A 56,257-nucleotide genomic window follows, 5' to 3' on the forward strand; every position below is an offset into this window, starting at 1 on the left:
GACCAGCTTGGTGACGTCGTTCTGCGAGTTGCTGCGCGGCAGGGCGTTGATGCCGTCGGTCTTGATGTCCTTCTCGATGTACTCCGCGTAGGAGTTCCAGAAGTCGGAGTCCGAGCGGGGCAGGTCGATGCCGATGGCCGGCTTGTCGCCGCCCGAGCCCTGCGTGGACGCCGTGCTCTCCCGGTTGCAGGCGGTGGCGAGGGCCAGCACCGCGAGGACGGCGGTGGCGGCTGCGGCGGTGGAACGAGTACGAGCGAACTTCATGACCGTGTTCTCTCCTTAGCCCGGGCAGGGAGCCGCAGGGCGACGGTGGGACGGAGCGACGGCTTCCCCCGCGGGGGGAGCGGGAAAGGCGTGAGGTCGTCGAAGGAGCGGGAACGGGGCAGCCGTAGCGGGACCACGCTTCCCAGGGGAGGGATGAGGATGAGGCCGATGTCCGAGGCGTTCGCGGCTCAACGGGAAGCAATCGAGTCATCCGATGTCTGCCGGGCGATGAGGACGTTACGGCGAGGTTGCCGAGATTGACAAGGGTTTCTTCCACGATGAGTCGCGGGGCTTCGCGGGCCCCGGGCGACCGGGCGGGTCCGTACGCCCTCCGAGCCCTCGATGACGCTTTTGACCTGGGGTTGTCGTGCGAGTTAGACGCCCGGCGACAGCGTCTTACGATCCGGCAACGTGCCGGCCGCGGCCCGCCCCCGCTCCGGCGCCCGGGTCGGCGGCTGCCTTGACATGCAGAAAGACGACCTGGACCACCAGTTCCCCGGTCCGTACTGGGCCGAAGCGGCGAAGAAGCTCCAAACGAGAACGGTTCGATTCATCGGATGCCACGTCGCCCACCCGATGGCAACCGGCAGGAAACAACGGATCTGTCCCCCTTGTGTCACTCGGTGAAAGGGGCACACCTCCGAGGAATGCATTGCCACTCGCGCTTCTGCCCTCTACAGTCGCCATGACATCAGACATCGGATGACTTGCGGGATGGCGCGTCTTCTCACCACGTCCCGCCCTCCCGGCCCGGGCGCGCCGAAGTCGGCCCGTGGGCCGACGCAACCGGTCGCCACCCACCCACACCCACCCACCCACCGCAAGGGAGCTGTTCCCGTTGAAACTGCTACGTCTTGGAGCTCCCGGTGAGGAGCGGCCTGCCGTCCGAACCGAGGACGGCCGACTGCTCGACGCGTCTCCTGTCACCGCCGACATCGACGGCGCGTTCCTGGGCTCCGGGGGCGTGGAGCGGCTGCGCGCCGCCGTCGCGGAAAGGTCGTTGTCCGAGCTGGACCCCGTCGGCCTGCGGATCGGTGCTCCCGTCGCACGCCCCGGCAAGGTCGTCTGCGTCGGCCTGAACTACCGGGACCATGCGGCCGAGACCGGCGCTTCGATTCCGCCGCGTCCGGTGGTCTTCATGAAGGACCCGAGCACGGTCGTCGGCCCGTACGACGAGGTACTCATCCCGCGCGGCTCCGTGAAGACGGACTGGGAGGTGGAACTCGCCGTCGTCATCGGTCGCCGGGCACGCTACCTCGACGGACCGGAGGCCGCCCGGTCCGTGATCGCGGGCTACGCCGTCAGCCATGACGTGTCGGAACGTGAGTTCCAGTTGGAATACTCCCCGCAATGGGACCTGGGCAAGTCCTGCGAGACCTTCAACCCGCTCGGCCCGTGGCTGGTCACCGCCGACGAGATCGAGGACCCGCAGGACCTCGCACTGCACCTGAGCGTCAACGGTGTGAAGCGGCAGCAGGGACATACCCGCGACATGATCTTCCCGGTCGACCACATCGTGGCGTACCTGAGCCAGTACATGGTCCTGGAACCGGGTGACGTGATCAACACCGGTACACCCGCGGGCGTTGCCCTCGGCCTGCCCGGCAACCCCTATCTGCGCCGCGGTGACACGGTCGAACTCGCCATCGACGGACTCGGCGGCCAGCGCCAGACCTTCGCCCAAGCCTGAAAGGCAGCCTCCCTTGTCCGCAATCCCCGCCCGGATCGTCGCTGTCGACACCTACGACATCCGGTTCCCCACCTCGCGTGAGCTGGACGGCTCGGATGCGATGAACCCGGATCCCGACTACTCCGCCGCCTATGCGGTGCTGAGTACGGACGCCGGTGACGGGCTCGAAGGCCACGGCTTCACCTTCACCATCGGACGCGGCAACGACGTACAGGTCGCCGCGATCAACGCCCTGCGCCCGCACCTGCTCGGCCGCTCCGTCGACGAGCTGTGCGCCGACCCCGGGTCGCTGAACCGGGACCTCATCGGGGACAGCCAACTGCGCTGGCTCGGCCCCGAGAAGGGCGTGATGCACATGGCGATCGGCGCCGTACTCAACGCCGTATGGGACCTGGCCGCCAAGCGGCAGGGCCAGCCACTGTGGCGGCTGCTCGCTCATGCCGACCCCGAGTGGCTGGCCTCCCAGGTCGACTTCCGCTACATCGCCGACGCCCTCGCCCCCGAGGAGGCCGTACGCCTGCTCACCGAAGGCCGTGTCGGACTGGCGCGGCGCGAGGCCGATCTGCTGGAGCGCGGATACCCCGGCTACACCACCTCGCCCGGCTGGCTCGGCTACTCCGACGACAAGCTCACCCGGCTGGCCGAGCAGGCCGTCGCCGACGGTTTCACCCAGATCAAGTTGAAGGTCGGCGCCAACCTGGAGGACGACGTCCGCCGGATGCGCACCGCCAGAGCCGCCGTCGGCGACGGCATCCGGATCGCCATCGACGCCAACCAGCGCTGGAACGTCGGCGAGGCGATCGAGTGGACGAACGCGCTCACCGTCTTCGACCCGTACTGGATCGAGGAACCCACCAGCCCCGACGACATCCTCGGGCACGCGGCCGTACGCCGGGACGTCGCGCCCGTGAAGGTCGCCACCGGCGAACACGTGCAGAACCGCATCGTCTTCAAGCAGCTGCTGCAGGCCGAAGCCATCGATGTCCTCCAGATCGACGCCGCGCGCGTGGGCGGCGTCAACGAGAACCTGGCGATCCTGCTCCTCGCCGCCAAGTTCGGCGTACCGGTGTGCCCGCACGCCGGCGGCGTGGGGCTGTGCGAGCTTGTCCAGCACCTGTCGATGTTCGACTACCTCGCCCTGTCCGGCACCACCGAGGACCGGGTGATCGAGTACGTCGACCACCTCCACGAGCACTTCACCGACCCTGTGGTGATCCGCGGCGGTCACTACGCCGCGCCGCTCGCACCCGGTTTCTCCGCCACCATGCACGCCACGTCCATCGCCGAGTACCGCTACCCGGACGGCGCCTTCTGGGCCGCCGACCTCGCCGGACAGGAACAGGCCGCATGACCGGGCTGGCAGGACTCCGAGCCCTCGTCACCGGCGGAGCCTCCGGAATCGGGCTGGCCACGGCCCGGACGCTGGCCGCGCAGGGCGCCCGGGTCGCCGTACTCGACCTCGACGCGTCGGCTGCGCAGCCTCCGCTGCGCGGCTTCCAGGCCGACGTCAGTGACGACACGTCGGTGCGGACCGCCGTGGCGGAGGCGGCCACCGAGATGGGCGGCCTCGACATCCTCGTGAACAACGCGGGCATCGGCGCGGCTGGCACCGTGGAGGACAACCCGGACGAACTGTGGCACCGCGTCCTGGACGTCAATGTCCTGGGGATCGTCCGCACCACCCGCGCCGCCCTGCCGTACCTGCGCCGCTCGGCGAGCGCGGCCGTGGTCAACACCTGCTCCATCGCCGCCACCGCCGGACTGCCGCAGCGCGCCCTGTACTCCGCGAGCAAAGGCGCCGTGCTCTCGCTCACCCTGGCCATGGCCGCCGACCACGTCCGCGAGGGGATCCGCGTCAACTGCGTGAACCCCGGCACCGCCGACACCCCCTGGGTGGGGCGGCTGCTGGACGCCGCCGACGACCCGGACGCCGAGCGGGCCGCCCTGAACGCCCGCCAGCCCATGGGCCGACTGGTCACGGCGGACGAGGTCGCGGCGGCCATCGCCTACCTGGCGAGCCCCGCCGCCGCCAGCGTCACCGGCACCGCCCTCGCCGTCGACGGCGGCATGCAAGGACTTCGGCTGCGTCCGGCGGCCGGCTCATGAGAACCACCACGCTGGGCACGAGTGGTGTCCGGGTCACGGAACTCGGCTTCGGTGCCGCGGGCATCGGCAACCTGTACCGCCCGGTCACCGACGAGGCCGCCGTCGCCGCGGTGGACGCCGCCTGGGACGCGGGCATCCGCGTCTTCGACACCGCCCCGCACTACGGACTCGGCCTGTCCGAGCGGCGCCTCGGTGCCGCGCTGCGCGGTCGTCCCCGGGGGACGTACACCGTCTCCACCAAGGTCGGCCGGCTGCTGGTGCCGCAGGAGACCGACGGTGACGACCTCGCCAACGGCTTCGCCGTCCCCGCGACCCATCACCGGGTATGGGACTTCAGCGCCGACGGTGTCCTGCGCTCCCTGGAGGCCAGCCTGGAGCGGCTCGGCCTGGACCACGTAGACATCGTCCTGCTGCACGACCCCGACGACCACGCCGAGCGGGCTCTCGGTGAGGCGTACCCCGCATTGGAGCGGCTGCGCGGCGAAGGCGTCGTGGGCGCCATCGGCGTCGGCATGAACCAGACCGCCCTGCTCGCGCGCTTCCTGCGCGAAACGGATGTCGACGCCGTCCTGCTGGCCGGCCGGTACACCCTCCTGGAGCAGCAGGGTCTCGCCGAAGTGCTCCCCGAAGCCGCCGCCCGGGGCAGGAGCGTGCTCGTCGGCGGGGTCTTCAACTCGGGTCTCCTGACCGACCCGCGGCCGAGTGCCACGTACGACTACGCGCCCGTCCCGGAACCCGTCCTGGCCCGGGCGCTGCGACTGAAGGCCGTCACCGAACGCCACGGGGTCCCGTTGCGCGCCGCCGCCCTCCGCTTCCCGTTCGGCCATCCGGCGGTCGCGAGCGTACTGACGGGGGCTCGCTCCGCACACGAGGTGCACGACACCGTCGCACTGCTACGGCGGTCCGTGCCCACCGCCGTCTGGGACGACCTGCGCGCCGAAGGACTCCTGCCCGCCGAGGCGCCTGTTCCGCTGCCGACGAAGGAGTCGTCGTGAGGATCGCCTTGCACACCAAGGTCCGCGCGGACCGTGTCGAGGAGTACGAGGCGGCACACCGCGAGGTCCCCGAGGAACTCACCGCCGCCATCCGCGCCGCAGGAGTGAGCCGGTGGACGATCTGGCGTAGCGGCACCGACCTGTTCCACCTCCTGGAGGCGGACGACTACCCGGCGATGATCGCGGAGCTGGAGAAGCTCCCGGTCAACGCCGCCTGGCAGGCCCGTATGACCGGCCTCCTGGAGGTCGTCCACGACTACTCGGCCGACGGCGCCGACGCCTGCCTGCCCGTGGTGTGGGAGCTGTGAGCGGCATGGCCGCCGGCCAGGGCATCGTGGACGCGCACCACCACGTGTGGGACCTGGCGGTACGCGACCAGGACTGGATCACCGGCGAGGAACTCGCGCCCCTGCGCCGTGACTTCACCCTCGACGACCTGGAACCCGAGGCACGGGCCGTGGGAGTCACCGCCACCGTGCTGGTGCAGACGGTCACCGTGGCGGAGGAGACACCTGAACTCCTGGCCCTGGCCGCGCGGAACGAGTTGGTGGCCGGAGTCGTCGGCTGGACGGACCTGACCGCCCCCGGTGTCGCCGATGCCCTCGCCGGACTGCGGGAGCTGCCGGGCGGCGAGCAGCTGGTGGGCATCCGCCATCAGGTGCAGGGCGAGCCCGATCCGGGGTGGCTGCTCCGCCCGGACGTGCGGAGCGGCCTCGCCTCGGTCGCCGAGGCGGGGCTTGTGTACGACCTCCTGGTCACACCCCATCAGCTGGCGGCCGCCCACGAGGCCGCCCTCCGCCTGCCCGGCTGCACCTTCGTCCTCGACCACCTTGGCAAACCACCCATCGCCTCCGGTGAACTCCACCCCTGGGCGGACGCGGTCCGGCTGCTCGCCTCACTGCCCAACACGGTCTGCAAACTCTCCGGCATGGTCACCGAGGCCGACCGGCCCTGGAGCGTGAACGACCTCAAGCCCTACGCCGACACCGTGCTGGACGCCTTCGGTCCCGAGCGGCTGATGTTCGGCTCCGACTGGCCCGTGTGCCGGCTGGCCGCCACCTATGCCGAGGTCGGCGGCGCTGCCGGTGAGCTGATGGCGGGGCTCAGCCCCGCCGAGCGGCGGGAGGTCTTCGCCGGCACCGCGCTACGCACCTACGGCCTGCCCCTCCACGGGAACTCCCCGCGCGTACAGCCCTCTTCATCACCTGCTTCAACGACACGATGTTCCCGAGCACCGGTCGGGCGGTGATCACACTGCTGGAACGGCTGGGCCACACCGTGGAGTTCCCTCAGCCACAGACCTGCTGCGGCCAGATGCACGTCAACACCGGCTAGCGGCTACCGGCCCGAGACCCTGCCCAAGGTGCGCCGCTTCGCCGAGGTCTTCGAGGAGTACGACGCGGTCGTCACCCGCCTCCGGATCCTGCGCGGGGATGGCGCGCGAGTCACCTTGCCGCTCAGGGCCCGCCCCCTCCAGCCCCCAGCCCCGACGCCCTCGGCGGTCTGGCAGCCGAAACCGGCCGCGGCCCGCACGAACACCCCCTGGAGGAGCTGGAGACCCAGCCTCAGACGGCTCCCACATCGGGACTGTCTGTCCTCTCAGACCGACCGGTCGCTCTACCAGACCAGCATTCCGGGCTTTGTCCATGACGCGACACCGGTCCGGGCCGCCCGGCGGACGAAGACCTCACTCGGCGACGGACGGTGCGTTCCCCAGTTCGTCGATGAGTCGCCGGTAGGTCTCGAAGGCCGGCTTGGGGGTGTAGTCATCGCGCAGGAGGCCGAAGTGGTGGAAGAGTCCCTCGGCGCCGCTGTCGGCGTCTCGCAGGGCGAAGAACGAGTAGCCGTCGATGTTGAGGTCGGCCGCGAGGGCGGCGACGGTCCGGACGACGTTTTCGAGGACAGCGGCCTGTCGCTGCTCGGGGCGGCCCGGTCCGGTGGGCCAGCCGTTCTCGCAGATACGGATGGCGACGGTGTCCGGGATGCCTGCCTTGGGCAGGTCGGTCCGCCGATAGGCGGTGAGGACGGCGGTGACCGCCTCTGTCAGCTGGTCGGCGGCGATGGGCCGGAAGACGTCGGGAAAGAAGTCCAGGCCGACGTAGTCCAGGCTGGCCAGGAAGCGCGCGTCGGCCCGGGCGGCGAGCTCGGACCAGAAGGTGTCGGCCGGATCGAAGGTCGGCACGGCGTTGAAGCCGACCGCGATGGTGTGGCCCAGAGCGCGGGCCTCCTGCTTGGCCGCAACGACTCCCCGAACGAGGGCGTTCAAAACGTTGGGGATGCTGCCGTCCAGGACGGGGAGATCGGCGTTCGGTTCCTCGCAGATCTGCACGGAGGCCAGGTGCGGTTCGTGGGTACGGACGGCTTCGCGGACGAACTCAGGCCACCCGTCCAGTCGCCCTGACGGCTCCCTGAAGGGCAGCACGAGGTCGAGTTTGCGTCCGCCCTCAAGGTACTTCCGAGGGTCGGCGGGCGTGGGCGGCTCCTGCGCCGTCACGGTGGCGGCGAACGGCTGGTAGGCGCGGACCGACAGCGTGGTCGTCGTGCCTTGCAGCGTGTCGAGTGCGTCGGTGATGCGGTCCGGCAGGTCTGGTCGGACCGGGTGGACGATTCCCTTGTCGTCGCCCAGGAGGCCACCCGGATAGATACCGAAGGTCAGAGCCATGAGGTCACTCCTTCCGAAAATCTTGGTGTCACCACAATTTTGTGGCGACGCTATCATTTCCGGTGTGGGACTTCGAGAGACCAAGAAGCAGCAGACCCGCACCGCGATCGCGGACGCGGCCTTGGGCTTGTTCCTGGAGCACGGCTTCGACCAGGTCACGGTCGCCGACGTCGCGCGACACGCGGGGGTGTCCACCAACACCGTGTTCAACTACTTCTCCACCAAGGAGGACCTGTTCTTCGACCGCCAGGCCGAGGCCGAAGGCCATCTCGCCGCGCTCGTACGCGACCGAACGCCGGGCACCTGCCCGGTGGAGGTCGTCCGTGATGACCTGCTGGCCGCGCTGCAGCAGAACGAACCCATGCTGGGACTTCGTCCCGGCGCACTGAGGTTCTGGCAGGTCATCCACGACAGTCCCGCACTGCGCGCACGCGAGCGCGAGATCGGCGAACGTGCCGAGGCCGCCTTGGCGGTGGCCCTGGCCGAGCATCCACCGACGACCGCCAGCCCTGGCAGCAGCGACCTCCCGATGCCCGCGCTTCTCGCGGGGGCCGTCGCCGGGACGTACCGGGCAGTCCTGCGGGAGATCCAACGGCGCGTCATGTCCGGCGAACCCGCCGCACGCGCCCGCGACACGGTCGCCCCGGCAGCACTCCGGGCATTCAACCGGCTGTGCCTCGGACTCCACGCGGACGCCGGTGAAGAGACGTCGCAGACGCGGCAGCCCTCCCGTCAGCCCGGCTGCTGACGACGTCACAAGCCCCGCCCGCTGGGCCTGACGTGCCTGACTGTCTCTTACCTCAATGGACCAGCGTGACCAGCGTGAATGGGCTCCACCTCTAGATAAGGTGCGCTCCGGAGGGGGTCGACGCCGCCACGCTCCACGCTGCTACTGCCGCACATGGGCGCCCGCGTCCGGGCTGTCCTTCCCGTCCTGGGCACCCCGGCCGGCCTCGCAGCCGAAGCGACCGGCGGTACCAGTGCCGGGCTGGGTACCGGATGCGAGATCGGCGCCGGGAATGACGTCGCGGCGTCATCGACCGCCCAGGCATCCGGGCCGGCCTGTGGCACCATCCGCTGGGCGATCCGCCGCCGCACCGGCACCGGATCCCACGTCGACCGATTCACGAACCCGTCGAGCATCAGCCCCCGCAGATGGCAGCCGCCCTTGGCCCGCCGATCCTTCCGCGACACCGAGGCGAACACATCACCGACGAGCAGTGCCAACTGCGCTCGGGCACGGCACACCTCATGGGCGTCCACACCTTCGACGTGCCCCCGAACAGGACCGAGAGGCAGAGGTGACGGAGTCCTGGTAGCGCCCGGCGGCCGGGTGCTCCACCGGCCAGCTCCCGCCCGTCAGATCCTCCGACACCGCCCACGACCGCCGCATCGCTCGCCGTCGCCGACCGTCCGACCAGCGTCGGCCCACCTCGCATCTCGCCCCCTGGTCGGGCCCGACGTAGCTCGCGCCGGGCAGGTCCTGCGTTGCGGCCAACAACGTCGGCAGGGAGCCCGCCTTGTCGTCCTGGGCGTAGAGCCTGCTGCCGACCTGCATGTCACTCCGCCCTCCACTGATGTAAGTGCGGTCGCTCGGCCTCCGACAGCTTTCTCGGCCCCGAGCGCGAACGCGACCGCCAGGTGACCAGCACTGCCGCACGGTCGCGCCAGCCGGCCACCCGCTGGACGGCGGCACCGCTGTCGGCGCGTCCGCCAGCCCCGCCCGGTCAGCACACCGACGCAGCAGCACCGCCCCGGCTTGCCCGGTCAGCCTTTTCCCGTCAGCCGGCGGTCCCACCCTGTACGCTCGACCACCGGAAAGCTGCCTTGGTCCCGCAGCGATATGACTTCGACACCCACATCTTTGCAGGAAGGCGGCTTTCTGCTGTCGGAACGTCAGTCGGCCAATTCCGCTGAATACCCAGGGTCAACGGTACGGCGTACGCCTGTGTGCGTCCCTCTGGGAACCTGATCCGGTCGTCGTCGAAACGTGCGCGACGCAGTCCGCACGAGCGGCGCGCACTGGAGTGCGCGCAGGATGGGAGGACAAGGAATGGTCACGCGTAGAGGATTCATCGACGGGGTGTCAGCGGCCGGTGCGGCAGCGGTTTTCGACGTCGCTCTGCCGGCTGCTGCCACCGCGCGTGCAGGCGCGGGGGAGGAGGTGGCGGATGCCGAGCTGAGGGCCCGTGACGCCATTAGGGCGGCCAACGTCGGTATGCGGGCGAGCTATGCCGCGCTCAAGTCCGAACTGATCAGTCGTCTGAGTCCTGTGATCGTCGTCCAAAATGATGCAAAGGGCGGCAAGTTCACTCTCATCCATGGCGGAAGCGTCCAGGAATCCGCCAACCCGGTACCCGAGCTGTTCGAACTGGCGAAGTCGATCAGCCATGTACCTCAGGGCGTCTTCTCGACCATTGCCGCGTACCTGAGCGACAAGGTGCCCAACCTCCCCAGTGCCGGACGCATCGACCCCCACGACCTGGACATGGTCGCGTTCGAGGGCCCTCGGGCGACCGGTTGGATCAGCCCGCTCCAGCGGTACGCCGCCACGCTCGCCACTGCACGCCGGCAGCTCGGAAAGGCCAATCTGCCACAGGAACTGGAAATCTCCTGCGCGAAGATCCTCGACGAAGCACTCACGTTCATCCGTGATTCCGTGAGAAGCGGAACATTCGACATGGCGTCGTTCGAGGAGTTCTCGGCCAGGACGTACCCCAGTATCCGCACGAACATGAGGTACGCGGCCGCGGCGCAGATCTCCGGTGTGGAAGGTCTCATGCGGAAGTGGCGGGACACGATCGGCGAGGAGTCGTGGAAGGACCTGTATACGGTCGTGCTGTCGATCTGGACGACGTCCGAGCTGAACCAGGCTTCGATCATCATCAGGCGATGCATGAATCCGGCGAAGGTCGCCACCCACCTGATCGACCTGCCGACCGTCGAAGTCCCTCGCGACCCGGTCTTCGTCGCCCTGGACAATCTCGCCCGGATCGTGCAGGACAACGTCTCAGCCGAGATGGTCTTCCCTACCGATCCGGTGATCGCGGACGCCTTCAAGGGCAAGGAGGACTTGCTCTCCGTCGAAATCCTGCATCAGATCGGAGCGAAGGCCGGGGCACCCACGGCCGCACCCTCGGCGGCGTCCGCCTGTCCCATGCAAGAGGAAAACGCTCAGCTGTCGGTTTGACATCGGTGAAGACGCACTGAACGTAGTGAGCATGTTCAGAGGTACCTCCCCGGAGTGAGGACGGCTTTGGCCGCACCGGTGAGCCGGATCGGGCTGCAGCGTGCTGTGCGGAAGAGCCGCCAGATCTTGGGGCGGGGACCATGCCTTGCTCGACGGGATGGCGCAGGCGGGCATGGGCCTCGTTCGACGCGGCCAAGGGCTGCGGCAGCGCGGTCTCTTCCTGCTGGTCGTCCCGTGGTGGCGCGACTGCCGAACGTCCCGGCGTGTCTGGTTCAGCCCTGGAGGGTGGTGAGCCAGTCGGTCAGCAGGCGGTTGACCTCGTCGGGGCGTTCCTGCTGGATCCAGTGGCCGCAGCCTTCCAGCAGGTGGGAGGCGGACAGGGCGGGGAGGGTGGTGGGGTAGGCGTTGATGGCGTCGGCCATCCAGGTGGTGGAGGCGTCCAGGGTGCCGCCGATGAACAGGGACGGCTGCTTGATCGGAGCCCCGCGGTGGGGGGCCAGGTCCTCCCAGTCACGGTCCATGGTGCGGTAGCGGTTGAGGGCGCCGGTCAGGCCGGTGCGCTCGAACTCCGCGGCGTAGACGTCGAGGTCGTCCTCGCTCAGCCAGGCGGGGAGCGGGCCGGCGGGGAAGCGGTCGCGCAGCCGGCCGCCGGGGGTGACGAAGTGCGGGTCGGGCCGGCCCTGGGCGGGCGTGGTGTCGGCGGACAGCGCCGCGTAGAAGCCGGCGAGCCAGCCCCGGACGTCGGGCTCGATCTCCGCCTCGGCGCGGCCGGGCTCCTGGAAGTAGGAGACGTAGAACTCCTGCTCGGGGCCGCCGATCCGGCCGAAGACTTCGGTGGGCCGGGGACCGCCGGGCGGCGCGTAGGGGACGCTCAGCAGGCCGACGGCGCGGAAGACCTCGGGGTGGAGCAGGGCGGAGCAGGCGGCGATGTTGGAGCCCCAGTCGTGGCCGACGACCACCGCGCTCTCCTCACCGAGGGCGCGCACCGTGGCGACGTTGTCCCGCACCAGGTCGAGCATCCGGTAGGCGTCGGTCGCGGCGGGCTTGGAGGAGCGGCCGTAGCCGCGCACGTCGACCGCCACCGCCCGGTAGCCGGCGGCGGCGAGGGCCGGGAGCTGGTGGCGCCAGGAGTACCAGGACTCGGGGAAGCCGTGCACGAGCAGGACCAGCGGGCCGGAGCCCTGCTCGACCAGGTGCAAGCGGCTGGCCGAGGTCTCGATGGTGCGGTGGCGGAGTTCGGCGGTCGGCTCGGGCGGCATGGATTCTCCTGGGTTCGCGGGCAGACGCGGCTACCCGTCGATCATGCGGCGCGGGGGCCTCCCGCCGCCATCGGCGTTGCCGTTCTGGCAAGATCGCAGGTCAGGTCAGGTATGGACAGGGTGGTTGAGCGGTGCGGCTGGAAGGAGCGGCTACGGTGGCAGGCGAGGACCTGGACGGCATACTGGCGGCGATGGGGCCCAGGCTGCGAGCCGTGCGCGAGCAGCACGGCGCCACGCTCGCCGGTATCAGCCGCGCGACCGGCATCTCGCCGAGCACGCTGTCGCGGATCGAGACCGGCCGGCGCAAACCCACCCTGGAGGTGGTCCTCCAGCTGGCGAAGGAATACGGCGTCTCCCTGGACGAGCTGGCCGGCACCGCACCCGCCCCGGTGGCCGAGTCGCGTGCCTCGGCGCCGCAGAGTTTCGGCGACGACAAGGCGGTGCTGCCGCTCACCAGGTACGTCGGCGGCCTGCACGCCCACAAGCACGTACTGCCCGGCGTCGAGGAACCGTCCGCGCGGCCCCGTCAGGTCTCCCATGAGGGTCATGAGTGGCTGTGTGTTCTGTACGGGCGACTGTGGCTCGCGCTCGGCAACCAGGATCTTGTCCTGGCCGCCGGGGATGTCGCCGAGTTCGACACCCGCACCCCGCACGGGGTGGCGAACGCCGGCCTGGGTGGGCCGGTCGAGTACCTGGTCCTGTTCGGGCCGCAGGGCGAACGACCGCGGCCGCGGACCCCGCCGGCACCCGGCCCCGGGGCCCGGTAGCCCGCAGTGCCCTTGACCGATCCGGACGCGGTACCGCTCAGCGTCGCGCAGCGGCCGCAAGCCACCGGCACCTTCGGCAGACCGAAACCGGCATCGACAACAGGGCCACACCTATACCCTGCTCAATTCGCCAACTCGAGGCGTTGACCCGGCAGGCGGGCCCCCGGCGCCCTGCCCGGGCGTCGGGCGCGGGCCGCGGGCCCCGGGCCCGGCCTCACCGTCCCGCCGGAGCGACCCGGGGCTCCGCGGGCTCCGGGAGGCGGCGGGCCAGTACCCAGGCGAGCAGGGGGAGGGCGACCAGCGGGAGGAGGGCCGTACGCAGTGAGGCGGCGTCGGCCGCGGCGCCGATGAGGGGGCTCGCGAGACCGCCGATGCTGACGGTCAGGCCCAGGGTGACTCCGCTCGCCGTGCCCATGCGCGTCGGCAGGTAGTCCTGGCCCAGGGTGACTTGCAGGGAGAACGGCACGTACAGGGTGGCGGCGGCCAGCGCCGCGCAGACGTACACCAGCGGCAGCGGGAGGAAGAGGATGCCCGCGACGGCGGGGACCGCCGCCGCGTAGGAGCGGTGGACCGTGGTGACCCGGCCCCAGCGGGCGGCCAGCCGGCCCCCGGCGAGGGTTCCGCCGGCGCTCCCCGCGAAGAGGGCGAACAGGGCGACGGCTCCGCCGGTTTCGCCGCCGCCGCGCTCACGGACGTACAGGGCGATGAAGGTGCTCAGGCCGATGAAGACCACCGAGCGGACGACGACCACCAGACAGAGCCGCAGGAAGGCCCGCCAGTCGTTCGCGGGCTGCCGCGAGGCACTCGGGGCCGCACCGCTTCCGGAGGGCGAACGCTTCGCGGACGGCGGCCAGTTGAGGAACACCCCCAGCGCGGCCGGCAGGGCCAGCAGCCACCACCCCGCCGTACCGGGAAGGGCCAGCGCGGCGACGACCAGCAGCGGGGCGCACGCGAAGCCGATGTTGCCGCCGAGCGCGAACCAGCTCATCGCCCCGTGCCCGGTCCCGCCCATCGTGCGGACCAGGCGGGCGGCCGCCGGGTGGTAGGCGGCGACGCCCAGCCCGGACAGCGCGACGGCGGTGAGCGTGGCCGCGTACCCGGCGTCGAGGCCGACCAGGGCGACGCCCAGCCCCGCGGCGGCGGTGGCCAGGGGGAGCAGCCAGGGCATCGCCCACCGGTCGGTGAGCGCTCCGAACAGCGGCTGGACCACGGAGGAGAGCAGCGAGGCGGCCAGCACGATGCCGGAGGCGGCGGCGTACCCGTACGCGCGCTCGGAGACGAGGAAGGGGACGAGTGCGGCGACGGAGCCCTGGTAGACGTCGACGCAGGAGTGGCCCGCCGAGAAGGCGGCCGTACGGAGCCGGGCCGGCGCCGGGGCGGGCGCCGGGACCGGGATCGGGGGTGCGGGCATGGATGCCGGGGTCAGGGTCTGTCTCTTGGGGGTCACCCGTCGAGGATCGCTCTCGCCGAGCCCGGCCCGCTTCCGATAAATTGCCGGGTGATGCAGAAAATCCGCCACACTCCTCGCGCGGCGACCAGCGTTCGCGAACTCGACACCCACCACGGCATCGATCCGCACCGCCACGACGACCACCAGATCTGCTACGCCGGTTCGGGGGTGGTCTCCATCACCACCGACGCCGGTGCCTGGGTCGCCCCGACCACCCGTGCCGTGTGGATCCCTGCCGGGACCGTCCACGAGCACCGCGCGTTCGGCCGCGCCGACCTGCACTGCGTGGGTCTGCCGACCCACCTCAACCCGCTCTCGCTCGCCGCCCCCGCCGTGATCGCCGTCGGCCCCCTCCTGCGCGAGCTGATCCTGGCCTACACCAGGGCCCCCGAGGACGGCAGCGCCGAGCGGAGCCGGATGCTGGGGGTGCTCCTCGACGAGCTGCAGACCTCGCCGCTCCAACCGCTGCACCTGCCCGCTCCCTCCGATCCCCGGCTGGCCGCCGTGTGCGCGTTGCTGCACGCCGATCCGGCGGATCCTCGCGGGCTGGCGGAACTCGGGGCGCAGGCCGGAGCCGGGGCCGGGGAGCGGACGCTGAGCAGGCTGTTCCGCGCCGAGCTGGGCATGACCTTCCCCCAGTGGCGGACCCAGCTGCGGCTGCACCACGCGCTGCGGCTGCTGGCCGTGGACACCCCGGTGACGGCGGTCGCGCACCGCTGCGGCTGGTCCTCGGCGAGCGCGTTCATCGACGTCTTCCGCCGGGCCTTCGGCCATACGCCGGGGGTGCACGCCAAGGGGCTGTGACCTGCCCCCGCCTCGCCGTCGTTCCGCCACCGGGCGATGATGGAGGGGAGGGGTGCGGAGGGTCAGGCCGCTGGGAGGCGCTCGTGGGGCACACCCGGACAACCGACGTACTGATCGCGGGCGCCGGCCCGGTCGGACTCAGCGCCGCCGCGGAACTTCGCCGCCAGGGCGTGAGCTGCCGGCTCGTCGACCGCCTGCCCGCCCGGCTCCCGTACGCCAAGGCGGTCGGCGTCCAGCCGCGCACCCTGGAGATCTGGGACCGGATGGGCCTGGCCCGCACCGCCCTGGAGTCCGCCGTCCCGATGCGCGGACAGCTGGTCTACGCCAACGGCCGCCAGCAGGCGCGGATCGAACTCACGCTGCCGCCCGAAGTGCCGTACGGATTCGCCGCGCTGCCGCAGTACGAGACCGAGCGGATCCTCGAGGAGTACGTCGCCGCGCTGGGCACCGTCATCGAACGCGGCACGGAGCTGCTGTCGTTCACCCAGGACGGGGACGGGGTCACCAGCATGCTGCGCACCGCCTCGGGCGATGAGGAGGAGCTGCGCACCCGCTACCTGATCGGCTGCGACGGAGCCCACAGCACCGTGCGCAAGGGACTCGGCCTCTCGTACGAAGGCGGCGCCTTCCCCGAGGAGTACATGCTGGCTGACGTCGAGGCCGACTGGGACCTGCCGCACGGATACGGCATACGGTCCACGCACCGCACCGCCGACGGAACCACCGATGACCTGTTGGTGTGCATCCCGCTGCCCGGCAGGAGCCGATACCGCATGTCGATGCTGGTCCCGCCGGAACTCTCGGCGCAGCCGGCCGACGGGGCGCGCGCGGCCGGCGCGGGAGCCCGGGACCCCGCCCGGGACGGCGCACGGGACCGTGTACCGGAAGCGGGACGCGGCGACGGGGTGGCGCACGGCCTGGAGGGCGGCCGCGTCCCCGGGCTGTCCCACATCCAGGCCGTCGTCGACCGCCTCGCCCCGATCCCGGCCGCCGTCTCCCGGCTGCGCTGGGCCTCCGTCTTCCGCATCAGCCACCGCATCGTCAACCGCTACGGCGAAGGGCGCGTCTTCGTCGCGGGCGACGCCGCCCACATCCACCCGCCCACCGGAGCCCAGGGCATGAACACCGGTATCCAGGACGCCTGCAACCTGGCCTGGAAGCTCGCCGTGGTCCTGCGCGGTGCGGCGGGAGCCGCCCTGCTCACCACCTACGACGCCGAGCGCCGCCCGGTCGGCCAGGAGGTCGTCGGGCGGACCGTGCGCCACGCGCGCCAGGGCATGGAGACCGAACCGGACGATCCGGTGACCGTGCTGCTGGGCGAGGCCCAACTCCTCGTCGGCTACCGGGACGGGCCGCTCGCCGGCGCCCCGTACGGTCCGGCCGGGGCGCCCCAGCCCGGTGAACGGGCCCCGGACTGCGCCGGTCTGGCCCTGCCCGGCGCCGCCTACCCCGTGCGCCTGCTCGACGTCCTGCGCGGCCACCCGGGTCACGCGCTGCTCCTGTACGGGGACGGCGCCGCCGCCCTCGCCGCGGCGGCCGAGGCCGCCGGACAGCTCCCCGGCCCCGGCCCGCGGACCGTCGCCGTCCTCGCCCGCGATGCCGCCGAGGATGCGTCCGCCGCCCTGGGCGTCCCCGGATACCGGGACGCCGCCGGGGAGTTCGCCCGGCTCTACGCGGCCGACGGCCCGACCGGATTCCTCGTACGCCCCGACGGGTACCTCGGCGCCCGCTTCCCGCTCGCCGACACGGAGGCGGCCCTGGCCGGCTATGCCGCCACCCTGTCCGCTCCGGACGCGCGAAGCTAGTGCGATCGCTTGGACACGGTCGTTGTCGGCGCCTGTTTCGGTAGTTCCGGGGGAGCAGTCCTTCGACCACAGGACGCAAACGGGGGCGAGTAGGGGCGCCTTGATAGTTGTTGCGCTTCGTCATAGAAGCCGCTGTCTCTTTCGCGCCCGGTGTCTCCGACTGGCGGTGGCGCACTTCTCCTGGGCGTCGATGACGAGGTCGGTGGTCACCCGCAGAGCCGTTCCTCGGCGTCCCGCTGGCGGGCGAGGACCGGTTATTCGGCTGGGACGGGCGTCACCGGCCTGCCCGAACGAGCCCGGCGCCCGGATCCACGAGACGTGCAGCGGGGAACTGACGGGCGGCCACTGACGGCGAGGAGAATCCCCCGGATTCACTCGAAAGGAGTAGCCGTCTGGGCAACTGTGGCAAGAGCGTCACAGGGGAGAAGCGGTGGCAGTACCTTGAGCGTCCCGCTCCTCGCACAGGAGTGGCTGCCCGCCACGCTCGTCACCCTGTCGGCCGTCGTGCGCGGGGATGGAGACTGTGCGGGGCTTGCCGGTGTTCTCCCGTCGCCCGACGATGGGAGAACTCGGGGGATTTGACGGACCATCAGGGGGAGCGACGTGTCTGGTGTGAGTCTTCCGGACCACCGGTACAGCCGCACGGAGGCCACACGCCTGCTGTGCGCCGGTGTCTATCAGGACGCGGGCTTCCGACGTCGCGTCATCGAGGAACTCCTCGACCATCGCGAGCGGCCGGTCGCCCCGCCCAACGGGATCGACGTCCTGCCCGTCCTCTCGCACGCCCTGCGGGTGACCAGGCAGGAGGCGCGTGCCGCCCTGCTGATGCTCGGGGCCTGGGCGGGCTTCTTCCTCTCCGACGTGATCATGTTCTGGGACAGCCTCTCCGATCGCTGGGGCGACGGCGCCGACGTCCACTTCAGCGATGTCGTCACCGCGTTCTTCGAGGGCGACGACCGGCTCACCGACGGGATGCCCCTGCCTTGGTCGGTGTGGTACGCGATGGTCTGCCTGGCGCTGTGGTTCGCCCACACGGCCCGCGGAGGCGGCAGCGCCGCCCGGTCCGCCGGGTTACCGGACCCGGTCGCCAAGGCCGCCGACGGCGCCGGTTCGCTGCTCTCCCTGGGCGCCGCGGCCTTCGCCCTCTTCTACTGGTACCGCTACGTCTTCGGCGTGCTCGGCGGTGGTGTGCAGACGCCGTACCCCCTGCTCTTCCCCCTCGCGATGGCGCTCATCGCCTGGTGGTACCAGACCTGGCAGCGCAAGGACCTGTGCCGCAGACTGGCCCGCTGGACCTTTCCCACCGCCACCCAGCCGGAGCTGCCCGCGGGCCCCTTGTACGAGATGGTGCGCGACGACATCCGGCGCGAGCAGGAGGCCGCGCTCACGCTGTACGGCGACGACAGTCCCTTCGTCGGCCTCGGGGAGCAGGGCACTCCCTGGTCGTTCGCGATGGAACTGCGCCCGCGCACCCGGCAGGCCGGCGAGGCCGACTTGGCGGATGCCGTCCCCGGCACGACGGACGGTGGCGCTCTGCCCCGCCAGACCGGCGGCACCGACGGCGCCGGTCCGCCCGACCGGATCCACAGCACCGACGGCGGTGCGCTGCCCCACCCGATCCGAGGGCCCCTCACCGCCGACTCCGCGCTCTCCATGATCGAACCGCAGCTGACACGACTGCGCGAGTCCGCCGCCCTGAGCGGCCGGGACCGGCTGCGGGACCTGGAGGTCGAGCGGTTCGTCTACCTGCCGGGCGGCGTGGCACGCGACGAGGAACTCGAGGTCGGCGGCGTCTCCGACCCGGCCACGCTGCCTCATGGGGCCGGTCAACGGCGCGGCCGGTCCGTCTACGACTCCACCCAGGTCGCCGCCCATCTGCGGGAAGCCGTCGACGAGGGCGGCGAGGGCCGACGGGTGTTCCTTCGCGTCCGCGTCGGCGCCTGGCACGAGCAGGTCGTCGTCACCGTCCTCGTCCGGGTGCACACCCAGGGCCGCATGCTCATGCTCGAAGTGGTGCCCTTCGTTCTCAGCCCCGTCCGCAGGGAGTTCCGCGCCGTCGACGCCTTCGTGGACCAGCTTCCCGAGACCTGGGTCCGGGCGGCGCTGCGCGCCCTGCGACAGGCCCCGGTGGTCGCGGTCGACACCGGCATCGGAGGACTCGCCACCCTGCGCAACGCGGTGGTGTCCGGCTGGAAGGACAGCGAGGGGCTCCCGGACGTGCCGAGAGTCTCGCTCCGCGAAGTGGTGAGCACCAACCGGCTGTCCGCCTTCCAGCGGATGGACAGCACCCGCTATGTGAAGACGATTCAGGAACGCATCGTCAACGGAGTCCGTGAAGCCCTCCAGGCGCACGGCTACCGCACCGAGGAGTTCGAGCAGCACGTCTACCAGCTCAGCGGCGGCAGCGTGTTCATCAAGGACATGTCCGGCGGTGCGGTGGCCACGGGCAGCCACGGCCACGCCGCCCACCACGACGGCCCGCCGCCCACGTCGGCGACCCGCGCGAACCACACACCCTGACACCCGAATCCGTACGACCTGAGAGAGGGGACTCCCCAGATGTCGAGCAGCCCAGACAGCGGTCCGGAGCAGCCGTCGAGCAGCGGAGGCGGCGTGAGCATCGGCTCGATGACCGGAGGGTCGATCGCCACCGGCAGTCACGGTAGGGCGACGTCGTACAACACCACCGGCGAGGGACCGGACCCCCGGCACGCCGAACTCCTCGCAGCCATCCGGGACCTGCGCGGTGCGCTGCCGCCGGTGGCTGACCGCAGCGAGGAGGACGCCGTGCTCGACGGTGAACTCGCCGAGGCCGAGGCCGACATCGTGGGGGCGGGAACCGCCGGCAGCGGCCGGCTCACCCGACTGCTGAACGGAGTACGGAGTTGGCTGGGTTCCCAGGGCGCCGCCGTCGGCGCGGTCGCGTCGGCCACCGCCGTCGTCCAGGGTGTCGCCCAACTGCTCGGCTGATGAGCGGACCACACCCGATGACGGACCCACCGGGGCACGGAGGACGGCAACGATGAGAGTGTTCGACACCGAACGGCAGGAGTGGGCCGGGTCACGACGTGAACGCCTCTTCCACGTCGAGCAGTACCTCGACCTGCCGCGCCAGCGGAACGTTCTCCAGCGCACGGCGGTCGTCCTCGCCGTGAGCGCAGTGGCGTTCGGTACCTGGGCCCTGGCATGGAAGGACGAACCGAAGCCCTACCGTCCGCCGGCCCAGGAGGCACCCGTCGAACCGGGCGTGACCGACGACGGCGTTCCGGGGGAGGAGACGACGGCCGATCCGACCGTGACGGCATCGGCGTCGCCGCCCCCGGGCTTCCTGGATCCCGGCGACCCGGAGGGCTTCCGCATCGCCCTGCCCGAGGGCTGGTCCCGCGAGAGCAACCCGTCGCAGTACGGCATCGACATCGTGGAGTACCGCGCTCCGGACGGCATCCGCCGGATCCAGATCTTCCAGCTCATGGAGGACTCCGCGCACGCCTCGGTGGTGGAAGCCCAGAAGACGGCGAGCAAGTTGGACGGCTACCAGCAGATCCACCTGGGGGACGTGCCGGACGCGTCGGGGAACGAGGCGGCCGAGCACGAGTACACGGCGGACGAACTGAGTGGGGAACCCACCGCCGGCTCCGCCTACCACGTCATCGACCACCGTTTCGAGGCCGCCGACGGAGAGAACTACGCCCTCATCGTCTACGGGGCACAGGGCGACGGAGTCGAGGACGAACGCGCACTGCTCGACACGGCCCGCGCCTGGTTCTGCCCACCGTCCATGGAGTGCCCGGCGCCGGAGCCCTCCTGAGCAAGTGTCGGAGCTGGACCGGTTGCGGCGCTCACCGCGGGATGTCTCGGCGGCGGGGGTGGGCACGGCGCTGGAGCGGTACGACGCGTTGAAGGCGTTCGGCGGCGGGTCGTGGGATCCGGCCGCGATCCCGCCGGGCCGTCCGCAGGCGCTGGTGCGGTTCGCCAGAGCCGCCCGCGCCCAAGGTCCAGGCCAAGGTCTTCACCCCCGCCTGGTGGCGCCTGGTCCTCCCACCCCCGCCGGTGCCCGTGGCCGGCGTCGGTAAGCGGGCTCTGGTCGTGGCGACCGCGGAGGCGTTGCGGACCGGCCTGCACCGACAGGAGGTGTACGCGCCGGGCCTGCGCCGGTGGGGCGGCCGGCCCCAATGCTCGGCTGCTGAACGACACCACTCGGGAAGCCGCCCGCTCACGAGTGTTCGAAAGACTCGGCCCGAACGCCGACCCCGGTCCCGTCCTCACGGGCTGGATCGGCCGCCCGGACCACGCGCACCGGGCTGTGGTCCAGGCCTCCGTGCCGCTCCACAGTGGCAGCTCTCCGCAGGGCGCGGCCGCCTCCTGATGGACTTGCCGGGACCATCCCCGTGCGGGGAGCAGGCCGTGGGGTTGCCGACCTCCAGGCCGCACAGGGCCCCGGAAGTCGCTTCATTCGGGGCCCGAGCCGGGACGTTGCCTGTTGCGCCGCGCGGGGACCACGATCCTCAGCCCGAACGGGATCACTGTCTCTTCGCGGTGCACGTAGGCTCTGGATGCGCGCGGTCGACCGGGGGCGCGCCGGGTCTGTGCCCGAGGGGTTGGACGAAGGGATCGTTCCGCTGTGCCGCATCCTCAAGAGGAAGAAGTCCTGGCCCGGATCGCCAAAGGGCTTGTCTACACCGAGTCGGAAGCGGCCTTCCAGGGCCCGCGGCGTCGCACCGAGCAGATCTTCGAGTACAACCACACGCCACCGAGTGAAACGGAGAAGCGCCGATCGCTGCTCGTCGCGATCTTCGGCTCGGTCGGTGAACGCACGGTGCTCCTGCCGCCGTTCCACGCCGGTTTCGGCAGCAACGTCCACATCGGTGACGACTTCTTCGGGAACGTGAACCTCACGTTCGTCGACGACGTGGACATACACATAGGCAATGGTGTCATGATCGCGCCGAGCGTGACGCTGACCACGACGGGACACCCGGTGCATCCCTCCCGACGCGCTGACTTCGGACGGTTCTCGCAACCGATCGTGATCGAGGACAAAGTGTGGATCGGCAGCAACGCGGTGGTCCTGCCCGGCGTTCGTATCGGATACGGGTCGGTCATCGGCGCTGGCAGCGTCGTCAGCCGCAGCATTCCCCCGATGACCGTCGCGGTCGGGGCCCCCTGCCGGGTGGTCCGCCCCATCACGGACGAGGACCTCACCACACGTACCACCGGGGATGACGGGCTGCCCCGCGATTGATCTCGGGTCGTGCTGGCCCAGAGGTTCGGCGGGGGATTCAGCGAGTCGTCGGGCTGCCGGTGCGCACGAGGACGAGTTCCGTGCTCGACTCCTGCTGGCTGGGCCTGCGGGCCGCGCGGTCGGAGACCGGGCCGGCAACGGCACGGTGGGTTTCGCCGTAGGTCTCGCGGCGCCCTGTGCAGCGCTGGAGCGGGCGCCACTGGCGGTGCTCGGCATTCGCGTGTGCGACACGGATCCGGGGCGAGGATCGGCGGCACTTCATCTCGCGCCAGCCGTACTCCTCGGTCAGAGGGGCGTCGTCCTGGTCGAGGTGATGGGGTTTCTCCGGCGGGGCGGCCGAGACCTGGTCGGGGAACTCGTTCACAAGTCACCGAGGGCATTGTGGAGCACGTCCGTCAGCGCCCCACCGTGAAGGCCGAGGTCGACGACGGATACCGAGGAGGTTCTGCCTGCGCTTGCCGGAGACGAAACGCCCGCAGTTCGGGACGGCCCCCCTTCGGGCGGCGGACCTGGGTCTCCATCCCGTCGATCCGCAAGGTCACGTTCTCGGCCGCGGCGTATGCGAACACATCCTCCAGCGTGTGCAGTCGCCGTTCCGACCGCTCGGGGACGGCGAAGCCGCGCTCGGCGAGCAGCAGACGGATCTCATCGATCGCCCGACCGATCGTGGACCAACTCACCTGGTAAATTGCGCCGAGTGCGGCTGAGTGAGCCCGGTCCGCAGGTGTACCAAGGCCACCAGCAGCCGGTCGACGAAGAGCAGCTCATACCCAGCTCATACTTCGCGGCCCCGCTCCCGCCTCCCGACGGCGACGGCCTCGCCGTCGGTCGTGACGGCCGGACTCGCACCGCGCCGCCCAGCGCGATGCAGCTCGGCCGCGAGGTCACCCAGGTGCCCCGCCGACAGGCCGCAGAAGGCAGGATGGGACATAGCCGCGCGGCCCTGACCAAGGCGCACACCTCGGCAACCTGACGGTCCGGCAGCACGCCACCTCCCACGGGAAGACGCGGTCAAGCGGGCTGCCACAGCTCGACTCGGTTGCCCTCGGGATCGGTGACCCAGCCGAATCGACCGACACCGTCCATGTCCTGCGTTTCCTCGGCCACGTCCGCTCCCTTGGCACGCAATTGCGAGAGCATCGCGTCCAGGTCGCGGACTCGGAAGTTCAGCATGGTCTGCTGGGTGCGGGACCCGAAGTAGTCGGTCTCGGACTCGAACGCCGCGAACACCGTCGGCCCGGCCTCCTGACTCCACAGGCCGTGTTCATCCGCGGCCAGGCCCAGGCAGTCGCGATACCACGCACTCAAGGCCGCGGGGTCGGTTGCCCGCATGAAGTGTCCACCGATTCCAAGTACTCGTTCCATTCCGCCATCCTGCCAGGACAGCGACCGGGCGGGCCCGGCACCAGACCTGCACCCGCTGCACCCCGTCTCCACGCGGGGGAACTCGTCAGCTAGGACATGAGATGGGTGGCGGAACGCGCGCGTTCCCACATGCCGGGAATCTGCTCGGTCGGGCGCTGCTGTTCGCCGTGCAGGGCGTTCAGCACGACCAGGCATCCGGTCAGGGCCGGCACCGCCCACTGGGCACAGGCCAGCTGCCGCCGCGCCTTGTCGAGGTCGATCGGGTGCCTGCTCGCCTTCTCGGCGTCCTCGGGGTCCGGGGAGGCTGCCAGCTCGACCTTCTTGCCCAGGACCCGGGCGTAGGCGGTGGCGGCCAGAGCCGCGGCGGTGACGACCGTCTTGGCCGCGGTGGAGCCGGCGACGCCCTGCTGGGTGGCGACGCGATGGGCGTTCACCGCGAGCAGCCCACCCCCGCCGAACAGGTGTGCGCCGATGGCGGCCGCGTTCACCGGAGCCCACTTCGCCCAGCCCGAGGAAGAGATCCGGTCCCGGGTCGCCTCCGTGCCGCCCTCATCCTGGGCCGCGCCGTTGAGGCCGATGGCGCCCATCAGGGAGCCACCGAACCAGGCTGCCAGCCCCACATCGTGCAGGCTGCGGATGACGGTGTTGCGCTCTGACATCTCGGTACTCCTTCGGTGGCGGTCGCAAGGGGCCCGCTCGACGAAGACGGCGCCCCCGCTCCACCCTTGCCGGACTGCGTACACCCCGCCATCACGGCGGGCCGTACGGGTGCACCCCTATCCGGTGTGCGCCGTCGGCCGGCCCCGCATGGGGCGGGATACTTGCGGCGCGCGCTGAGTAACCAAGTCGAGGCCGCCCCGACCCGGCGCCTGGGGACGACGCCCGACCCGTCGGCGTCGGCCGACCCGGCGATGACCGAGGCGACCAGGCGGTGCGACGGCTGGTGCCGACTCGTAAGCTGCGGCCATGACCGAGATCCAGACTCCGACGCCCTCGGAAGCCTTCGACCTGCTACTGGCCGGTAACCAACGCTTCGTCGCCGACGTCCCCGAGCACCCGAACCAGGACGCCACCCGCCGGGCCGAGATCGCACCGGCCCAGCAGCCCTTCGCCGTGCTGTTCGGGTGTTCCGACTCCCGGCTGGCCGCTGAGATCATCTTCGACCGCGGCCTGGGCGACCTCTTCGTGGTGCGCACCGCGGGCCACGTCGTAGGTGCGGAGGTGCTGGGCAGCATCGAGTACGGCGTGGACGTGCTGGGCAGCCCGCTGGTGGTGGTGCTCGGTCATGACTCGTGCGGTGCGGTGGGTGCGGCGTGCGCCGCGCTGGAGGACGGCATGGCACCGGGCGGGTACGTCCGGGACGTGGTCGAGCGGGTGACCCCCAGTGTGCTGGCGGCGCGGGCCGCTGGACTGGTGGAGCCGAAGGAGATCCTCGCCGAGCACATCAGGCACACCGTCGATCTGCTGCTGGACCGCTCCCGGGTACTCGCCGAGAAGGTGGCCGCCGGCCAGGCCGCGGTGGTGGGCCTGTGCTACCGGCTGGCCGACGGCAGCGCACAGGTAGTCGCGTCCCGCGGCCTCGAGACGCACGTCGCCACCACGTCCTGATCCCGACCACCTCGGCCGCGGCTGCCCCCGCGTGATGGGCCGCGGCCGGAAGGGGACCTCACCTTCTCGATCAGGGTGGGTGGGAGCGTGTGGCTGGGTGCTTCGGCCGGCACACCGCGCAACGGGGATGTTGGTCATACCGTGGGCCGGGGCCGGGGCCGGGGCCGGGGCTGGCGCCTGCGGCGTGGCGGAGCCGGTTGGCGATCGCCAGTCCCACCGCGAGGCCATCGGACGGGAGTGGGCTCCCACTCCACCGCACTGACCTCACCCGATGCGCACCACTCCCGCGCGTCGGCCGGCCGGCACTCCTCGGGGCCGCGGCGCGTGCAGCCGCGGCCCCGCTGCCCCTACGGTCAGCGCGGACGGACACGGCCGCGCAGTTCCTCAGGGAGGCGCACGGTGCCCTGGACAGCGGCCCCACGTTGTCCGCGGCCTTCCTGAACGCCTCCGGCATGGTGGCCCCCGACGGCGGCGTACACCGCCGCCGAGGCCCATGTGCCCTGTGCCGCCCAGCAGTTCACGGCCCTGGCTGAGCAGACCGCAGCCCGCCTTGTCCGCCGGCTACGGGCAGGAGCCTTCGCCGGCGCAGTGCGTGCTGTACGGGGGCGTTTCCTCCTGGCCCTGCGCTAGAAGGTCAGGTTCCAGGCGTCGATCTTGCCTGTGTCGGAGGCGGCGTTGTCGTTGACGCGCAGCTTCCAGGTGCCGTTCGCGACCTCCGAGGAGGCGTTCACGGTGTAGGTCTGGGCGATGTTGTCGGCGCTGCCGCCGGCGTGGTTGTGCAGCGTGTAGACGGTGCCGTCCGGTGCCACCAGGTCGACCTTGAGGTCACCGATGTAGGTGTGCTTGATGTCCACACCCACCTTGAGGGTGGCCGGGGCGTTGCCGGTCACGCCGGTCACGGCGATCGGGCTCTCCACGGTCGCGTTGTCGTTGACGGTGACGTCCGCGAGGTTCTCGAAGTACTTGCCGGGCGGCGGGGTGGTCCCGACGGCCTTGAGGGCGTCGACCTGTCCTTCACCGAAGAACGAGTTGCTGGCCGTCGTGCCCGTGCAGCGGCTGTCCGAGGGGCAGGCGATGTCGTTGGCCTGGGCGGCCAGCTTGGCGCGGATCTGCGCCGGGGTGATGCCCGGGTCGGCGCTGGCCATGAGTGCCGCCACGCCGACCACGTGCGGGGTGGCCATCGAGGTGCCGCTCTTGCTGCCGTAGCCGCCGCCGGGGACGGTGGAGTACACGTTGCTGCCCGGCGCCGCGACGTCGATGACGCCCTGCCCGTAGTTGGAGAACGAGGCCTTGGTGACGCCCGTGCCGTTGGCCGCGACCGTGACCACGCCCGGCAGCTCGGTCGGGATGTCGAGGCAGGCGTTGGTGATGGTGCGGGTGACCGGCGTCGAGTCGTTCGGGCTCGCGGAGTCGGTCGTCTTGTGGGCGAGGTCGTAGTTCTCGTTGCCCGCCGCGGCGATCTGGAGGGAACCCTTGCCCTCGGCGTACTCCTGGGCGCGCTTGACACCCTCGATGATGGCGGCCTGGTCGATGTTGTCCGGGCAGTTGAACTGCCACGGGTCCGTGTAATAGCTGTTGTTGGTGACCTTGAAGCCGTGGTCACCGGCCCAGACGAAGCCGCAGATGGTGTTCTCGGCGAAGAAGAAGGAGTTGCCCGGCTCGGCGACCCGGACCGCGGAGATCCTCACCCCGGGGGCCACGCCGACGACGCCCTTGCCGTTCTTGGCCGCGGCGATGGTGCCCGCTACGTGGGTGCCGTGTGTGTCGACGTCCCGCCAGGCGCCGGCACGGGTGTCGGGCTTGCCGTAGGCGCAGGAGACCGAGTCGGCCGCGTTGAAGTTGGGCGCCAGGTCCTGGTGCCGGTCGTCCACACCGGTGTCCAGGATGCCGACCTTGACGGAGGCGGAGCCCGGGTTCACGGCCCAGGCCTGGTCGGCCTTGATCTGGCTCATGTCGGCCCGGACCGGTTCTCCGGCCGGGGTCGAGGCCTGGGCCGGATCGGCCGGGAGCGCCGGGTTGTAGGCGTCGGCCGGGACGTCCGAGGTGCGCGTGGCGCCGACCTGCTGCACACCGGCGACGCCGCGCATGGTGGCGGCGAATCCGCTGGACGCCGAGTGGGCGACGATCACGCCGATGGCGTCGAAGTTCGAGAAGACGGTGCCGCCGTTGGCCGCGATCGCGGAGCGGACCGCCGAACTGTCACCGGGGGCCGTGATCACCAGATAGGCACGCGTGCCGGCCACCCAGGTCGCACTCCGGGAAGCCGGCACGGCGGCCGGAGCGTGGGTCTTGGCGGCCGGTGCGGTGGAGGGGACGACGGGGAGCGTGCCCGCGAGGGCGCCCGGGGCGCCGAACGCGAGAGCGGCACCGAGCGTGGCCGCCAGCACCAGCGTGCGTCTGGGTCGGCTGGATATGTGGGGTATCAATGCGTCCTCCGAAGACGGCCCGGCCGTGCTGAGGGCACCGGCCGGGCCGTACGAAACGAGTGGTGGATGCAAGATGTCAGACCGGTCCTCCTGTACGGAAGTACCTTTCCGTGCAGGGACGTTACAGAGGGACAGGGACGGCTGAAAAAGACCTACTCCGGGCATCGGGGTGGTCGGGATCCACTGGGAGTTCCGCGCCGTCGACCGCGCCCGGGCGTACGCCGTCGGCCTGGTGCCGGCCGAGCTGCCCGCACGGGCTGATGCCGGTGTTGGTATCCGGGTGAGGTAGAGAGGGTCCCGCCCGCTGCGCGAGTCATTCCGTTCGAAGGCGCTCGGTGTCGGGTGGCGACTTCGCGAGGCGCATACTCGGTGATCGTTGCGGTGTGATGGGCAGAAGCTGCGGCGAGCGTTGCAGTGATCGGGCAGGGAAGGCGAAGGGCATGGGGGACATGAGCGAGGCGAGTCGGCCGGTGATGCCGGAGACGGTGGACAGTCCGGCTTCGCGGGCGCAGCCGACCGGTAAGGCGGCGCGGTGGCTGCTGCGTCACCAGGTGCAGCCGGTGGGGCCGGCGGCCGGTGAGAGTCATGCCGAGCAGCATGCCTGGTGGAAGGTGATGTGCCTGACCGGGGTCGACTACTTCTCCAGCCTGGCCTACGTGCCGGCGATCGCCGCGCTGGCCGCCGGGGCGGTTTCGCCTCTGGCGACGTTGCTGATCGTGGCGTTGACGCTGCTGGGGATGCTGCCGATGTATCGCCGGGTGGCCAGGCAGAGCCCTCATGGCGCGGGGTCGGTGGCGATGCTGGAGGATCTGCTGCCGTTTTGGTGGGGCAAGCTGTTCGTGCTGGTCCTGCTCGGTTTCGTGGCCACCTCGTGGATCATCACGATCACCCTGTCCACGGCGGATGCCTCGGTCCACGTGATGGAGAACCCCTTCTTCCCCGCCGCACTGCACGGCCACGAGGTCGCGTTGACGGTGGCGCTGCTGCTGATCCTGGGGGGAGTGTTCCTGCTGGGCTTCAGCGAAGCGGTCAAGGTGGCCATCCCCCTGGTGGCGGTCTTCCTGCTCCTCAATGCCTTCGTCATCGGCGTCGGTGTGGCACATGTGCTCACCTCTCCCGACGCCTGGTCGGCGTGGACCAGCTCCCTCACCGACCTCGGCGGCTTCGGTGATCTGGCGGGCCCGGCACTGCTGGCCTTCCCCCTGCTGGTGCTGGGGCTGTCCGGCTTCGAGACGGGCGTGAGCATGATGCCGCTGGTGGCGGCCGACGGCGCCGACGCCGAGCAGCGGCTGCAGGCCCGCATCCGCAACACCCGCAAGCTGCTCACCGTCGCCGCGCTCATCATGAGCGTCTACCTGCTGGCCGCCAGTTTCGTCACGACCGTCCTCATCCCCGAGGACGAGTTCGAGCCTGGCGGCGCAGCCAACGGCCGCGCGCTGGCCTGGCTGGCCCATGAACACGTCGGGGAGGCGTTCGGCACCGTCTACGACATCAGCACCATCCTGATCCTGTGGTTCGCCGGTGCCTCCGCCATGGCAGGGCTGATCAACATCGTGCCCCGGTACCTGCCCGACTACGGCATGGCCCCCGAATGGGGACGCGCGGTGCGCCCGGTGGTCATCGTCTACACGGCCCTGTGCATCCTGATCACCATCGCTTTCGAGGCCGACGTCGACAAGCAGGCCGGCGCCTACGCCACCGGCATCCTGGCGATGATGGTCTCCGGCGCTTTCGCCGTCACCGTCTTCGCCGCACGCAACCGCCGACGCGCAGCCACCGCAGGCTTCGCCACGCTCACCGCGGTCCTGTTCTATGCCCTGGTGGCCAACATCGTCGACAAGCCCGACGGCATCGCCATCTCCGGCTTCTTCATCCTGGGCATCATCGTCGTGTCGCTGGTCTCCCGCATCTCCCGCACCACCGAACTGCGCGCCGACCGCATCGTCTTCGACGAGAACGCACGCCGGTTCATCACCGACACTCTCGCCCACGACGAGTCCATCAACATCATCGCCAACCGACGCCAGGCCGGCGACCTTGCCGAGTACAGCGCCAAGGAAGGCGAACAGCGCGGCACCAACCCGGTACCGGGCCTGGCCGACGTGATCTTTCTGGAGATCGACGTCGTCGACCCCTCCGACTTCAGTGAAACCCTCACGGTCCACGGTGTCGAAGTCGACGGCTACCGGATCCTGCGCGCCCAGGCCCCGGCCGCGCCCAACGCCATCGCCGCCATCCTGCTGGCGCTGCGCGATGCCACCGGCGTGCGGCCGCACTGCTACTTCGCGTGGGCCGAGGGCAGCCCTGTGAAGCACATGTTCCGCTACTTCCTCCTCGGCCGCGGCGACACGGCCCCGGTCACCCGCGAGATCATCCGCAGCAACGAACCCGACCCGGACCGCCGCCCCGGCATCCACGTCGGCGGCTGAGCCCGGCACCTCCGTGCCCGCGGGAAAGGACGGCGGTGCCCATCGGTTCACCCTCCGAGGCGGTGTGCCAGGTGGAGCAGATCCGCCAGGTGCAGCACCCGTCCGTCGAAGCCCGGGAGGGGGACGTGGAGCGGCTGGCTCCAGCGCGCGGGGATGGCATCCAGCCCGTAGTACGCCCCCGCGAGGCCTCCGGTCACCGCGGCCACGGTGTCCGTGTCACCGCCGAGGTCGATCGCCGCGCGTATCGCGTCCTCGAAGCTGGTGGTGGTGCGCAGGGCCCAGACGGCGGAGCCCAGGCAGGGCCAGACGGCACCGTTGAACTCGGTCGCCTGCTCGGGGTGCCAGTCGGGCGCGAGGACGGTGGCGTAGCGGCCGCGTCGGTCGGGGTGGACACGGGCCAGGATGTCCGGGAGCGCGGTGAGGGGGTCGGTGTCCTCGAACGTGACGCGGATGAGTTCGTGGAAGATCGCGGTGCCCTCCCAGGCCGCGCGGTCGCCGTGGGTGAGGGCGGCGATGCGGTGGGCCGCGTCCACAGTGGCATCCCGGCCGGCGGGTGCGAAGTGAACCGCGGAGGTGGATGCCCGCATCAAAGAGCCGTTTCCCGCTGCTCGTTGGTTGACCTGGAAATGGATAGCGGCGGCGAGGTCCCAGGGCATGCCGTTGGTCAGGACGTCCTCGGTCTGCAGGCCGATGTCCTTCGGCTCTGACGCCGCCCACCGCCGGAAGCGGGCGAAGATGTCCGGCAGATCCAGTCCGCTCCGCTCCAGCAGGGACTCCGCGACCAGGACGGCCATCTGCGTGTCGTCAGTGGCCTCGCCGGGGTCCCAGCCACCGCCTCCGCACATCTCGCCCCCGGCACCAGGCGCGGGAAACCGCGCGGAGAACGCTCCCGGGGGTCCGAACTCGAAGGGGGCGCCCAGGGCGTCGCCCACCGCTGAGCCGACGACCGCGCCGGCCGCTCGCTGAATCCGCTTCATCCGCGATGGTCGCCCCACGTCATGGTCCGCTGACAAGTACGGCTGTAGACGTCGGACACGCGCCCGTCTGGAGGCCGGCGAGTTGGGTGACGTCTACCAGGTCGTCACCCGTCGCCAGGGGCCGTTCCCGCACCGCATCGCCGACGTCGGGACTATCCGTTGTGTGCTTCGATCTCGGTCGCCGGTGTCTGTCGGGTGGCCGCCCACGACGCCAGGAGCGCCAGATTGTCAGCGGTCGGCGTGCCCGCGGGCGCGGTGTAGACGATGAGGTGCAGGCCGGGTTCGGCGGGCAGTTCCAGGGCCTCGACGTCCAAGTCGAGTTGGCCCACGATCGGATGGCGCACACGCTTGCGGCCGGACCGGTGCAGCCGCACGTCCTGAGATGCCCACCGCTGCCGAAACAGCTCACTGCGCGTCGACAGTTCACCGACCAGGGAGATCAGCTCCTCGTCGTGCGGATCGCGGCCGGCTTCCATGCGTAGCTTCGCGGCCACGTCACCGGCGATTCGGTCGTAGTCGACAAAGAAATCCCTGGCCACCTCGGGGTTCAGATAGACGAACCGCGCTGTGTTCGCGGGCCGTCGCGGGTCGGCCAGCACCGGTGAATACAGCGCACGACCGAGTTGATTCATGGCGAGCACGTCATAACGGGCGTTTCCGATCCAGGCCGGCGCATCGGAGATCGCGTCGAGCACCTGCTGCAACGTCGAGCGCACCGTCACGGCAGGCCTGCGCCGGCGTGGGCCGCTGGGCGTCCCGGACTGACGCGCGAGGTGGAACAGGTGGTCACGTTCGGCCTCGTCGAGTCGCAAGGCAGAGGCCAACGCCTCCAGTACGCCGTCGGAAGCACCGGCGAGGCTGCCGCGCTCCATGCGCACGTAGTAGTCGGCCGATACCCCCGCCAGTAGCGCCACCTCCTCGCGGCGCAGACCTTCGACCCGACGGTTGCCGCCGTAAGCGGGCAGGCCCGCCTGCTCGGGTGTGATGCGGGCGCGACGCGAGCGGAGGAACTCCCGTATCTGGGTGCGTGGATCCATCGTGGCCATCCCCTCACCGTAAGCCCGTCCCGCAACCTAAGGGGTACCCGACGCGGTCGTCGCGGTGCCGCCGTCCACCGGGATGATGGTGCCCGTGAGGTAGGACCCGGCCCGGCTGGCGAGAAACACGGCGACACCCGCCATGTCGTCGTCGCGGCCGAGCCGGCGCAGAGGGGCCGCCGCAGCGATCGTGTCGCCGATGGCATCGAGCGTGGACGCCATCATCTGCGACGGGAACACTCCCGGTGCTACCGCGTTCACCGTGACGTGCTGTGGGCCCAGCTCTCTGGCAAGCACTCTGGTGAGTTGATGGAGTGCCGCCTTGCTGCTGGCGTACGAGTAGTTGGACGCCTGGGCGACGTGGATGGCGGCGATACTGCCGATGTTGATGATCCGCGCGGGATCATCGGCGGTGCCCGCCTTGCGAAGTGCGGGGAGCAGCGCCTGCACCAGCCAGAACGGCGACTTGAGGTTGAGGTCGATCACTGCGTCCCAGGCCTCGTCGGGGAACGTCTCCAGCGGCTCGCGCCACATGGCTCCCGCGTTGTTGACGAGGATGTCCAGGCGTCCCGAGTCAGCCTTGACGAGATCAGCGAGGCGTTGGCACTCGTCGTGCCTGGACAGGTCGGCGGGGATCGCCTGAACGTCGCCGAATTCGGACAGCAGACGCTGTGCCGCTACGCACCTGTCCGCCTTGCGTGAGCTGATGACGACGCGGGCGCCCGCCTGGAGAAGGCCGCGCGCTATCATCATCCCAATTCCCCTGGTGCCGCCAGTGACAAGGGCGTACTTCCCACGCAGATCGAAAAGTTCTGTGTGCGTGGTGCATTGGGTGTCCGCCATTGGTCTCCGTCCCTTCAGTCGTGGAATAATGCGCCGACAAGGTCACGGATTCGGGGCAGCTGATTCAACTGATGGGATAAAGCCGCAGTGCGTGTCCGTGGAGTGTTGTCGGCGCTTTCGACTCAACCAGGTTGACAGGCGTTCTGGACGTCTGGGAGACCCTGCTGATACAGGTACTGTGAGAACCCCCTTTACCGGTGCGCTGGCCCACACGTGCACGTAGCGATCGGTACCCACCAAACGAACATGCGGTATGTGCCTCAAGAACCCGCTGATATCTGTGAGGCACGGGCTTCGGGCGCTAATTGCCGGACATGCCGTCTCCGAACCACCGGGGGCGTCCCGTGATGGAGGGCAACCGGAATACGCCGGAAACGTGCCATAGGCCGGGCGGAACGGTGGATTGCTCGCCGCTACTGCGCTGAACCGCCGGTGGGTGTGGGGCGGAAGGTGCGGCGGTATGCCTGGGGTGTGACCCCGATGGCGGCATGAAGATGCTGGCGCAGGGAGACACCGGTGCCGAATCCGGCGCGGTCGGCGACCAGGTCGACGGGCCAGTCGGTGGTCTCCAGCAGGTGCCGTGCCAGGTCGACGCGCCGGCGGATGAGCCATTGGCCGGGGCTGGTGCCGACCTCGTCGCGGAAGCGGCGGGTGAAGGTACGCAGGCTGACGTTGGCGTGAGCGGCCATGTCAGCCAGGGTGACGGGTTCAGAGAGGCGTTCCATGACCCACGCCTGTGTGGGGGCGGTGCCGGGGGCAGAGGGGTCGGGGACGGGGCGCTGGATGTACTGGGCCTGGCCGCCGTCACGCCAGGGCGGTACGACGCAGGAGCGGGCGACCTCGTTGGCGATGTCGCTGCCGTGGTCGCGGCGGACGATGTGCAGGCACAGGTCGATGCCGGCGGCCACCCCGGCGGAGGTGAGGATGGTGCCGTCGTCGATGAAGAGGACGTCGGGGTCGATGCGCGCGGTGGTGAACATGCGCTGCAGGCGGTCGGCTTCGCGCCAGTGTGTGGTGGCGGGGCGACCGTCGAGCAGTCCCGCGGCGGCCAGCACATAGGTGCCGGTGCAGATCGCCACGATCCGGGTTCCGGGGCGGATGGCAGCCAGGGCCTCGCGCAGGGCGTCGGGCAGCCGGCCCTCCTCGCGAATGGGGCCCAGCGCGTGGGAGGGCGGGATGACGACGGTGTCGACGGTGGCCAGCAGGGAGGCGTCGTAAGAGACGGTGAGCCGGTAGTCCGCCTCGGCGCGGACGGGCCGGCCGTCCAGGCTGCACGTGGTCACGGAGTAGAGCCGGTTGCCCGTGCGGTCACGAGCGGCGCCGAAGATCCGGGCGGGGATGCCGAGTTCGAAGGGGACCACGCCGTCCAGGGCCAGAACGCCAACGTGATGCATGACCCGATCCTTTCATTCCTTGACCATCGGGCCACTGCCGGGTGGCCGTCCGGCCGGGCAGTCTGGGCGCGTGCCACAGAGAACCGGCACAAACCACAAGAAAACCCCGCCTGAAAAGAGGACGTCATCATGGACCAGGCCACCATCCCCGCCACCATGCGCGCCATTTCCCAGGACGCCGCCGGAACTCCGGGCGTCCTGAAGGTCGTCGAGACGCGGCGTCCGGTGCCGGGCCGGGGCGAGATCCTGGTCCGGGTGCGCGCGGCGGGTGTGAACCCGGCCGACTGGAAGACCCGTGAGCGGGGGGTGTTCGCCAACGGCGCCAGACCGCCGTTCACGCTCGGCTGGGACGTCGCCGGGGTGGTCGAGGCGGTCGGCGACGGGGTGACACTCTTCCAGGTCGGCGACGAGGTGTTCGGGATGCCGCGTTTCCCGCACCCGGCGGGCGCCTATGCCGAGTATGTCGCTGCCCCGGCCCGGCACTTCGCCCCGCGTCCCAAGGGCCTGAACCACATCCAGGCCGGTGCCCTGCCGCTGGCCTCGCTGACCGCCTGGCAGGCCCTGGTGGACACCGCGAACGTCCAGCCCGGCCAGCGCGTCCTGATCCACGCGGCCGCCGGAGGCGTCGGCCACCTGGCCGTGCAGATCGCCAAGGCCCGCGGCGCGTACGTCATCGGCACCGCCAGCGCCGCCAAGCACGAGCTGCTGCGCTCGCTGGGCGCCGACGAGCTGATCGACTACCGCACCCAGGACTTCGCCGAGACCGTCCGCGACGTCGATGTCGTCCTGGACGCCCTCGGCGGCGCCAACTGGGCCCGGTCCCTGCAAACGCTGCGGCCGGGCGGCACGCTGATCTCGATCCTGCCGCTGGACGACGACTTTCCCGCCGAGGAGGCCGAAGCGGCCGGAGTGCGGGCGGTGTTCATGCTCGTCGAGCCCGATCATGCGGGGTTGCGCGAGATCGCTTCCCTGGTCGAGGACGGCCGCCTGCGCGTGATCGCCGACGAGGTCTTCCCCCTCGAAGAAGCCGCCCGGGCCCACACACTGGGGGAGACCGGCCGCACCACCGGCAAGATCGTCCTCTCCGTCACCTCCTGACCCCCCGCTGCTTCTGCCCCGCGTCAGCCATGCCGCCGGCACCGATGACCGCCATATCGCCGGTCCGCAGCTCATGCGTCGGCAAGAACAGGGTGCACACCTCGATGTGCCGCCGGTCGATCAGCCCCGGCTGCCGCTTCCCGAACAGGACAGGGAGCGCCATGAAGGTCTGCTGAGCATCCGGCGTTCGACGCCGGTCGGCGGTGGTCGCAAGTGGGGAGGGGAACGGACCCGCTGTCGTCTCGGAGGCACCGCCGCCGAGCGCAGGCGGCAGCCGGAGGCAGTGGCTGTCGCGGTGGAGCAGGGGAGGGTGTGGGCCACACACGACGCATCCGAATGTCGCGTGGGTACGGACCGACCGGAGATGACCGGCTGGTCGCAGGCGGCTGTGCGGGGCCGGCACCCCGCGGGAGGAGGTCAGTCGACGGTGAGAACGAGCTTTCCGCGGCTGTGGCCGGCGTCGCTTGCCTGCTGGGCCTTGGCCGCGTCGGCAAGCGGGAAGGTCGCGCCGACCGTGATCGCCAGTGTGCCGTCGGCGGCCTGCTGGGCGAGTTCGGCCAGCCGCGCCGCCGAGCGGCGCTGCGGACCTTCGGCGAAGACGATGCCGAGTTCGCGGGCGCGGAAGTCGGCGGTGGTGACGATCCGGTCGGTGCCGCCGCGCAGGGTGATGGAGTCCTCCAGCGCGCCCTTGCCCGCGGCGTCGAGCACCGCGTCCACGCCGTCGGGGGCGAGCGCACGGACCCGCTCGACCAGGCCGTCCCCGTAGACCAGCGCGGTGGCGCCGAGCGAGGTGACGTACTCCTGGTTGGCAGGGCCGGCGGTGCCGATGACGTGGGCGCCGCGGGCGACGGCGAGCTGGACGGCCACGGTGCCCAGTGCGCCGGACGCGCCGTGGATGAGCAGGGTCTCGCCGGTTGTGATGTCGAGCAGGTCCAGGACGCGATCGGCGCCGTCGCTCGCCACGGGCAGGGCGGCCGCGTGTGTCCAGTCCAGGCCGGCCGGCTTGAGGGCGAGGACAGCCGCACTGGCGAGCGCGTACTGGGCGTAGGCGCCGGTGTCGGACCAGCCCAGCACCTCGTCGCCCTCCTTCAGATGGTCGACGTCCTCGCCGACGGCGTCGACGATCCCGGCGATCTCACCACCGGGGACGGCGGGCAGGGTGGTGGGGAAGATGGCTTCCATGGTCCCGGAGCGGATCTTGCCGTCCACCGGGTTGACACCGACAGCCCGTACACGCACGCGGACCTGGCCGGGGCCGGGCTCGGGGATCTCGGTCTCCGCCTCGTGCAGGACCTCGGTGGCGCCGAACGTGTCGAAAACGATGGCCTTCATCACTGCTGTCTCCTTGATGAGCTGATCCGGTGAAATCGATGGGTGGCTGAGCATCTGGAACGCGACGCCGGTCATGTGGCTGGCCAAAGGTCTGTTGGGTGGGCGCTTTCGTGGGCTGGAACCGTGGAGATGTGGGCCGTCACCCGGCCCGGAGCGGCGCCTGCTCACTGTTCTCCGCTGCTTCGATGACGTGGACGCACCGGTCGAGGGCGGTCGCCCTGTAGCGGCGCCAGAGCGGGGTGTGTCACGACTGTTTCCCTTCTTGAGGTCGGTGGGACGACGGGCCGTGGCGCGCGTGTGGTGAGGCCGTGCCCTGCGGCTGGAGGGGCAGGAGCGGTAGCGGGTACGGCGCGCCGCGATGTCGCCTACGGCCGCTGGTGTGGCGTCCGCCGTCGCGCCGGCCATCGGGGCAGGCGCCGCGGCGATTTCGGGGTCCGAGCCGAGTGCGCCCTTTCCCTTCGGTGGAGGACCGGACCGGCGTCAGACGGCGGACGGGACGACGATGACCTTGCCGTGCACCGCGCCCCCGGCGGCCCGGGCGTGCAGCGCCGGCAGCTCGGCCAGCGGCACCCGCTCGGCGACGTCGACGCGCAGCTCGCCGCGGTCGATCGACGCCACCAGCTTCGCCAGCTGGTCGGCGTCGCTGCGGACGAACAGGTCGATGCCCCGCACGCCGCGCTCCTCGTCGCCGGGGGCGGGCATCCACACCGTGGTGTTCACCAGGACACCGCCGGGACGGACCAGGGTGACCAGCGCGGCCAGCTCGGCGGGGTCGACCGGTGCGAGGTTGAGCACGACGTCGACCGGTTCGGTCACCGCCGCGGTCACGCTGGTGGTGGTGTGGTCGATGACTTCGTCGGCGCCGACGGACGTGACCACGTCGCTGCTGCGCGGGCTGGCCGTGGCGATGACGTGGGCACCGGCGTTCTTGGCCAGCTGCACGGCGTAACCGCCGACCGCGCCGCCCGCGCCGTTGATGAGTACGCGTTGCCCGGCCGTCAGCTTGCCGTGGTCGAACAGGGCTTGGAACGCGGTCAGGCCCACCAGGGGTAGCGCGGCGGCCTCGGCCAGAGGGACGTCCTTGGGCGCCGGGGTCAGAGCTTCGGCCGGTGCGAGAACGTACTCCGCGGCGGCTCCGGTGCCGTCCATCGGCAGGAAGCCGACGACGTCGTCGCCGACCGCGACGCCGTTCACGCCCTCGCCCAGCGCGTCGACGGTGCCGGCGACGTCGATGCCGGGGGTGTGGGGCAGCACCACCGGAATGGGGCCGCGCATGAAGCCGCCGCGGATGTTGCCGTCCACGGGGTTGAACGACGTGGCGGCGACGCGGATCCGGACCTCACCGGCGCCGGGGAGGGGCTGCTCCACGTCCTCGTAGCGCAGGACGTTCGGGTCGCCGTACTCGTGGAAACGTACTGCCTTCATTTCGGTTCTCACCTTCACTGCGATCGATGTTGCTTCGAATTCGAAGCAACTGTTGATGACGGTACCTCTACTTCGAATTCGAAGCAAGTGCTGTCGGTCACCGCCGGTGCGAGCGCATCGCCGCGGCGAGTTCGGCGGCGGCTCGGTCGATGCACGCCCGCAGCCGCCCCGCATCGCCGCCGGCCGCGGCCGGCCCGTCGGCGGGGCCCGCGACGACGATCGTGGGCACAGGGTCGGCGTGCACGCCGGTCAGGCGCTCGCGGATCACCTGTGTGATGTCGGGCGGCTGCCGACGGGAGCCGCTGTCGAGCGCCAGCAGCACCGGCATGCCGGCCAGCACTCCGTCCCCGAGGACGGCGAAGAACGAGTCGAACACCTCGCTCGGGGACGCGGCGAGCACCGGTGTCGCCACCACCAGCCCGTCGGCCGCCACGACGGCCGCGACCGCCTCCCGCAGGTCGAGGCTGGCGCGGCCCTGGGCGGAGTGGTGGGCGAGGTCGGCCGTCAGCCGGTGCAGCTCCAGCACCTCCACCTCGGCGCGCGCACCGCCGGCCGCCAGTGACCGGCACACAGCCTCCGTGACCCGGTCCGCGAGCAGGCGAGTGGGACGGCGATGGCCGGCACCGGCGCTCACGACGGCCAAGGACACCGGGCTCCACGCGGCGGTGCTCATCCCGGCATCATGGTCAAGGCTTCTTCTTCCCTGCGGCCGGGCCGTGGTGCCGTCACCGGGGAGGACCGAGGAGGACGGTGCCGGACCGTTCCACGGCTTCGGCGAGCAGTCGCACGGGGGTGCTGCTGGTCCTCGCGTCGTGCGAGGTGGGGGATGCTCATGGCCGGTCCTCGGGATGTGTGGGCGGCGGCGCCGTCCTCCTGCTCGTAACCCTGCGCCGCACCTCTGCCCGATCTCCATGATCCGGAGTGCTCAGTGGCGCCCAACACTGCCCACACCGTGCCCTCATGAGGTCACGGCATCGGGCCCGTCAGGCCCTGGCGTCCGGCTCACTCGGCGGGGAGGACACCGGCACTCGCGGAGGAGTTCCGTTCCGGCTCCGCCTGCGGTGGCTGGAAGGGACGCACCCCACCGGCACACCACACTCTTCGAATTCGAAGCAGATAGACTGCGGTCATGCCTGATTCACCGCCGTCGCTCGACCCCGTACAGCTCGGCGCCTACTTCGACCTCATCGAGGTGACCAGCCTGCTCCGGCACGCAGTCGAGCAGCAGCTGCGCGAGGCCGGCGATCTCAGTTATGTGCAGTTCCAGCTGCTGGCCCGCCTCGGGGACTCGCCGACAGGCAGTCACCGCATGACCGACCTGGCCGACGGCGTCGTCTACAGCCGTAGCGGCCTGACGTACCAGGTGGGCCTGCTCGAGAAGGAGGGCCTGGTCGTGCGCGCTCCCTCGCCGGACGACGAGCGGAGCATCACCGTCACCCTCACCGACGCCGGACGTGCGCTGCTCGCGAAGGTGCTGCCGGGTCACGTCGAGGTGGTCGGCGGCCTCCTGTTCGAACCGCTGTCACGCGACGATGTCAAGACCCTCGCCGGCCTGCTGGCGCCGGTACGTGAGCACATGCGCTCGACGCCGCCTCGCTCGGCTGCACCCCGCCGTCGCAAAGGTGGTGCATAAGGACCCGACAGGCTTCGGAGCCCCGGCGACCGCAGCGGATCAGGACACGGCAGGACGCCGGGCCCGGGCGGCCGCCGTCAGCACGGCGCGCGCAGCCGGCCCCGCCCGCAGTCGGCGGTGAACGGGGCGGAGGCGGAGTCGGGCCGAATCGACAGGCTGGTCGGCGTACGCATTGCGCCGGTGTCGCTCGGTACTGCTTCTTGAGAGCGCGGATGAGTGGCCGCTGTCGGTGAAGTGCCGGCGCGCGGCGGCCTCGGGGACGCTGGGCCGTGATCCGGGGGCGGTGAGTGCCGTGGCCGCTTCCTCCAGACGCCGGCGGTGGATGTAGGCGCTGCACGACTCGTCCAGACTCGCGAAGGCCCGCTGCGGGGTGCGGACGGAGCCGTGCGGGTGCGCGGCGGTCGTGGCCGGCGACAACTCGGTGTCCGTGAGCCGGGCGTCGACCAGAACCTTGGCCGCTTGCTCCAGCGCCGGGATGAAGTGGGCTCGCGGTCGTCGGAGTGGTCCGGGACCAGCCCCTCGGCCCGGTTCGAGCAGGGCGTTGCGGGCCGCGTGCGCGCCCGCCGACCCGAGGTCGCTCACCGTCGGCTCCACCATGCTGGTGTGGGCCATGAGGACCTGCGCCGACGGCGAGGCGGCCAGCCCGGCGCGTGGTTTCCCGGCGACCGGTGACCGCGGAGGGTCACCGGGGAAGAAGACGACGCGCCTGCCGATCCCGGGCGTGGTGTGGAAGTGGTTCTCCGTCACGACGTGGTGGGTGGAGTCACCGAGCGCACGGTTCCCCGGAAGCCGCCGACCGGGAAAGCGCTGAACACCGAGGCCGCCCATGCGGGCGTTCCAGGTGCCGACGAGGGCCGTTCCCTCGGCGGGAGGCGCCTTCCGGGACCGGTGTGACGTAGAGCACGGGAACTCGCCCGCTCTGAGAGTCAGTTCAAGACGTGACCACAGAACAACTCCCATGTTCCGCGCCCCGTACCGCTGGAGTCGACGTCGATGGTGAACGCGCCCGCCTTGGCGCTCGGTCGGCTGCTCATCTGCCCTCCGCGCGGACCGAGTTGTCGCGGGGATCCCATCTCGTGTCGCACACGTACACGCTTCCTTCGCGCGCCCGTTCCTATTCTTGGCCACGCCCCGACCGTTGACGATCTTCCGCCCGCAAGGCCGCCGACCGGGCTGCCGCCGTGCGGGCTGGCGTCGCCGCGGGGCACTGCCCGGTGACGAAGTCGTGGTCCCGCCGACCGCTTTCCCCATCTGACCGACCTCCGAGGAGACAACCGCGATGATTCCCGCTGACGATCCGTCCCGGTCCCTGACCGTGGCCGACCCGGACGACCCCGGCACCACATACGTCTCACTGGTGGGCAACACGTACGCCATGCTGGTCACCGGCGAGCAGACCGACGGCCGGTACTGCCTGATCGAGATGCGCGTGCCCGACGGCGGCGGCCCGCCGCCGCACCGGCACGACTTCGAGGAGATGTTCACGATCCTCGAGGGCGAGATCGAGTTCACCTTCCGCGGCGAGAAGCACACGGTGCGGGCCGGGTCCACGATCAACGTTCCGGCCAACGCGCCGCACAACTTCCGCAACGTCTCGGGTGCGCCGGCGCGCATGCTGTGCATGTGCACCCCCGCCGGCCAGGACGAGTACTTCCTGCGCATCGGCGATGTCGTCGCGGGCAAGGACGCCCCGCCGCCGCAGCTGTCGGAGGACGAGCTCATGGAGCGTCGCCGCCGTGCGGCCGAGCTGGCCGCGGCCTACAGGAGCGAGTTCCTCTAGCCCGCAGGGAGGCGGGCCCGGCAGGCCCGCCTCCGAGAGTTCGACGTGACCTGCGACCCGGCCGGCCCCGGACCCGCACCGGTCACGGCTGATGCCGTGCCGAGTGGCGTGACCGTGACGAGCGCTCCGTCGGCGCGACCGCGGACAGGCCGACTGTTACCGCTATTGACGAGGAGCGCGGATTGGGAGCGGTGGGACTCGCGGACCGGCTGGCCGCGGCACGGGACGGTGCGCTGGTGGGCAGGGAGCGGGAGCGGGCGGTGCTCGACCGGATACTGTCGGGCGCGGCGGACGCCCCACTCGTGGCGTACCTGCACGGCCCCGGCGGTATCGGCAAGTCCTCGCTGGTGCGCTACGCCGCCCGGCAGGCCGAACTCGCCGGCCGCCGCGTGGTGCACGTGGACGGACGGTTCCTCGACGCCGATCCGCGCCGGCTCGCGGAGGCGGCGGCCCCGGCGTGCGCCGAACCCGGCGCGGTACTGCTCATCGACACCTTCGAGCAGTGTCAGCCCCTGGAGGCGTGGCTGCGCGAGACCTTCCTGCTGCGGCTCGCCGACCATGCGATCGTCGTCGTGGCCGGCAGACTCGCCCCCGACGCCGAATGGTCGCTGGACCCTGGATGGGCGCAGTTGTTCACCGCGCTGGCCGTGCAGCCGCTCGACGCCGCCCAGTCCCACGCCCTGCTCGCCGCCCGGGGTGTCCCCGCCGAGCAGCGCGGCGCCTTCGTCGCCTTCGCCGGAGGCAGCCCGCTCGCCCTCTCGCTGGCCGCCTCCGTGCCCGCCGCGGCACCCGGCGCACCGTGGTACCCCACCGGCGACGTCCTGACGACCCTGGTCGAGCGGCTCGTCGGCGACCTGCCCGGCGCCGTCCACCGACGCGCCCTCGAGGTCGTCGCGCAGGCCTACGTCACCCGCGAGCCCCTGCTGCGCGCGGTGCTGGGTGACGAGGACACGGACACGGTGTTCCCCTGGCTGCGCCAGTTGCCCTACATCGAGGCCACGCCCGAGGGGCTGCACCCGCACGACGCGGTGCGGGCGACCCTGGAGGCCGACCTGCGCTGGCGGGACCCCGAGCGCTACGACGACGTCCGCGTCCGCGTCTCGCTCGCGGGCCTGCGGGCCGTGCGCGGCGCCGCCGAGGAGGACGCGCTGCCGCGGGTCGCGGAGTGGATGTTCCTCTTCCGCGACCAGGGCGGATCCGGCAATCTGTACAGTCATCGGACACACCGACATATTGAGGACACTCCGCTTCGCCCCGACGACGTGCCCGGTGTGCTGCACATGGCCCAGGAGGCGGAGGGCCCGGCATCGGCGGCCGCGGTCGCACACTGGCTGCGCCGCCAGCCGGAGGCCTTCCGCGTCCACCGCTACGCCGGCTCCCGCACACCCGTGTCGTTCATGGCCGTCCTGCGGCTGGACGCACCACTGCCCGAGGACCGCGCCGCGGACCCGGTGATCGCAGCAGTCTGGGACCTCGTGGAGGCGGCGGCCCCCCTCGGGCCGGGCGAGCATTTGGGTATCCGCCGCTTCGCGGTGCAGCCCGGCGGGCGCCAGCGGCCCTCACCCCTGATGGAACTCACCAGCCGGCGCACCATCGCCGAGGAGATGCGCGCCTGCGGACGCGCGGTGACCTTCACCGTCTTCGAAGACGCCGACCGGTGGGGACGCTACCTCGCCGAATCCGGGATGCCGGAGGTCGCGGCCGTGGACGTCGACGGGAGGCAACAGCACGTCTTCGGGCGGGACTGGCGACTGCAAACCGTGGACCAGTGGGTGCGACACCGGGCTCGCGCCACGGTCACGCCCGTAGCGACATGGCCCCCAACTGCCTCCGCGAGCGGCCCGCGCGACCAACTGCCGCGCGCCGCGTTCGCGGAAGGCGTGCTGGAGGCGCTGCGCACCTGGCACACCCCCCGCGCATTCGCCACCAGTGCCCTGCTGCACTCCCATCTCGTGCCGCCGGGTTCGCCCGACCCGGCCGCGAACCTGCGCGGTGCCATCACTGCGGCTCTCGCCGCACTGCAGACGGACCCCGAGGGTGTCAGGGCCCAGGAGGCCCTCACCGCCACCTACATCGGGGCCTCCCGCACCCACAAGGCCGCCGCCCGACGACTCGGGGTGCCCTACGGCACCTACCGGCGCCACCTCGCCCTGGCCAAGGAACGCCTCACCGAACAACTGCTGCGACAAACGGCCACGCCCTCCACACCGGTCCAGCCGCAGTCGTTGCCGCAGGAGTGACCCGTGGGCAGCGCTGTGCACGGTGGAGCAGCACAGGCCGTGGCGGCCGGACAGCGGGGCGGCGCAGGGTGTCCTGGCCCACATGGCACAGGTCGTCACGGCCGTCCGGGGGAGTCCAGCCACTCCGGCGCGGGCATGGAATCGCGGGTCAGACCCTGATTTCTCGGCAGGAGACCGACGCTGCCGGGACGACAGAGCGGACGAAGGCGTGGCTCGACGCTGCCGCAGCATGCACCGCCTTCACCGCCATCGCCTGCGCCCTGTTTCGCAGCCGCCGCCTCGCCAGGTGGGACGATCTCTCTTCTGGTTGAGGCGATTCGTCATCAGGCCCGGATCGGTTCATGCTGAACAGCCTGCGCGACCAGTCGTGCGGCGTGGTCCGGGGTACGACCGTGTCGTCACCGTCGAGTCGGCTGCCGACGGAGCCGACGCCGGGGCCGAGCCGGGCGGGCGGAGACGTCGTCCTGGTCCGCGCGGTGTCCCGGCCTGATCGTGGTCTGCGGGTTGGCCCCTTCCTTGGTGTGGGGGAGACCCCAGGAACCGGTGTGACGTAGGACACGGGAACTCGCCCGCGCTCACAGACAGTTCAAGACGTGACCACAGATATGCGAACCCGCGTGCGAACTGGAGATCCTGACGCCTTTGCGGAACTCTTCGACGCATACGCCCGCGCGGTGTACAACCACGCTTTCCGGCTGACCGCCGACTGGTCCGCGGCCGAGGACGTCATGTCGACGACGTTCATGGAGGCGTGGCGGCGCCGTGCGTCCATCGAGACCGAAGGAGGCTCGCTGCGACCGTGGTTGCTGGGCATCGCGACCAACGTCGCCCGCTCCCAGTACCGCGGCAACCGGCGCTACCGAAACGCGGCCGAGGCGGTGGCAGCCGCAGGCGGCGCGGAGGAGCAGGTCGAGGACCACGCCGAGGAGACCGCCGCACGGCTCGACGACCGGCGTCGGATCGCGGCCACACTCGCCGCGCTCAGTCTGCTCAAGCGCCCCGAACGCGAGGTCCTGACGCTGTGTCTGTGGGAGGGCATGGAGTACACCGAGGCCGCCCACGCCCTCGGCATTCCCGTCGGCACCGTCCGTTCCCGGCTGTCCCGCGCCCGCGGCAAGCTCCGCAAGCTCGCCGACGCGGAACTGCTCAGGAAAAAGAGCGCGGAACTGCTCGGAAGAGAACGGGAACTCACCACCGCGAACCGGCAGATAACAGGTGATCGCGGATACGTGATCCGGTCCGCACAGGAAGGAAACCGATGAACGCCAGCCCCTCCCAGTCACGCCCGGCTGAGTGGACGGAGACCCAGGGACTACTGCCCTCCGTCGAGCGGGATCTGCCGGCGGGCCGCCACCAGTTCCACAAGGAGCAGATGATGGCCCAGATCCACGAAGACCTCCGCACCGACCGCACTCCCGCCCGCCCGGCACTCGCCCCGCGGCGCCGCAACCCGTTCCTGCGCCGCGCGATCCTGCTGCCCGCCGGTGCGTTCGCCCTGGCCGGCGCGGTCGTGGCCGGCGTCGCCCTGTCCGGTGGCGACGGGGGCGGTGGCAAGACCGCTCTGGCCACCGGCCCCGCGCTGACCACCCAGGTCGGCGCCGTCGATGCCAAGGGCGCCCCCCAGCTCCTCGACCGCATCTCCCTGGCTGCCGCCGAGGTCTCCGGGCCCACCCCGCGCGCCGGCCAGTACGTCTACATCGCCTCGAAGGTGGCGAGCACCTACCCCAAGACCGTCGACGACAAGACCACGGTGGTCAGCCAAGAGCTGCACTCCCGCCAGGTCTGGAACTCGCTCGACGGCAAGGACGGCTGGCTGATCGAAGCGGGCGAGACGAGCGAGGAGGGGCTGACCCTGTCCAGCGACATCCCGCTCAACTCGGCCTACGACACCCTGGCCAAGCTGCCCACCGACCCCGCCGTACTCTTGCAGCGGATCTACCGGGACTCGGACGCCGTCCGGGACCACGAAGTCCCCCGCGACCAGGCGGCCTTCGTCGCCATCGGTGATCTGCTGAACGAGAGCTACCCGCCGGCCGATCTCACCGCCGCCCTCTACAAGGCCGCGGCCAAGATCCCCGGGGTCGTGGCGGTGGACGACGCGGTCGACGCCGTGGGCCGTCACGGGGTGGCGATCGCGCGGCAGAACGACACCGCCGGCGAGCGCACCGAGTGGATCTTCGACAAGAAGACCCTGGAGTTCCTCGGCGAGCGCAACGTGGTGGTCAAGAAGGTGGCGGACAGCCCGTTCAAGGTCGGCACCGTCACGTTCACCAGCGCGATCACGCAGCGCGCGATCGTCGACGCCAGCAAGCAGGTTCCAGGGCGGGCCGGCTGATGCGCATCGGATCCTCCTCGGCGGCGCTGGCCGCCTTGCTGGTCGCGGGAGTGATGACGTGCGTCTCGGTGGCGGACACCGGCACGGGGCTCGGGTTGCGGACCACGGACGCGGACACCGCGCCCGCCGCCGGCACGGGGCGGGTATCCGGGCCGTCGGAGGGGCCACCGCGGCAGGGGCTGGTGTCGGATCCCCGGCCCGGTTCGTCACCCTGATCACCGGGGACCGGGTCCAGCTGGACGCCCGGGGCCGGGTGACCGGCGTACAGCGGGCACCGGGACGCGAGGGCGTCCCGGTGCCCGTCCGGCGCCTCGGCCGCGAGCAGTACGTCGCGCCGGCCGACGCCGCCGCCCGTATCGGCCAAGGCACCGCGGACAAGCGGCCGTTCGACGTCAGCGCCCTGATAGGCGCCGGATACGACGACGCCCGGCGCGCCGATACGCGCCGGATACGACGACGCCCGGCGCGCCACGCTGCCGCTCACCGTGTCGTACTGTCCGGGCAGGTTGCGGACAGGTGAGCCAGGTCTCACCCACCACGGCCCAGGCAGCGGAGCCCCGATACGGCAGCAGGGCCCCGGACCGCGCATCGCAGTCCGGGGCCCTGCCCTGTGCGGTGCCGCCCTGCGGCGGCGGTACGTCAGTCGTGTGCGGTGTCGTCGTCCGCCTGCCCGGCGCCCTCAGCCGCGTCCGCCTTCTCGCGCATCTTCCGCACCAGTTCCGCCTTCTGGTCCGCCGCGCCCTGGCGGTCGAGGTTGCGGTGCGGACCGTTGTTCTGCCGTTCAGCGCGGGACAGCTTCTTGCGCTGGCCGCCGCCCATGCCCACGGGGTTGTTGATGTTCTTGCTCACGGTCACGGGTTCTCCCGGTAATGATGTGAAGTGATCTACGGATTCATCGGTGGGGGACGGGCGGCGACATCGAAGGACGTCAGAAGGGGCCCATCACGCTCTCACTCGTGAATCGGCGTCTGGAAGAACATGACAAAGACGTTACCCGGTTCCATCGGCCTCGCACACCAACCCCTTCGCCGGTTCCGTCGCTCTTCTTTGCGGCATTCCGGTCGGTGCCTCTTGTCGAGTCGCCCTACTCGCTGCCGAGGCGGCGAGCGTGCGTGCTGGAGTGAGGGCGGGGCCGTCACGTCCCCGTCCTCACGTTTTCCATGCTACGTCTCGACTGTCATCCGACGTCACCGGTGTCGGCGGTGGCTGCTGCCGACCGGTGGGACGGGGCGGAGCTCGGTGTTGGCGCTGGGGCCGTGCCATTCGAGGCAGACGACGGTGGCGTCGTCGCCGAGCCGGCCGGCGTGGTGGTCCAGGACGGCGCGCATGAGGCGGCGCAGGGTTTCGGGTACCGGCAGGCCGTCGGCGTGGTGGCGGATGACGAAGTCGGTGAACTGGGCGAGGCCGAATTCCCGGCCGCGTGCGTCGCGGGCTTCGGTGACGCCGTCGGTGTACAGCAGGACGCGGTCGCCGGGTTCGAGCTGTTCGCGGCACAGGGTGGCGGTGATGCCCAGCTCGGTGCCCAGCGGGTGCGCCGGCGGACAGGACAGCGAGGTGGTCCATCGTCCGCCGCGGATCAGTACCGGCGGGTGGTGCCCGCGGTTGACCCAGCTGAGAAGCCCGGTGGCGGCATCGAGGTCGGCCAGGACGGCGGTGACGTAGGTGCTGTGGCCGAAGTGTTCGACCAGGATCTGCTCGACGCGCTCGCCGGTGGTGACCAGGTCGGTGCCCTGGCGGCGCTGGTTACGGCAGGCCGACACGGCGAGGTTGGCGGCCAGCCCCGCGTGGCTGCTGTGCCCCATGGCGTCGAAGACCGCCAGGTGGACCTGGTCGCCGGCGATCGCGTAGTCGAAGGCGTCACCGCCGATCTCGTACGCGGGCTCCAGCGCGGCCGCGATCACGACGTCGCGGTTGGCGAAGGAGCGCGGTGGCATCAGATTCCACTGCATCTCCGCGGCCACGTTCATCGTGTCCGTGCGCTCCAGACGAGCGGCGGCGTCGCTGGCGGGTCCAGGACCTCGGCCGCATCCGCCACGTAGCCATGCACCGATGTCTGCGCGTCTGCCGGGCGAGGTGGGCAACAGTGGCCAGCCGGGGAATGCTCCTCGCTCCTGTCCTTGGCCTCGTCCTCGACCTGCGAGAGGGGCGTCCGTGGTGCGTCACCAAGCCCGGACGGCCTGCGGCGAGGGCGGCGGATGCCGGTCCTGGGGTGCGCTCGTCCTGCGGGCGAATGGATCAGCCGTCGTTGCCGTGTCGTCCGGTGGGCACCAGTGGGGACAGGCCTCGGCAAGCACGGCCCGCAAGCGTTCGAACAGCGCCGGGGACGCGGCGAGGACGTCGCCGCTGGCGGGCCAGGTACCGGGGGTGGGGCCCGCCAGGTCGCCGACTGTTCCTCCCGCCTGTTGGACCAGCAGGACGCCGGCGGCACAGTCCCACGGCCGGAGTTCCGGGGCCCACAGGGCATCGGCCCGGCCGGTGGCGACCTGGGCGAGCGCGGCGGCGGCGCTGCCCCCGCGGCTAACGTCCCGGACCCGGGACGGGCCGCCACGCCGACCGGGGGGTAGCCCCACCCCCAAACGGGTGGTTGGCGGTATCCCGGGCCCGGACCTTGATCGAAAATACTGGGCTCACATCAGGTCGTCACCAGCCAGATACAGGAGTCCTTCGTGTACGAGTTCCCGCACGCTGTCAACGGTTCACGTACGTCCGCGGAGCGTGGCCGCCCGCGAGGGGAGCGCAGGCTGCGGGCCGCTGGCGTCGGGATGGTCGCCACGGTCGTGATGAGCGCCGGTCTCGCCCTGCCGGCCTCGGCTGCCGGTACCGCGGACGCCCTGGCGGCGCGGGACGGGCACGCGGCCACCCGGGCTGCCCTGGAGTCGGTGGTCCGGGACGGGGTGCCCGGGGGGATCGTGCTCGCCGAGCTGGGGAACGACACCTGGGCGGGACGTGCGGGAACCGCGGATCTGACGACCGGCCGCAAGCCGCGGGCCGACGACCGCTTCCGGATCGGCTCGATCACCAAGACGTTCGTGGCGACGGTGATGCTCCAGCTGGTGGAGGAGGGGAGGCTGAGCCTGGACGACACGGTGGACCACTGGCTGCCGGGCCTGGTGCGGGGCAACGGGCACGACGGCAGCAAGATCAAGATACGGCAGCTCCTCAATCACACCAGCGGGATCTACAGCTACACCGACGACGGGGACTTCAAGCGCAAGGAGTTCGGCACCGACTTCCTCAAGCACCGGTACGACACCTGGACGCCCCGCCAGATCGTCCAACTGGCCATGAAGCACGAGCCCGTCTTCGCCCCCACCGGCGACGGTGACGAGTGGAGCTACAGCGACACCAATTACGTCATCGCCTCCATGGTGATCCAGAAGGCCACCGGACACTCGTACGCCCAAGAGATCGAGCAACGGATCCTGCGCCCCCTGCACCTGGACGCCACCACGGTGCCGGGCACCCGCGCCCGTGTCGCCGGACCCAGCGGACGCGCCTACTCCAAGCTGACCGGGGAACTGGCCGGACCGGGAGAGCCCAACAGCGCGACCTACGACGTCACCGAACTCAACCCCTCCTTCGCGGGCGCCGCCGGAGAGATGATCTCCAACAACCACGACCTCAACCGGTTCTACCGGGCCCTGTTCTCCGGCCGGCTCCTGAAGGCGCCTCAGCTGAAGGAGATGATGACGACCGTCTCGCCCAAGAACCTGCCGAACTTCTCCTACGGCCTGGGTCTGATGAAGATGACGCTGTCGTGCGGCACCGAGATCTGGGGGCACAACGGCGGTATGCAGGGCTCCATTTCGGAGTCCATGGCCACGGACGACGGTGGGCACGTGCTGTCGCTCAACTTCAACGGCGACTGGAACGTCCACGAACAGCGGGTCGTGGACGCCGAGTTCTGCGGCTCATAGGGCCGAGTCAACGCAGCAAGCTCGCGGTTCCACTTCGCCCCGCCGACTCGGCCAGGGTTCTGGTGCGAGCGCACGCGCCAGTCGTGGAAGTCGAGCAGATCATTCGCCGCGGCCTGAGTCCAGAGCCTTCCTCGCCCCCACAAGAAGTCGAACAAGACCCGGTAATCGGAGGTGAGCTCGTCCACCCGGTAGTCGGGGGACAGCATGATCGGATCACTTGGGTGGACCGCCGTCCGTTCTTCGCGGCTGTGTACGTCGTCCCAGCCCGTCAGCACGGATATCTGTCTCGCGGCCACGAACGTCTTCATGGGCACCCAGAACACATGCCACTCCGGCATTGCCCCGCCCCTCTTGCATCAGCCTCAACACGCCAATTCAACAGGGAAGGCGGAGAACGACCAGCCTGTCCACGGATGACCGCGCCGCCCCGGAGTGAGCAGGCCGGCGACCGCGGCACCTGCCGCTTGGGTGGGGGTGGTGGTGCGGCCGACGTACTGAAGGCGGCCTTGGTCGTCGTACCTGCCGAGCAGCGTGCGGGGAGCGGCCGGAGAGCCGGAGATCGCGCCGACCATGGCCTCGCTCGTCTCGCGGAACTACTGGTGAAGAGGCAGTGTTCCGACCTTGCACTATTCAGTGCGGCGGGCCCGCCTGGCTCTAGGCTGCGACGATGGAACGCGCAACCGACATACCCGAGAGCTTCCCTGATGCTGCGGAACCGGCCCGGGTGAACGACTACGACAGTTTCGCCGAGGCGTATGCGGCGGAGAACGAGAACAACCTCGTGAACGCGTACTACGAACGGCCCGCGATGTTAGCCCTCGCCGGAGACGTGGCAGGCCACCGAGTTCTGGACGCCGGCTGCGGCTCAGGCCCACTGACCGCCGCACTGCGCGACCGCGGCGCGGTCGCCACCGGGATCGACGCCAGCGCCGGAATGCTCGCACTGGCCAAGCAGAGGCTCGGTGATGACGTAGCCCTGCACGTGGCCGACCTGGGCGAGCGCCTGCCGTTCAAGGACGGCGCGTTCGACGACGTGGTCGCGTCGCTGGTCCTGCACTACCTGGAGAACTGGGGGCCGACGCTGGCCGAGTTTCGGCGCGTCCTCAGGCCCGGCGGCCGGCTGATCGTGTCCGTGGATCACCCGTTCACGGCATACATGTTCCGGGACCCTCGGCCCGACTACTTCGCAACCACGAGCTACACCTTCGACTGGATGCTCGGCGGGCAGTCCACCCCGATGCGACTCTGGCGGAAGCCGTTGCACGCAATGATCGACGCTTTCACGACTGCGGGCTTTGGCCTGTCCGTCATCAGCGAGCCGCAGCCTGACCCAGTCGCCCGGGCACTGTTCCCCGACGGCTTCGACGACCTTTCGACCAAGCCCTGCTTCCTGTTCTTCGTCGTCGAGGCGCTGCCGTCGGTCACCTGCCCGGAGTGGCGAGTCGAGGCGGCTGGAGACGTCGAGGTCGCCCAGGTGAGATGACGTCAGGTACCTGAGCAACCCTGCTACCTCTCCTGGGTCTCTCCCTCACGGCTGGAGGTCAGGCAGGTCTACTGCGTCAGATGGTGCGCAGAGCCCGCCGCCGTATCGCCGACGCGGGAGCTACCGGCGAGCCTTCCTGGGCCGTTGTCCAGGGGCGCCCGTCATCCGGCCTCTGATGCCGCGTCCATCGCGAATCGAGCCCTGCGCCTCCTGTCCGCCTTGGACACGGCTGGCTCGAACAGCAGATTGAAGGCCGTCCGTTGCGGCTATTGACGGTGGCGCCGCGTGCTCTGTCGCGGTGGCAGGGTCAACGTGATCTGCCGGACGAGTTGTTGGAAGCAGGCGAGGGAGGCGAGGGCGGGCAGGCAAGCTCCAGCGATGCCGGTGAAGGTCCGGTCTGCCTGAGCCACGCACAGCATTATCGCGACGGAGGAGAAGAGGAGAACGATGAACCATGAGTGCACAGCTCGGCGCCGATGCAGGGCAGTGCGAAGGATGCAGAGGGAGGCAACCATCCAGGGGCCGTACACGAGGAGAGGCCACGACGGGACCATGGTGGCTCCCGGGCCGGACGTGATGTTCTGCAGGGGCTTGTACGCCGCCATGCCGCCGAAGGCGCTGACCATCGCCACGATGACGGCAACGAGCGCGACGATGACGAAGCTGCCCGTCTGCAGCCACTTGAGCCGGGCTCGTCGTACGTGGGTCTTCCGATGCCCGACAGAGGAGCGGCGAGTAGGCGGCAACTGTGCGGTGACCTGCGCCAGGCCCTCCATCGGGTCGGTGAAGCCGACGCTGGATGTGGGCTCGCTGCGCGGTGGCGGGATCCTGGCCGTCTGCTCTGCTGGAACAGCCTCCTGCAGGAGGTAGGCCAGTTCCTCGACCGGGTCCCAGCCCGCGTCGGGGGCGGTCAGAGGAACTCCGGAGCGCACACTGTCGGCGTGCCCCCCGTTCGATCCAGTACCCGGCCCATAGGGGTATGCGTCCGAATGCCACTCGCGCTGCGCAAAGGAAGGATGTGAAAACTCATGATTCATGAAAATACGTCTCCGTCGCGCGCTGTACGCGACGGCCGGAGTTCCCTTGGCCGATCCATCGCGAATTGAGTTCCTCCTGGATTTTCTCCAGTAGGGCGAGGAACTCCCGAAGCAGTGGCTCGGTGGCCTGACGTTCGGCCCGCGCGTCGTCCCCGGCCACGGTGCCCTGTGCCGTGAGTGCCGAGCATGCCGCACCAGGCAGAAGGATGTATTGGCCCATTGTCGGATCACCGACCGCAGGCACATCATCCGTCCTGGCCTTGCGCTGAGGCAAACCATGGGGCCTTGCTTTCTCCATATCTCGCTAACGCAGCCTCCCTTCTCCGGATGCGCGGCAAATGAGTGACCCTTGCGCAGGCGTAAAATCCGAAAAGGGTGGCGAGCAGTTTTTCCTGTCGAATTCAATTGCGGCGTAAATAGGATACGCGGGAGGCAGGACAGTGAGGAGGAGCAGCCGGGGGCCGATGGCTTTGGGCTCGGCGTCGGTACCCAGTTCGTCGGCGACGCGCGTTGGGCGCCAGCCTTCCATGCCGTGTTCGACGAGCTGGTCGTGGACGTCTGCGAGCGCCACCGCACTGCTCCGGGCGAACGTGGAACCGGGGACGGCAATCGATGCGCTTCCCAACCTCCCGGAGGCCGAGATCGCCCTGGATCCGTCACACCGGGAGGGACGGCGACCCGCTTCTCGATGCCGTGCGAGTCTTCTGAGGCGACTTGACCGACCTCCCGGCGTCGAGAGGCTGAAGGAGGGCCGGGTGCGGCAGTGGGAACATCAAGACGGTTCTTCGTCTCGGATCGGTGAGCGATGGACGAGCCCCCTATGCCCCTCCGCCGTCACCGCGCCTGTGGAGCCTGCATCTCGCGGATCAGGAGGTCGGTCTCGCTCGGGTCGGTTGCCGGTGTGGACACATCCCCTACGGCGCGTTTGAAGTCGGGGCATTCGACGATCGGTTCGTAGTCGCAGACGGCTGCGTGGCGGAGGCTGTCGCGGAGCCGCGTGAGTCTGCTGATCTGCTCATCGAGATCACGTGCTCTAGTGTCCATCCGTGCGCGCAGGTCCGCATCGGAGGGTCGCGACGCCACGAACCGGCCGATCTCGGCGATCGAGAATCCTGCGCTCCGCGCGCACGTGATCAGCGCCAGGCGCTCCAGCACCTCAGGCATGTACGTACGGCGTAGCCCATTGCGTCCTGCGGCGGTGATCAGGCCCTTCTTCTCGTAGAAGCGCAGCGCCGAAGGCGCCAACCCGGACGCCTTGGCAACCTCGGCGATGTCCAGCAGTGATGTGTCCACCCAGCCTCCTTGACTTGAAGCGCAGTTCAAGTAGCAGCCTAGTCGGCATGAGGATCCACCACTTGAACTGCGGATCGGTTCTGACGATCGAAGCAACCTACGACGGTCCCAGGCCCGCACCTGCCGTGAACCACTGTCTGCTGATAGAGACCGAGACCGCCGGTCTCGTGCTGGTCGAAACCGGCCTCGGCCTCGGCGACGTCCAAGACCCCCGCGGCACCCTCGGCGCAGACTGGGTAGCGATGGCGCAGCCGGTGCTCGACGAGGAGGAGACTGCCGTCCGGCAGATAGCACGACTGGGCCACAAGCCGTCCGACGTGCGGCACATCATCGTTACCCACCTGGATGTCGACCACAGCGGCGGTCTGCCCGACTTTCCCGGCGCAGATGTCCACGTCCTCGCGTCCGAACTCGATGCGGCCCGCTCTCAGGCGCCCAGCTTCCGCTACCGGCCGGCCCACTGGACACACGAGCCCCGCTGGATCACCTACGCCTCCGAGCCCGCCTCCGGTGAAGAGTGGTTCGGCTTCTCCGCCATGCAGCCGAAGGGGCTGCCACAAGAGATCAAACTCATTCCCCTGGGTGGCCACACTGCAGGACACACCGGCATCGCTGTCCAGGACGGCGACCGGTGGCTCCTGCACTGCGGCGATGCGTACTACTACCACCGCGAGATCGAGAATTCGAGGGAGGTCCACCCGCTACTCGACATCGTTCAGACCAGTTCGCAGGTCTCTCGTGACCTGCGGCTCGGAACGCAGGCCCGCCTACGCGAACTGATCCGCGACCACGGCGATCAGATCGAGGTCTTCTCGGCGCACGACCCTTGGGAGTTCGCCCGCTACGTTGACGACGTCACGCAGGCTGGTCGGCTGGGGTGAGCGGCGGCCGGTGTCGGACGCACCCGAGGGTAGGCATGCTGGAAAACCTCGCGGCCACCGGCACCGCCCGCCCGGTCACGGTGCGGCACGCCGACCGCTGCCCGCTCAAGCTTCACATGCGGGCACCGGCCGCATCGTTGTTGAACTGCCCGATGCGCGACCAGAGTTCCGGTACGGGCGGGACGCTGCCGGTGAATGCGGCTCCGGCGACCCTGTCGTGTGCCGTTTCCGATTGGTCAGGAGGTCGTGCCCGTCACCGTGCTTCCCGACCTGGTCACCTTGTACGTCACGGTGGCGCCGCTCCAGAAGTGGAACGTGAGGGTCACCGGTGCGCCGTCTTTGACCGCGTTGAGGAACGCGGGGGTCAGGGTGATGGTGCTGCCCCCGTAGTTCGGCACGAAGGTGGTGTCGAACTGCTGGTAGGACGTCCAGTCGGCCGGACCGGCGTTGGTGCCGTCGCCGTACTTGGCCTCCATCGTCGCCAGCGCGTCGCCCCGGAACCGGGTGGGGACGGCGAAGGAGCTGGTCGTCCCGGTCGCGTTCGACAGCACCGGTGTGTCGTACGTGATCACGTCGATCTGCCAGGGGACGCCGGTGGAGAACCTGGCCTGGAGTGTCGCATTGACCCCGTAGGCGCGATTGCCGGTCAGCCTGGTGAGGGCGGTCGCCGTCAGGGTGAGCTGGCTGCCCGAGATCGTGTAGTCCCGGCCGGCGGCGAGCCGTGTCTTGCCCTGCCACAGCCCCTGGAAGATGGTGCCGTTCAGGTTCAACGTCAGGGTCTTGGCCGTGATCGCACTGGACTTCGGTACGAAGACCCGGTCCGAGGAGGCGGTTCCCGAGCGCGTCGTCCAGCTCGACCTGATCTGGGCGGACAAGGCGGGGTACCGCCACTGCAGCGTGGTGCGGTTGAGGAAGGAACCGGCGTCCCACAGGGCGGTGGTGACCCCGTTGGCCCGCGCCGCGTAACCGAGCGCCTCGAAGTACTTCAGCGCCTCGCCCCGCTCGACGATGTCCGCGGTCTTGGTGTAGTCGGGGTAGCTGAGCAGGCCGTACTCACCGAGGTAGACGGGGATGCCCTTCGCGATGAACGTGTCGTGCATCCGGGCGAAGGTGTCCGTCAGGTACTTCTGGACCTCGGCGTTGAACTGGGTGTAGCCGGCGATGTTCACGCTGAACGGCCAGAAGCTGTAGTAGTGGTGGGAGGTTAGCGACGAGAATGTCGGCACGGCAAGAGCCTGGACACCACGCATCTTGGCGATCTCTTGCCGGTTGTCGCCGACACGCGGGGCTTCAGGTGTCGATGCGCTTCGACAGAACGGCTTTCGCCGACCCGACAACTTCATCGAGGCGGGCGGCGACCTCAGGGTGAGCGTGCGGATGGCTCGCGCGCCGGTGATGGGCGGCCGACGGGTCAGGCCCTTGCCGCGCCGGGCGCTTGAACCCGGTCAAGTCCACCCTTCGGCGGCCGCGGCGTCGCGACCTCGCGGACG

49 protein-coding genes and 6 pseudogenes (1 of these 55 cut by a window edge) are annotated in these 56,257 nt (G+C 70.4%); 28 read left to right on the top strand and 27 right to left on the bottom strand.

All coding sequences use genetic code 11. The annotated features are described in order from the left end of the window. Positions 1-264: the start of a sugar ABC transporter substrate-binding protein gene (locus ACFYO5_RS23190; RefSeq protein ID WP_388711641.1), read on the bottom strand. Its footprint begins 792 nt before the window's first position; the window shows 264 of its 1,056 coding nt (coding positions 1-264); its start codon is at positions 262-264; its stop codon lies off the left edge, out of view. 838 nt (positions 265-1,102) lie between these two features. Here ACFYO5_RS23190 and ACFYO5_RS23195 point away from each other — a divergent pair. The 7 genes and pseudogenes from ACFYO5_RS23195 to ACFYO5_RS23225 all read left to right on the top strand — a co-directional run. Next, positions 1,103-1,954, top strand: coding sequence for a fumarylacetoacetate hydrolase family protein (locus tag ACFYO5_RS23195; protein ID WP_388711644.1), 852 nt, complete (start codon positions 1,103-1,105; stop codon positions 1,952-1,954). A 13-nt stretch (positions 1,955-1,967) separates the two neighbouring features. Next, on the top strand, positions 1,968-3,305 hold the full coding sequence (locus tag ACFYO5_RS23200) for an enolase C-terminal domain-like protein (RefSeq protein WP_388711647.1): 1,338 nt from the start codon (positions 1,968-1,970) through the stop codon (positions 3,303-3,305). After that, positions 3,302-4,060 (top strand): SDR family NAD(P)-dependent oxidoreductase, encoded by a 759-nt coding sequence (locus tag ACFYO5_RS23205; RefSeq protein WP_388711650.1) that lies wholly within the window; start codon positions 3,302-3,304, stop codon positions 4,058-4,060. Before ACFYO5_RS23200 ends, ACFYO5_RS23205 begins: the two co-directional genes overlap by 4 nt. Continuing rightward, positions 4,057-5,055: an aldo/keto reductase gene (locus ACFYO5_RS23210; RefSeq protein ID WP_388711653.1), complete on the top strand. Its 999-nt coding sequence runs from the start codon at positions 4,057-4,059 to the stop codon at positions 5,053-5,055. The genes ACFYO5_RS23205 and ACFYO5_RS23210 overlap by 4 nt, the downstream gene beginning before the upstream one ends. Then, a complete protein-coding gene (locus ACFYO5_RS23215) occupies positions 5,052-5,363 on the top strand; it encodes an L-rhamnose mutarotase (protein ID WP_388711656.1) in 312 nt (103 codons plus the stop codon). The genes ACFYO5_RS23210 and ACFYO5_RS23215 overlap by 4 nt, the downstream gene beginning before the upstream one ends. Positions 5,364-5,368: 5 nt before the next feature. Then, the gene (locus ACFYO5_RS23220; protein ID WP_388712299.1) at positions 5,369-6,304 is read left to right on the top strand and encodes an amidohydrolase family protein; all 936 of its coding nucleotides are present in this window, start codon (positions 5,369-5,371) and stop codon (positions 6,302-6,304) included. Beyond that, positions 6,277-6,500 (top strand): annotated as a pseudogene (locus ACFYO5_RS23225) (heterodisulfide reductase-related iron-sulfur binding cluster); the annotation flags it as partial. The gene ACFYO5_RS23220 and the pseudogene ACFYO5_RS23225, both read left to right, overlap by 28 nt. Positions 6,501-6,742: 242 nt before the next feature. Here ACFYO5_RS23225 and ACFYO5_RS23230 read toward each other — a convergent pair. Continuing rightward, the gene (locus ACFYO5_RS23230; protein ID WP_388711659.1) at positions 6,743-7,717 is read right to left on the bottom strand and encodes a hypothetical protein; all 975 of its coding nucleotides are present in this window, start codon (positions 7,715-7,717) and stop codon (positions 6,743-6,745) included. Positions 7,718-7,781: 64 nt separating this feature from the next. Between ACFYO5_RS23230 and ACFYO5_RS23235 the strand changes: the two genes are divergently transcribed. Next, entirely contained in the window at positions 7,782-8,465 is a 684-nt protein-coding gene (locus ACFYO5_RS23235; RefSeq protein WP_388711662.1) for a TetR/AcrR family transcriptional regulator, read from the top strand. A 266-nt stretch (positions 8,466-8,731) separates the two neighbouring features. On the opposite strand, the pseudogene ACFYO5_RS23240 reads toward ACFYO5_RS23235, so the two are convergent. Next, positions 8,732-8,980: pseudogene (locus ACFYO5_RS23240) on the bottom strand (transposase); the annotation flags it as partial. Further along, positions 8,967-9,284: pseudogene (locus tag ACFYO5_RS23245) on the bottom strand (hypothetical protein); the annotation flags it as partial. The pseudogenes ACFYO5_RS23245 and ACFYO5_RS23240, both read right to left, overlap by 14 nt. Before the next feature lie 486 nt (positions 9,285-9,770). On the opposite strand from ACFYO5_RS23245, the gene ACFYO5_RS23250 reads away from it, so the two are divergent. Beyond that, the gene (locus ACFYO5_RS23250) at positions 9,771-10,907 is read left to right on the top strand and encodes a hypothetical protein (protein ID WP_388711665.1); all 1,137 of its coding nucleotides are present in this window, start codon (positions 9,771-9,773) and stop codon (positions 10,905-10,907) included. Positions 10,908-11,179: 272 nt separating this feature from the next. Here the strand turns inward: ACFYO5_RS23250 and ACFYO5_RS23255 are convergent, their stop codons facing one another. After that, positions 11,180-12,166, bottom strand: coding sequence for an alpha/beta fold hydrolase (locus ACFYO5_RS23255; RefSeq protein WP_388711668.1), 987 nt, complete (start codon positions 12,164-12,166; stop codon positions 11,180-11,182). A 191-nt stretch (positions 12,167-12,357) separates the two neighbouring features. Here ACFYO5_RS23255 and ACFYO5_RS23260 point away from each other — a divergent pair, with 191 nt between their 5' ends. Further along, positions 12,358-12,933, top strand: coding sequence for a helix-turn-helix domain-containing protein (locus ACFYO5_RS23260; RefSeq protein WP_388712302.1), 576 nt, complete (start codon positions 12,358-12,360; stop codon positions 12,931-12,933). A 214-nt stretch (positions 12,934-13,147) separates the two neighbouring features. Here the strand turns inward: ACFYO5_RS23260 and ACFYO5_RS23265 are convergent, their stop codons facing one another. Continuing rightward, positions 13,148-14,380 (bottom strand): MFS transporter, encoded by a 1,233-nt coding sequence (locus ACFYO5_RS23265; protein ID WP_388711671.1) that lies wholly within the window; start codon positions 14,378-14,380, stop codon positions 13,148-13,150. Positions 14,381-14,434: 54 nt separating this feature from the next. On the opposite strand from ACFYO5_RS23265, the gene ACFYO5_RS23270 reads away from it, so the two are divergent. The 6 genes from ACFYO5_RS23270 (at position 14,435) to ACFYO5_RS23295 (ending at position 22,234) form a co-directional block, all read left to right on the top strand. Further along, a complete protein-coding gene (locus ACFYO5_RS23270; protein ID WP_388711673.1) occupies positions 14,435-15,187 on the top strand; it encodes an AraC family transcriptional regulator in 753 nt (250 codons plus the stop codon). An 83-nt stretch (positions 15,188-15,270) separates the two neighbouring features. Beyond that, positions 15,271-16,992, top strand: a complete 1,722-nt coding sequence (locus tag ACFYO5_RS23275) for an FAD-dependent monooxygenase (RefSeq protein ID WP_388711676.1) — start codon at positions 15,271-15,273, stop codon at positions 16,990-16,992. A 612-nt stretch (positions 16,993-17,604) separates the two neighbouring features. Next, positions 17,605-19,512, top strand: a complete 1,908-nt coding sequence (locus tag ACFYO5_RS23280) for a hypothetical protein (protein WP_388711679.1) — start codon at positions 17,605-17,607, stop codon at positions 19,510-19,512. 39 nt (positions 19,513-19,551) lie between these two features. After that, a complete protein-coding gene (locus ACFYO5_RS23285) occupies positions 19,552-19,962 on the top strand; it encodes a hypothetical protein (RefSeq protein ID WP_388711681.1) in 411 nt (136 codons plus the stop codon). Between the two features lie 52 nt (positions 19,963-20,014). Continuing rightward, the gene (locus tag ACFYO5_RS23290; RefSeq protein ID WP_388711684.1) at positions 20,015-20,800 is read left to right on the top strand and encodes a hypothetical protein; all 786 of its coding nucleotides are present in this window, start codon (positions 20,015-20,017) and stop codon (positions 20,798-20,800) included. An 813-nt stretch (positions 20,801-21,613) separates the two neighbouring features. Continuing rightward, on the top strand, positions 21,614-22,234 hold the full coding sequence (locus ACFYO5_RS23295; RefSeq protein WP_388711687.1) for a sugar O-acetyltransferase: 621 nt from the start codon (positions 21,614-21,616) through the stop codon (positions 22,232-22,234). 37 nt (positions 22,235-22,271) lie between these two features. Here the strand turns inward: ACFYO5_RS23295 and ACFYO5_RS23300 are convergent, their stop codons facing one another. From ACFYO5_RS23300 to ACFYO5_RS23315, 4 genes are all read right to left on the bottom strand, one after another. After that, positions 22,272-22,598 carry a hypothetical protein gene (locus ACFYO5_RS23300; RefSeq protein WP_388711690.1) on the bottom strand — a complete coding sequence of 109 codons (327 nt, stop codon included), beginning with the start codon at positions 22,596-22,598 and terminating at the stop codon, positions 22,272-22,274. A gap of 31 nt (positions 22,599-22,629) precedes the next feature. Continuing rightward, on the bottom strand, positions 22,630-22,914 hold the full coding sequence (locus ACFYO5_RS23305) for a hypothetical protein (RefSeq protein WP_388711694.1): 285 nt from the start codon (positions 22,912-22,914) through the stop codon (positions 22,630-22,632). A gap of 331 nt (positions 22,915-23,245) precedes the next feature. Beyond that, complete coding sequence (locus tag ACFYO5_RS23310) at positions 23,246-23,599, bottom strand: VOC family protein (RefSeq protein ID WP_388711696.1); 354 nt, start codon at positions 23,597-23,599, stop codon at positions 23,246-23,248. Between the two features lie 89 nt (positions 23,600-23,688). Beyond that, positions 23,689-24,258, bottom strand: coding sequence for a hypothetical protein (locus tag ACFYO5_RS23315; RefSeq protein WP_388711699.1), 570 nt, complete (start codon positions 24,256-24,258; stop codon positions 23,689-23,691). 307 nt (positions 24,259-24,565) lie between these two features. Here ACFYO5_RS23315 and ACFYO5_RS23320 point away from each other — a divergent pair, with 307 nt between their 5' ends. After that, positions 24,566-25,207: a carbonic anhydrase gene (locus ACFYO5_RS23320; RefSeq protein ID WP_388711702.1), complete on the top strand. Its 642-nt coding sequence runs from the start codon at positions 24,566-24,568 to the stop codon at positions 25,205-25,207. Positions 25,208-25,833: 626 nt separating this feature from the next. Here the strand turns inward: ACFYO5_RS23320 and ACFYO5_RS23325 are convergent. Continuing rightward, a complete protein-coding gene (locus ACFYO5_RS23325; protein WP_388711705.1) occupies positions 25,834-27,594 on the bottom strand; it encodes a S8 family serine peptidase in 1,761 nt (586 codons plus the stop codon). 512 nt (positions 27,595-28,106) lie between these two features. Between ACFYO5_RS23325 and ACFYO5_RS23330 the strand changes: the two genes are divergently transcribed. Beyond that, positions 28,107-30,062 (top strand): amino acid transporter, encoded by a 1,956-nt coding sequence (locus tag ACFYO5_RS23330; protein ID WP_388712305.1) that lies wholly within the window; start codon positions 28,107-28,109, stop codon positions 30,060-30,062. A 47-nt stretch (positions 30,063-30,109) separates the two neighbouring features. Here the strand turns inward: ACFYO5_RS23330 and ACFYO5_RS23335 are convergent, their stop codons facing one another. Beyond that, positions 30,110-31,039 (bottom strand): ADP-ribosylglycohydrolase family protein, encoded by a 930-nt coding sequence (locus ACFYO5_RS23335; protein ID WP_388711708.1) that lies wholly within the window; start codon positions 31,037-31,039, stop codon positions 30,110-30,112. 58 nt (positions 31,040-31,097) lie between these two features. On the opposite strand from ACFYO5_RS23335, the pseudogene ACFYO5_RS23340 reads away from it, so the two are divergent. Beyond that, positions 31,098-31,199 (top strand): annotated as a pseudogene (locus ACFYO5_RS23340) (gfo/Idh/MocA family oxidoreductase); the annotation flags it as partial. Here the strand turns inward: ACFYO5_RS23340 and ACFYO5_RS23345 are convergent. The 3 genes from ACFYO5_RS23345 to ACFYO5_RS23355 all read right to left on the bottom strand — a co-directional run bounded on the left by ACFYO5_RS23345 (position 31,192) and on the right by ACFYO5_RS23355 (position 34,313). Next, positions 31,192-32,076, bottom strand: coding sequence for a helix-turn-helix transcriptional regulator (locus ACFYO5_RS23345; protein WP_388712308.1), 885 nt, complete (start codon positions 32,074-32,076; stop codon positions 31,192-31,194). The pseudogene ACFYO5_RS23340 and the gene ACFYO5_RS23345 overlap by 8 nt on opposite strands. Positions 32,077-32,112: 36 nt before the next feature. Next, on the bottom strand, positions 32,113-32,919 hold the full coding sequence (locus ACFYO5_RS23350; protein WP_388711711.1) for an SDR family oxidoreductase: 807 nt from the start codon (positions 32,917-32,919) through the stop codon (positions 32,113-32,115). Between the two features lie 413 nt (positions 32,920-33,332). Continuing rightward, positions 33,333-34,313: a GlxA family transcriptional regulator gene (locus ACFYO5_RS23355; protein ID WP_388711713.1), complete on the bottom strand. Its 981-nt coding sequence runs from the start codon at positions 34,311-34,313 to the stop codon at positions 33,333-33,335. Positions 34,314-34,442: 129 nt separating this feature from the next. Between ACFYO5_RS23355 and ACFYO5_RS23360 the strand changes: the two genes are divergently transcribed. Next, positions 34,443-35,411, top strand: coding sequence for an NADP-dependent oxidoreductase (locus ACFYO5_RS23360; protein ID WP_388711716.1), 969 nt, complete (start codon positions 34,443-34,445; stop codon positions 35,409-35,411). Here the strand turns inward: ACFYO5_RS23360 and ACFYO5_RS23365 are convergent. From ACFYO5_RS23365 to ACFYO5_RS23380, 4 genes are all read right to left on the bottom strand, one after another. After that, on the bottom strand, positions 35,401-35,574 hold the full coding sequence (locus ACFYO5_RS23365; RefSeq protein WP_388711719.1) for a hypothetical protein: 174 nt from the start codon (positions 35,572-35,574) through the stop codon (positions 35,401-35,403). The genes ACFYO5_RS23360 and ACFYO5_RS23365 overlap by 11 nt on opposite strands. Positions 35,575-35,828: 254 nt before the next feature. After that, on the bottom strand, positions 35,829-36,743 hold the full coding sequence (locus tag ACFYO5_RS23370) for an NADP-dependent oxidoreductase (RefSeq protein WP_388711722.1): 915 nt from the start codon (positions 36,741-36,743) through the stop codon (positions 35,829-35,831). 480 nt (positions 36,744-37,223) lie between these two features. Continuing rightward, positions 37,224-38,168, bottom strand: a complete 945-nt coding sequence (locus ACFYO5_RS23375; RefSeq protein WP_388711725.1) for an NADP-dependent oxidoreductase — start codon at positions 38,166-38,168, stop codon at positions 37,224-37,226. A gap of 97 nt (positions 38,169-38,265) precedes the next feature. Continuing rightward, the gene (locus tag ACFYO5_RS23380; RefSeq protein ID WP_388711728.1) at positions 38,266-38,841 is read right to left on the bottom strand and encodes an NAD(P)H-dependent oxidoreductase; all 576 of its coding nucleotides are present in this window, start codon (positions 38,839-38,841) and stop codon (positions 38,266-38,268) included. 456 nt (positions 38,842-39,297) lie between these two features. On the opposite strand from ACFYO5_RS23380, the gene ACFYO5_RS23385 reads away from it, so the two are divergent. Then, a complete protein-coding gene (locus tag ACFYO5_RS23385) occupies positions 39,298-39,801 on the top strand; it encodes a MarR family transcriptional regulator (RefSeq protein ID WP_356565399.1) in 504 nt (167 codons plus the stop codon). Positions 39,802-39,840: 39 nt separating this feature from the next. Here the strand turns inward: ACFYO5_RS23385 and ACFYO5_RS23390 are convergent, their stop codons facing one another. Next, entirely contained in the window at positions 39,841-40,548 is a 708-nt protein-coding gene (locus tag ACFYO5_RS23390) for a hypothetical protein (protein ID WP_388711733.1), read from the bottom strand. A 532-nt stretch (positions 40,549-41,080) separates the two neighbouring features. Between ACFYO5_RS23390 and ACFYO5_RS23395 the strand changes: the two genes are divergently transcribed. The 4 genes from ACFYO5_RS23395 (at position 41,081) to ACFYO5_RS23410 (ending at position 46,156) form a co-directional block, all read left to right on the top strand. Next, complete coding sequence (locus tag ACFYO5_RS23395; protein ID WP_388711736.1) at positions 41,081-41,581, top strand: cupin domain-containing protein; 501 nt, start codon at positions 41,081-41,083, stop codon at positions 41,579-41,581. 191 nt (positions 41,582-41,772) lie between these two features. Next, complete coding sequence (locus ACFYO5_RS23400; protein WP_388712311.1) at positions 41,773-43,821, top strand: AAA family ATPase; 2,049 nt, start codon at positions 41,773-41,775, stop codon at positions 43,819-43,821. A gap of 593 nt (positions 43,822-44,414) precedes the next feature. After that, positions 44,415-45,083, top strand: a complete 669-nt coding sequence (locus ACFYO5_RS23405; RefSeq protein WP_356565393.1) for an RNA polymerase sigma factor — start codon at positions 44,415-44,417, stop codon at positions 45,081-45,083. Beyond that, positions 45,080-46,156 (top strand): CU044_5270 family protein, encoded by a 1,077-nt coding sequence (locus ACFYO5_RS23410; protein ID WP_388711739.1) that lies wholly within the window; start codon positions 45,080-45,082, stop codon positions 46,154-46,156. Before ACFYO5_RS23405 ends, ACFYO5_RS23410 begins: the two co-directional genes overlap by 4 nt. On the opposite strand, the gene ACFYO5_RS23415 is transcribed toward ACFYO5_RS23410, so the two are convergent. The 4 genes and pseudogenes from ACFYO5_RS23415 to ACFYO5_RS23430 form a co-directional block, all read right to left on the bottom strand. After that, positions 46,101-46,640 carry a hypothetical protein gene (locus ACFYO5_RS23415; RefSeq protein ID WP_388711742.1) on the bottom strand — a complete coding sequence of 180 codons (540 nt, stop codon included), beginning with the start codon at positions 46,638-46,640 and terminating at the stop codon, positions 46,101-46,103. The two genes, ACFYO5_RS23410 and ACFYO5_RS23415, sit on opposite strands and share 56 nt — an antisense overlap. 155 nt (positions 46,641-46,795) lie before the next feature. Continuing rightward, entirely contained in the window at positions 46,796-47,011 is a 216-nt protein-coding gene (locus tag ACFYO5_RS23420; protein WP_388711745.1) for a DUF6243 family protein, read from the bottom strand. 332 nt (positions 47,012-47,343) lie between these two features. Further along, positions 47,344-48,159 (bottom strand): annotated as a pseudogene (locus ACFYO5_RS23425) (PP2C family protein-serine/threonine phosphatase); the annotation flags it as partial. Positions 48,160-48,315: 156 nt separating this feature from the next. Next, positions 48,316-48,726, bottom strand: coding sequence for an inositol monophosphatase family protein (locus ACFYO5_RS23430; RefSeq protein ID WP_388711749.1), 411 nt, complete (start codon positions 48,724-48,726; stop codon positions 48,316-48,318). Between the two features lie 192 nt (positions 48,727-48,918). Here ACFYO5_RS23430 and ACFYO5_RS23435 point away from each other — a divergent pair, with 192 nt between their 5' ends. Both ACFYO5_RS23435 and ACFYO5_RS23440 read left to right on the top strand, forming a co-directional pair. Continuing rightward, positions 48,919-50,073 (top strand): serine hydrolase domain-containing protein, encoded by a 1,155-nt coding sequence (locus ACFYO5_RS23435; RefSeq protein ID WP_388712314.1) that lies wholly within the window; start codon positions 48,919-48,921, stop codon positions 50,071-50,073. Between the two features lie 667 nt (positions 50,074-50,740). Next, complete coding sequence (locus ACFYO5_RS23440; RefSeq protein WP_388711752.1) at positions 50,741-51,556, top strand: class I SAM-dependent methyltransferase; 816 nt, start codon at positions 50,741-50,743, stop codon at positions 51,554-51,556. A 266-nt stretch (positions 51,557-51,822) separates the two neighbouring features. On the opposite strand, the gene ACFYO5_RS23445 is transcribed toward ACFYO5_RS23440, so the two are convergent. Both ACFYO5_RS23445 and ACFYO5_RS23450 read right to left on the bottom strand, forming a co-directional pair. Beyond that, positions 51,823-52,593: a DUF2637 domain-containing protein gene (locus ACFYO5_RS23445; RefSeq protein ID WP_388711755.1), complete on the bottom strand. Its 771-nt coding sequence runs from the start codon at positions 52,591-52,593 to the stop codon at positions 51,823-51,825. An 834-nt stretch (positions 52,594-53,427) separates the two neighbouring features. Then, a complete protein-coding gene (locus ACFYO5_RS23450; RefSeq protein ID WP_388711758.1) occupies positions 53,428-53,886 on the bottom strand; it encodes a MerR family transcriptional regulator in 459 nt (152 codons plus the stop codon). A gap of 47 nt (positions 53,887-53,933) precedes the next feature. Between ACFYO5_RS23450 and ACFYO5_RS23455 the strand changes: the two genes are divergently transcribed. Then, complete coding sequence (locus ACFYO5_RS23455) at positions 53,934-54,767, top strand: MBL fold metallo-hydrolase (protein WP_388711761.1); 834 nt, start codon at positions 53,934-53,936, stop codon at positions 54,765-54,767. 236 nt (positions 54,768-55,003) lie between these two features. Here the strand turns inward: ACFYO5_RS23455 and ACFYO5_RS23460 are convergent. Beyond that, positions 55,004-55,963: pseudogene (locus ACFYO5_RS23460) on the bottom strand (X2-like carbohydrate binding domain-containing protein); the annotation flags it as partial. Positions 55,964-56,257 lie beyond the last annotated feature (294 nt).

This window comes from Streptomyces sp. NPDC006259 (assembly GCF_042870975.1).
Lineage (GTDB): Bacteria > Actinomycetota > Actinomycetes > Streptomycetales > Streptomycetaceae > Streptomyces.

Coding starts and splice junctions, on each gene's coding strand:
- ACFYO5_RS23230 (WP_388711659.1), bottom strand. CDS start 7,717: ATGGCTCTGACCTTCGGTATCTATCCGGGTGGCCTCCTGGGCGACGAC.
- ACFYO5_RS23270 (WP_388711673.1), top strand. CDS start 14,435: ATGCAGAAAATCCGCCACACTCCTCGCGCGGCGACCAGCGTTCGCGAA.
- ACFYO5_RS23385 (WP_356565399.1), top strand. CDS start 39,298: ATGCCTGATTCACCGCCGTCGCTCGACCCCGTACAGCTCGGCGCCTAC.
- ACFYO5_RS23365 (WP_388711719.1), bottom strand. CDS start 35,574: ATGGCGCTCCCTGTCCTGTTCGGGAAGCGGCAGCCGGGGCTGATCGAC.
- ACFYO5_RS23285 (WP_388711681.1), top strand. CDS start 19,552: ATGTCGAGCAGCCCAGACAGCGGTCCGGAGCAGCCGTCGAGCAGCGGA.
- ACFYO5_RS23360 (WP_388711716.1), top strand. CDS start 34,443: ATGGACCAGGCCACCATCCCCGCCACCATGCGCGCCATTTCCCAGGAC.
- ACFYO5_RS23345 (WP_388712308.1), bottom strand. CDS start 32,076: ATGGATCCACGCACCCAGATACGGGAGTTCCTCCGCTCGCGTCGCGCC.
- ACFYO5_RS23370 (WP_388711722.1), bottom strand. CDS start 36,743: ATGAAGGCCATCGTTTTCGACACGTTCGGCGCCACCGAGGTCCTGCAC.
- ACFYO5_RS23255 (WP_388711668.1), bottom strand. CDS start 12,166: ATGCCGCCCGAGCCGACCGCCGAACTCCGCCACCGCACCATCGAGACC.
- ACFYO5_RS23205 (WP_388711650.1), top strand. CDS start 3,302: ATGACCGGGCTGGCAGGACTCCGAGCCCTCGTCACCGGCGGAGCCTCC.
- ACFYO5_RS23455 (WP_388711761.1), top strand. CDS start 53,934: ATGAGGATCCACCACTTGAACTGCGGATCGGTTCTGACGATCGAAGCA.
- ACFYO5_RS23375 (WP_388711725.1), bottom strand. CDS start 38,168: ATGAAGGCAGTACGTTTCCACGAGTACGGCGACCCGAACGTCCTGCGC.
- ACFYO5_RS23320 (WP_388711702.1), top strand. CDS start 24,566: ATGACCGAGATCCAGACTCCGACGCCCTCGGAAGCCTTCGACCTGCTA.
- ACFYO5_RS23350 (WP_388711711.1), bottom strand. CDS start 32,919: ATGGCGGACACCCAATGCACCACGCACACAGAACTTTTCGATCTGCGT.
- ACFYO5_RS23290 (WP_388711684.1), top strand. CDS start 20,015: ATGAGAGTGTTCGACACCGAACGGCAGGAGTGGGCCGGGTCACGACGT.
- ACFYO5_RS23355 (WP_388711713.1), bottom strand. CDS start 34,313: ATGCATCACGTTGGCGTTCTGGCCCTGGACGGCGTGGTCCCCTTCGAA.
- ACFYO5_RS23250 (WP_388711665.1), top strand. CDS start 9,771: ATGGTCACGCGTAGAGGATTCATCGACGGGGTGTCAGCGGCCGGTGCG.
- ACFYO5_RS23210 (WP_388711653.1), top strand. CDS start 4,057: ATGAGAACCACCACGCTGGGCACGAGTGGTGTCCGGGTCACGGAACTC.
- ACFYO5_RS23380 (WP_388711728.1), bottom strand. CDS start 38,841: ATGAGCACCGCCGCGTGGAGCCCGGTGTCCTTGGCCGTCGTGAGCGCC.
- ACFYO5_RS23435 (WP_388712314.1), top strand. CDS start 48,919: ATGGTCGCCACGGTCGTGATGAGCGCCGGTCTCGCCCTGCCGGCCTCG.
- ACFYO5_RS23220 (WP_388712299.1), top strand. CDS start 5,369: ATGGCCGCCGGCCAGGGCATCGTGGACGCGCACCACCACGTGTGGGAC.
- ACFYO5_RS23260 (WP_388712302.1), top strand. CDS start 12,358: ATGGGGCCCAGGCTGCGAGCCGTGCGCGAGCAGCACGGCGCCACGCTC.
- ACFYO5_RS23310 (WP_388711696.1), bottom strand. CDS start 23,599: ATGGAACGAGTACTTGGAATCGGTGGACACTTCATGCGGGCAACCGAC.
- ACFYO5_RS23440 (WP_388711752.1), top strand. CDS start 50,741: ATGGAACGCGCAACCGACATACCCGAGAGCTTCCCTGATGCTGCGGAA.
- ACFYO5_RS23315 (WP_388711699.1), bottom strand. CDS start 24,258: ATGTCAGAGCGCAACACCGTCATCCGCAGCCTGCACGATGTGGGGCTG.
- ACFYO5_RS23410 (WP_388711739.1), top strand. CDS start 45,080: ATGAACGCCAGCCCCTCCCAGTCACGCCCGGCTGAGTGGACGGAGACC.
- ACFYO5_RS23330 (WP_388712305.1), top strand. CDS start 28,107: ATGCCGGAGACGGTGGACAGTCCGGCTTCGCGGGCGCAGCCGACCGGT.
- ACFYO5_RS23395 (WP_388711736.1), top strand. CDS start 41,081: ATGATTCCCGCTGACGATCCGTCCCGGTCCCTGACCGTGGCCGACCCG.
- ACFYO5_RS23445 (WP_388711755.1), bottom strand. CDS start 52,593: ATGAATCATGAGTTTTCACATCCTTCCTTTGCGCAGCGCGAGTGGCAT.
- ACFYO5_RS23335 (WP_388711708.1), bottom strand. CDS start 31,039: ATGAAGCGGATTCAGCGAGCGGCCGGCGCGGTCGTCGGCTCAGCGGTG.